Here is a 47,717-nt window from a genome sequence, read left to right as displayed (position 1 = left end):
AATTTGCGGTTCTGTACGGAGATCGGTTCATCAGGCCGACCTGGTGAAAATCAGGGCCTGCCTAACGGCAGGCCGTTACCGGCCCGCACACAAAAAATCTGACAGTCCCCATACCGCGCAAGCACATAACATGATCTCGCCGCAGACACATGCTCAAAGCGCAATTCAGGTTTATGATGGCCCTCGGCCGACCCAAACCTCACACGGAGTGCGCAATGCAGACCCTGTACCCGCAGATCAAACCCTACGCCCGGCATGATCTGGCCGTGGAAGCGCCGCATGTGTTGTATGTCGATGAAAGCGGCTCGCCGGAAGGTCTGCCTGTGGTATTCATCCACGGCGGCCCTGGCGCAGGCTGTGATGCCCAGAGCCGTTGCTACTTCGACCCCAACCTGTACCGCATCATCACCTTCGACCAGCGCGGTTGTGGGCGCTCCACGCCGCACGCGAGCCTGGAGAACAACACCACCTGGCACCTGGTCGAGGACCTGGAGCGCATCCGCCAGCATCTGGGGATCGACAAATGGGTGCTGTTCGGCGGCTCCTGGGGCTCGACCCTGGCCCTGGCCTACGCCCAGACCCACCCCGAGCGCGTGCACGGCCTGATCCTGCGCGGCATCTTCCTGTGCCGACCACAGGAAATCGAGTGGTTCTACCAGGCAGGTGCCAGCCGCATGTTTCCGGACTACTGGCAGGACTACATCGCGCCGATCCCAGCGGAAGAGCGCGGTGACCTGGTCAAGGCCTTCCACAAGCGCCTGACCGGCAACGACCAGATCGCCCAGATGCATGCGGCCAAGGCCTGGTCCACCTGGGAAGGCCGCACCGCCACGCTGCGCCCGAACCCGCTGGTGGTCGACCGCTTCTCCGAGCCCCAGCGCGCGCTGTCGATCGCCCGCATCGAATGCCACTACTTCATGAACAATGCGTTCCTGGAGCCAGACCAGCTGATTCGCGACATGCCGAAGATCGCCCACCTGCCGGCGGTGATCGTGCATGGCCGCTACGACGTGATCTGCCCGCTGGACAACGCCTGGGCGCTGCACCAGGCCTGGCCGAACAGCGAGCTGAAGGTGATCCGCGACGCCGGGCATGCCGCCTCCGAGCCAGGTATCACCGATGCCCTGGTGCGCGCGGCCGACCAGATGGCGCGCCGGCTGCTCGACTTGCCGCTGGAAGAAGCATGAGGGGCTTGCTGCAGCGTGTGCGTGGCGCACGCGTGGAGGTCGGCGGGGAGATTGTCGGTGCCATTGACCAGGGATTGCTGGTGTTGGTGGCTGTCGAGCCTGAAGATACGCGTGAACATGCCGACAAGCTGTTGCACAAGCTGCTGAACTACCGGGTGTTCAGCGACGATCAGGGCAAGATGAACCTGTCGCTCAAGGATGTCGGTGGCGGCTTGCTGCTGGTCTCCCAGTTCACCCTGGCGGCTGATACCCGCAACGGCATGCGCCCGAGCTTCTCGACCGCCGCGCCACCGGCACTCGGGGCCGAATTGTTCGACTATCTTTTGAGCAAGGCGCGCGGCCAGCATGCCGATGTGGCGAGCGGGCGCTTCGGCGCAGACATGCAGGTGCACCTCGTCAATGATGGCCCAGTGACATTCTTGTTACAAATATGAAGTCGAAAAACCCTTTGTTTATAGGAAAACAAGGGGTTTTGTACGATAAATAGTTAGTCCACACTGATGCGTTGTGACGCATCCTGCTGGATAATCGCGCGCTGCGTGAGCCTGCGTTCGCAGGTTCGTTTCACTCTGACTCGAGCATTGTCTGGACCCGTTTGGGGAATCATTAGGCCCTTATGGGGTCCGAACAGTGCTCGCCAACCCGGCATTTGTCGCTGGCCGTTGGTTTCATGATCTGTTTTCGGCGAGGGTTGCTCGTGATTGTTAGTCCCCAAAAAGCATCAAGAATCCCCGGCACCGGGCTGCGCAAGGCCCTGATGGCCAGTGTGGCACTGGTCGGCCTGATGAGCGCGGGCCAGCTGTGGGCATTCAATCTTGACGATGTTGCAGCCAAGGCAAAGGATCTGGCCGGCCAGAAATACGAAGCACCGAAGAGCAATCTGCCGGCTGCGTTCCGCGACATGAAGTTCGCGGACTACCAGAAGATCCACTTCCTGCAGGAAAAGGCCGAGTGGGCCAAGGACAAGACCCCGTTCAAGCTGTCCTTCTACCACCAGGGCATGCACTTCGACACCCCGGTGAAGATCAACGAGATCACCGCCACCAATGTCGAGGAAATCAAGTACGACCCGAGCCGCTTCGAGTTCGGTGACGTGCCGCACGACCCGGAAACCGTCAAGAACCTCGGTTACGCCGGTTTCCGTGTGCTCTACCCGATCAACAAGGCCGACAAGCAGGACGAGATCATGACCCTGCTGGGGGCCAGCTACTTCCGCGTGGTCGGCAAGGGCCATGTATACGGCCTGTCGGCCCGTGGCCTGGCCATCGACACCGCGCTGCCATCGGGCGAAGAATTCCCGCGCTTCACCGAGTTCTGGGTCGAGAAGCCCAAGCCGGCCGACAAGCACCTGGTGATCTACGCCCTGCTGGATTCGCCACGCTCCACGGGTGCCTACAAGCTGATCCTGCGTCCGGGCACCGACACCGTGGTCGACGTGCAGTCGCGCGTGTTCCTGCGTGACCAGGTCAGCCGCCTGGGTATCGCCCCGCTGACCAGCATGTTCCTGTTCGGCCCCAACCAGCCGTCCAAGGTGCTGAACTATCGCCCGGCCCTGCATGACTCCGAAGGCCTGTCGATCCATGCCGGTAACGGCGAGTGGCTGTGGCGCCCGCTGAACAACCCGAAACACCTGGCCGTGAGCAACTTCAGCGTCGAGAACCCGCGTGGTTTCGGCCTGATGCAGCGTCAGCGCGCCTTCAGCGACTTCGAAGACCTCGACGACAACTACCAGAAGCGCCCAAGTGCCTGGATCGAGCCGAAAGGTGACTGGGGCAAGGGTACCGTCGACCTGGTCGAGATCCCGACTGCCGACGAAACCAACGACAACATCGTTGCCTTCTGGAGCCCGGAGAAGCTGCCTGAGCCAGGCAAGCCGTTCGAATACGCCTACCGTCTGCACTGGACCATCGACGAGCAGCAGTTCCAGGCCCCTGACCTGGGCTCGGTCAAGCAGACCCTGCGCTCCACCGGTGACGTCAAACAGTCCAACCTGATCCGCCAGCCAGACGGCAGTGTCGCCTTCCTGGTCGACTTCGCCGGCCCGGCCCTGGCCGCTTTGCCGGAAGACACCCCGGTGCGCAGCCAGATCAGCGTTGGCGACAATGCCGAGGTGGTCGAGAACAATCTGCGCTATAACCCGGAGACCAAGGGCTGGCGCCTGACCCTGCGGCTGAAGGTCAAGGAAGCCAACAAGTCCACCGAAATGCGCGCTGCGCTGGTGCGTGACGTACCGGTCGAGCCGGCCAAGCCTGCTGCTGAAACCAAGCAGGATAAGGCCGCGGCCAAGCACGCCAAACATGAGAAGACCGCCAAGGCGGAACCAGCCAAGGCCGAACAACCTGCCGCCGATGCGGCGCCCACCAACGGGACCCCGGCCACCACTGAAAAAGTGCTGACCGAGACCTGGAGCTATCAGTTGCCTGCCGATGAGTAACTCAAGCGCAAGGCCGGAATCGCTTGGCGAATACCTGGCCCACCTCCCACTGAGCGATGAGCAGCGCGCGGAACTCGCCAGCTGCACTTCGTTCAGTGAGCTGCACCAACGTTTGGCGGCCAACCCGGCCGCCAACACCACCGAGGCCGTTCAGGCCTCGGTCGGCCCGCGCCTGACCGTGGGCAGCGCCGCCGAGCTGGAAGACGCCGAGATGCTCGGTGTCGACGGCAGCGGCCGCCTGTGCCTGAAGATTGCACCGCCGATCAAGCGCACCAAGGTCGTGCCCGAGCCATGGCGCACCAACGTACTGATCCGCCTGTGGCGGCGCATGACCGGCCGCCCCAACGCCCCGCAGCCGCCCAAGCGCGAGCTGCCGCCAGCGCGTTGGCGCACGGTTGGCTCGATCCGCCGCTACATCCTGCTCGCCCTCATGATTGGCCAGACCATCGTCGCCGGCTGGTACATGAAGGGCATCCTGCCGTACCAGGGCTGGTCGTTCGTCGACCTCAACGAAATCGTCAACCAGCCGCTGTGGGACACCGTGGTGCAGGTCTGGCCGTATGCCTTGCAGACGTCCATCCTGGTGCTGTTCGGTATCCTTTTCTGCTGGGTATCGGCAGGTTTCTGGACCGCGCTGATGGGCTTCCTTGAGCTGCTCACCGGGCGTGACAAGTACAAGATTTCGGGTAGCAGTGCCGGCAACGAGCCGATTGCCCCCGAGGCGCGTACCGCGCTGGTGATGCCGATCTGCAACGAAGACGTGCCGCGCGTGTTCGCAGGCCTGCGGGCGACCTTCGAGTCGGTGGCGGCCAGCGGCAACCTCGACCGTTTCGACTTCTTCGTGCTCAGCGACACCAACGACACCGACATCGCCGTGGCCGAGCAACAGGCCTGGCTGGACGTGTGCCGCGAGACCAAGGGCTTCGGCCGTATCTTCTACCGCCGCCGCCGTCGCCGTGTGAAGCGCAAGAGCGGCAACCTCGACGACTTCTGCCGTCGCTGGGGTGGCGAGTACAAGTACATGGTCGTGCTCGACGCCGACAGCGTCATGAGTGGCGAGTGCCTGAGCAGCCTGGTACGCCTGATGGAGGCCAACCCGGACGCCGGCATCATCCAGACCGGGCCAAAAGCCTCGGGCATGGACACCCTGTATGCGCGCATGCAGCAGTTTGCCACCCGCGTGTACGGCCCGTTGTTCACCGCCGGCCTGCACTTCTGGCAGCTGGGCGAGTCGCACTACTGGGGCCATAACGCGATCATCCGCATGAAGCCGTTCATCGAGCACTGCGCCCTGGCGCCGTTGCCGGGCAAGGGCGCGTTCGCCGGGGCCATTCTCTCCCACGACTTCGTCGAAGCCGCGCTGATGCGCCGCGCCGGCTGGGGCGTGTGGATTGCCTATGACCTGCCGGGCAGCTACGAAGAGTTGCCGCCGAACCTGCTCGACGAGCTCAAGCGCGACCGCCGTTGGTGCCACGGCAACCTGATGAACTTCCGCCTGTTCCTGGTCAAGGGCATGCACCCGGTGCACCGTGCGGTGTTCCTCACCGGCGTGATGTCTTACCTGTCGGCGCCGTTGTGGTTCCTGTTCCTGGTGCTGTCGACGGCATTGCTGGCGACCAACACGTTGATGGAGCCGCAGTACTTCATCGAGCCGTACCAGCTCTATCCGCTGTGGCCGCAGTGGCACCCGGAGAAGGCCGTGGCGCTGTTCTCCACTACCATCGTGCTGCTGTTCCTGCCCAAGTTGCTCAGCGTCATCCTGATCTGGGCCAAGGGCGCCGTCGAGTTCGGCGGGCGCATCAAGGTCACCCTGTCGATGCTGATGGAGATGCTGTTCTCCATGCTGCTGGCGCCGGTGCGGATGATCTTCCACACCCGCTTCGTGCTGGCTGCGTTCCTCGGCTGGGCAGCGACCTGGAACTCGCCGCAGCGTGACGACGACTCCACCCCCTGGAGCGAAGCGCTGCGCCGTCACGGTCCGCAGACCCTGCTGGGCTTCGCCTGGGCCGGGCTGGTGGCCTGGCTGAACCCGAGCTTCCTGTGGTGGCTGGCGCCGATCGTCGGCTCGCTGGTGCTGTCGATCCCGGTCTCGGTCATCTCCAGTCGCACGCGCCTGGGCCTGGCGGCCAAGGACGAGAAGCTGTTCCTCATTCCCGAGGAGTACGCGACGCCGCAGGAGCTGCTGGCCACCGACCAATACACCCACGAGAACCGCTGGCATGCCCTGCATGACGGTTTCGTGCGTGCGGTGGTCGACCCACGGCAGAATGCCCTGGCCTGCGCTATGGCCACTGCCCGTCACGGTCAGGCCGCGCCGATCGAGGCAATGCGTGCCGAGCGCGTGGCCAAGGCGCTCGAGGTCGGGCCGAAAGGGCTGGACCTCAATACCCGCCTGGCCTTGCTCAGCGACCCGGTCGCCTTGAGCCGCCTGCACGAAAAGGTCTGGGCAGAGCACAATGCGGCGTGGATCGATGTGTGGCGTGCCTCGATCAACAACGACCCGCATTCGCCGTTGCTGCCGCTGCATCCGGAGAATGAAGGCCAGCCGGCACTCGTCGGCGCCTGATCGATCGCAATCGCGGGGAAATCCGCTCCGGCCAGGAGCGGATTTACCCGCGATTTTTTTTTTGGCCAACAAAGTCCCCCCCGGCTCTAGGTCCGAGCGCCGCCATGCGTTAGCATCCCTCTCCGATAATCCGCATCGGCCGGTACGGCCGTGCCAAGACAATAAGATTCGCTTCTTTACTTGCTAGGGGACTTGGTGATGATCAAGAAATACCTGTCGCGACTGCTGGTCGGTGTTACCGCCCTGGTCGCCGTAACTGCGGCCCAGGCCGGCGCCATCGATGACGCGGTCAAGCGCGGCACCCTGCGGGTGGGCATGGACCCAACCTACATGCCGTTCCAGATGACCAACAAGCGCGGCGAGATCATCGGCTTCGAAGTCGATATCCTCAAAGCCATGGCCAAATCCATGGGTGTGAAGTTCGAGGCTGTTTCCACTGCTTATGACGGCATCATCCCGGCCCTGCTGACCGACAAGTTCGACATGATCGGCAGCGGCATGACCCTGACCCAGGAACGCAACCTGCGCCTGAACTTCAGCGAACCCTTCATCGTGGTTGGCCAGACCCTGCTGATCCGCAAGGAGCTGGCGGGCGAGATCAAGTCGTACAAGGACCTTAACAACGAGAAGTACCGCCTGACCTCCAAGCTCGGTACCACCGGCGAGATGGTTTCCAAGAAGCTGATCGGCAAAGCCAAGTACCACGGCTACGACAACGAGCAGGAAGCGGTGATGGACGTGGTCAACGGCAAGGCTGACGCCTTCGTCTACGACGCGCCGTACAACGTGGTGGCGGTGGAGAAGGCCGGTGCCGGCAAATTGCTGTTCCTCGAAGAGCCCTTCACCTACGAGCCGCTGGCCTTCGGCCTGAAGAAAGGCGACTACGACAGCATCAACTTCATCAACAACTTCCTGCACCAGATCAAGCATGACGGGACCTACGATCGTATTCACGACAAGTGGTTCAAGAACAAGGATTGGCTGAAGGAAATGGAATAAGGCCCAGGCCACAAGCCCGGCTTTATGACCCCGACGCGCAGGCAAACCCTGCGCGTTCGCATTTACGGAAGTACCCCACGTGATCAAACACAAGAAAGCCCAGTGGCCCTGGCATGGCTTGACCGCCCTGGTCCTGGTGGGCCTGGCGTTCAGCCTGTACATGGCCACCTCGATGATTTCCTACGAGTGGCGCTGGAACCGCGTACCGCAGTATTTCGCCTACAAGGCCGAGGAAATCCAGCGCGCAGCCAGTAACGGTACCGTGCAGGAAATCGTCATCTCCGGCGATAACGCCCGCGTCACGCTCAAGGACGAGAGCGGCGCCGAGCAAGTGCTCGACGTGGCCAAGGACAGCCTGCAACTGAGCCGTGGCGACGATGTCGCCGAAGGCGACCCGATTGGCGTAACCCGGCACTGGGCAGCCGGCCCGCTGGCCTGGGGCTTGTGGACCACCTTGTGGATCTCGGTGGTGTCCGGTGCGCTGGGCCTGGTGATCGGCCTGTTCGCCGGCCTGTGCCGGTTGTCGAACAACCCGACCCTGCGCGACCTGTCGACCGTTTACGTCGAATTGGTGCGCGGCACACCGCTGCTGGTGCAGATCTTCATCTTCTACTTCTTCATCGGCACCGTGCTCAACCTGTCCCGCGAGTTCGCCGGGGTGGCCGCGCTCGCGCTGTTCACCGGCGCCTATGTCGCGGAAATCGTCCGTGCCGGCGTGCAGTCCATTGCCAAGGGCCAGAACGAGGCGGCTCGCTCGCTGGGCCTGAACGCGGGCCAGTCGATGCGCCACGTGATCCTGCCGCAGGCGTTCAAGCGCGTGCTGCCACCGCTGGCCGGGCAGTTCATCAGCCTGGTCAAGGACACCTCGCTGGTGTCGGTGATCGCCATCACCGAGCTGACCAAGAGCGGCCGCGAGGCCATTACCACGTCGTTCTCGACCTTCGAGATCTGGTTCTGCGTGGCAGGCCTGTACCTGCTGATCAACCTGCCGCTGTCGCACATCGCCAGCCGGCTCGAGCGGAGGCTTGCGCAAAGTGATTGAAGTCCGTGACCTGCTGAAAGTCTTCGATACCCGTGGCCATGTGGTGCGGGCTGTGGATAACGTCACCACCCAGGTCGCCAAGGGCGAAGTGGTGGTGGTGCTCGGCCCGTCGGGTTCGGGCAAGTCGACCTTCCTGCGCTGCCTCAATGGCCTGGAGCATTTCGACCAGGGCCATGTGGCCATCGATGGCCTGCAACTGGCTGATCCGAAGACCGACATCAACGCTTACCGCCGCGAAGTCGGCATGGTGTTCCAGCACTTCAACCTGTTCCCGCACATGACCGTGCTGGAAAACCTGTGCCTGGCGCAGAAGGTGGTGCGCAAGCGCAACAAGGCCGAGCGTGAGGCCAAGGCGCGGGCGTTGCTGGAGAAGGTCGGCATTGCGCAGAAGGCCAACGAGTACCCGTCGCGCCTTTCCGGTGGCCAGCAGCAGCGGGTGGCGATTGCCCGTGCGCTGGCGATGGACCCGAAGGTGATGCTGTTCGACGAGCCTACCTCGGCGCTCGACCCGGAAATGGTCGGCGAGGTGCTGGACGTGATGAAGACCCTGGCCCAGGAAGGCATGACCATGGTCTGCGTTACCCACGAAATGGGCTTTGCCCGCGAAGTGGCCGACCGGGTGCTGTTCTTCGATCACGGCAAGCTGCTGGAAGATTCGGCGCCGGCTGAGTTCTTTGCCTCGCCTAAGGACCCGCGCGCTCAGGCCTTCCTGCGCCAGGTGCTGTAGCCGCGGTGGATTCATCGCGGATGAATCCGCTCCTACAGGGATCTGCACTGCCGCAAGGGCAGCACAGTACCTGTGGGAGCGGGTTCACCTGCGAAGCAAGCGACCCGGTATCAAAGGTTGAACCGCCCCACCATCCCGCGCAATTTCCGTCCTAATTGCTCCAGCTCCCCACTCGAAGCCGCCGTCTGTTCACTGGCCGTGCTGGTCTGGTCCGACACATCCCTCACACTGATCACGCTGCGGTTGATCTGCTCGGCCACCACGCTCTGTTCCTCGCTGGCCGTGGCGATCTGCTGATTCATCCCCTGGATGCTCGACACCGTGTCGGTGATCTGCCCCAAGGCCTGCCCGGCCCTGCGGCTCAGCTCAACGCTCTGCTCGGTCAGGCGCTTGCTGTCGTCGAGCAGGCTGGTGACCTCGTCAGTACCGCTGTGCAGGCTGTCGATCAGCTGCTCGATTTCCTCGGTGGATTGCTGGGTGCGCTGCGCCAGCCCGCGTACCTCATCGGCAACCACGGCAAAACCACGGCCCGCTTCACCCGCCCGGGCGGCTTCGATCGCCGCGTTCAGCGCCAGCAGGTTGGTCTGCTCCGACACCGACTTGATCACATCGAGAATGCTGCCGATACGCTGGCTCTCGCCGGCCAGGTGCTGCATGGCGGCCAGGCAATGGTCCATCTGCCCCGCCAGCTGTTCGATACGGCCAATGGCTTCGCCTACCACCTGGTCACCCAGTTGCGCCTGCTGGTCGGCATTGGTGGCCGCCAGTGACGCTTGCTCGGCGTTTTGCGCCACCTCCTGCACCGTGGCGCTCATCTGGTTCATGGCAGTGGCGACCTGGTCGGTTTCCTCGCGCTGCTGGTTGATGCGCAGTTTGGTGTCCTCACTGCTGGCTGCCAGCTGCGACGCAGCCTGGGACAGCTGGCCGACGCCCTGGTCGATACCGCCGATCAGATCGCGCAGGCTGGCGGTCATTTCACTCATGCGGGTCTGCAGCTGCCCCATTTCGTCGCGGCGTTGCACCGGCTCGAGCTGGCTAAGGTCGCCTTTGGCAATACTCGCGGCCAAGGCCAGCGTCTGGCGCAGCGGTTGGGTGATCTGCAGGGTTATCAACCAGCCGGCAAGGATGCCCACAATCAGGGCCAGCAGCGCCACGCTGGTGAGCAAGGAGCGGGCCGCCACGGCTTCGCTGTCGCGTTGCTCGACCTTCCGTTGGCTCAGCTCCAGGCTGACGGCCCTGAGCTCGGTGCCCATCTGTTCCATTTCGTTCTGCAACTGCTCGACCCGCAGCGCCGTTTGGCGGTACTGCTCCAGGCTGCTGCGGTACTTGCCCAGTTCGATGCCAGGCTGTTCCGTCAGCGTACGTGGCAGGCCCAGTGGCGCAAGGCCCTTGAGCAGCTGGCCGAGGCTGGTATCGGCGGCATTCAGTGCGACATCGCCAACCTTGGCGAAGTCCTCAAGGGGCGAGAAGGTGTATGCCGGCACCAGGCTTTGCTGATTGGCGGTGTCGACCTGGCGGCTAAGGTTATCCATCAGGCCAAGCACGCCGCCCTGGCTGTCGGCGGGCATCTTCAGCAGGGCCTGGGTCTGCAGGTCGTCGATGACGTCGTTGAGCTTCTGCTCTTGGGCCTGCATCGCCGCGCGTACTGCGCGGCGCTCGTCGACGCTGCGTTGCAGGGTGGTGAAGGTATCGCGCAGGCGCTGCAGCATTTGCAGTTTCTGGGTCAGCATCTGGCGTGACTCATCGACGTTGCTGCGCTGCTGAAGCGTGGTCAGCATGGCATCGAGCTGCTGCAGGATGCCGGCGATCTGCGCCTTGCTGGCGTCGTCCGCCAGCACTCGGTAGGTGATGCGCTCGGCGCGCAGGTCCTTGACCAGATCATTGATCCGGCCGATCTCACTGAGTTGTTCCGAGCGGGTAATGGCGCCGTCCAGGGCGCGCCAGCCGCTGACCGTGGTGGCCAGGGTAAGCGCGAGGACCACGGCGAAGCCCAGGGCGAGCTTGGCGCCGACGCTGATATTGCCGAGCCTGTGATTGAGGTAGCCGAACATGGCAAGTCTCCGTCCAGTTGGTGGGGATGGGATGCTGGCGTAGTGCCGGCATCCCATCCCTGCCAATCGGCAGAGAGCTTGTAGGACTTGACCTGAAAGTTATGTAGGAAAATTCAGCACGAGTAATGGGGCATCAGAGCCTGAATCGCCCGACCAACCCTTGCAGGTGGGTGCCCAGGCGCGCCAGCTCGACGCTGGAACTGGCCGTTTCCTCGCTCGCCGCCGAGGTCTGGTCGGAGATGTCGCGCACATTCATCACGCTACGGTTGATCTCTTCGGCGGTGGCACTCTGCTGTTCGGCGGCGGTGGCGATCTGCTGGTTCATGGCCTGGATCGACGACACCGTGTGGGTGATGGTTTCCAGCGAGCTGCCGGCGCGGCGGGTCAGTTCGACGCTGCTGTCGGTCAGTTGGCGACTGGCATCCATCACGCTGGCCACGCGCTGAGTGCCGCTTTGCAGGCCGGCGATCAGCTCTTCGATTTCCTCGGTGGATTGCTGGGTGCGCTGGGCCAGGCTGCGCACCTCGTCAGCGACCACCGCAAAGCCACGCCCGGCCTCTCCCGCACGTGCTGCTTCGATGGCGGCGTTGAGCGCCAGCAGGTTGGTCTGTTGGGCCACCGACTTGATCACGTCGAGTACGCTGCCGATCTTGTCGCTTTCGGCCTTGAGCTGGTTCATCGCTTCGCTGGAGTTGACCACTTCGCTGGCCAGGCGCTCGATCTGCGCGACGGCCTCGCCGACCACGCGATCGCCCTCGCGCGCCTGCTGGTCGGCCATTGCTGCGGCTTCAGAAGCCTGCTCGGCATTGCGGGCAACCTCATGCACGGTGGCAGCCATTTCATTCATGGCGGTCGCTACCTGATCGGTCTCGACTTTCTGATTGTTGACCCCGCTGCTGGTCTGCTCGGTGACCGCCGACAGCTCCTCGGCGGCGCTGGCAATCTGCGTGACGCCATCGCCGATGCCGCCGATAAGCTCGCGCAGGCCCTGGGTCATGCGTTGCATGCTGGCTTGCAGCTGGCCGAGTTCGTCGCGGCGGGTCGAAAGCAGGTCCTGGCGCAGGTCGCCGTTGGCCACGCGCTCGGCGGCAGCCAGGGTCTGGCGCAGGGGGATGATGATCTGCCGGGTAATGGCCCAGGCCGCGAGCAGGCCCAGTACCAGGGCCAGGGCCGTGGCGCCGCCGAGCATGACTTTGGCCTGAGCAGTGCCCGCGTCGCGCACTGCGGTCTGCGAAACGGTCATTGCCTCACTGGTCTGCAACAGCAGCGTGCCTTGGTCTGCCATGTGCTGTAGCGCCTGCTCGCTGGCGTTTTGGGCATTGCCGAACTGGGTTACCGCATCGCGGTAAGCGGCCAGCGCGGTGGCTGAGTCGTCGAGGCTGGCGGCATATTCCGCTGGCAGCTTGGCTGGCAGTGCCTTGAGCTCGGCCAGCGCCTCGTCGATGGCCTTCAGCGCCGTCTGCTGGTAGTCAGCGTTACCGCTGTAGGTGTAGCCACGCACCTGGAAGCGCGCCTGCTGCACCAGCGCGCTGACTTCCACGGCAGGTTGGTATTGGCTGATGTCACCGCTCTGCAGCAGGCGCTGCTGCACCCGCTTGATCAGCTCGACGGCCTTGTCGGCGCTGTCACCCAGCACACCGCGAGCAGCCTCGCGGCGCTGGCCGGCCTGCTTGAGGTCATTGAAGGCCTGCTGGTACTGGCTGACGGCGGCCTGTTGCTGTTGCAGGCGCTGGCGGTCAGTGGGCTGCTCGATCTGCCCGAGCATGAAGCTGATCTGGCGTTCGAGATTGCCCAGGGCCTTTTCCAGCTCGCCGATGGCCGCATCGTTGCGGTCGCGCTGGTAGTGCTGGCGGGCGATGCGCAGCTCCTGGGTGTACTGGTGGATCACCGAAATGTTGCCCAGCTTGTCACCGCGCTCGGTCACGCTGTTCAAGCCCTGCCATCCGGTAAAAGTGATGGCCAGAGTCAGCAACAGCACCAGGCCGAAGCCCAGCCCCAACTTGCGATTGACGCTTACATTCCCCAGCGATTGGGAAAACCATTGGTACATGTTCGACTCCCCGGCAACGTGGCAGCACTGATTATTGTAGTGTTGCCAACACCATCGGCTTGCGCCGGGGAAACTTGATAGGAGAAAGCTGACCCGTTCGTCAGAAAATCCTTGAGAGCAGGGCAGTGACGGCGGTTTCCACACGCAGAATGCGATCACCCAGCTGCACGGGGGCCAGGCCAGCCTTGCCCAACAGGTCGACTTCGTAAGGGATCCAGCCGCCTTCGGGGCCGATGGCCAGGGTTACGGGGCCTTCAACCGCACGTGGGCAGGCCGGGTAGGGGCCGGGGTGGCCGACCAGGCCGAGGGTGCCGTCGGCGATGGCAGGCAGGCGGTCTTCGACGAACGGTTTGAAGCGCTTCTCGATGATGACCTCGGGCAGCACCGTGTCACGGGCCTGCTCCAGGCCGAGAATCAGGTTCTCGCGGATGGTCTCAGGGTTGAGGAAGGGCGTTTGCCAGAAGCTTTTCTCAACCTTGTAGCTGTTGACCAGGATCAGCCGCGGTACACCCAGCGTGGCCACGGTCTGGAACAGCCGGCGCAGCATCTTCGGGCGTGGCACGGCCAGCACCAGGGTCAGCGGCAGCTTGGCCGGTGGCTGCTGGTCGAAGGCGACCTGCAGCTCGGCTTCATGCGTGTCCAGGCGCAGTACCGTGGCCTTGCCCATCAGGCCGTTGATACGGCCCACGCGCAGCGTGTCGCCCACCGCGACACGGTGAATTTCCTGCATGTGGGTGAAGCGCCGATCAGCGAGAACGACACGGTCGGCCGAGACGAAGTCGGCCTCTTCAAGGAGTAACAGGTTCACGGCTGGGTCGCTGGCGGCTGGTCGTTATGGTCGTTGGTGGCTTCGTCGTCGGCATGGCTGCGCTTACGGATCAGGCTGCCACACAGCACGCCGATCTCGAACAGCAGCCACATCGGCACCGCGAGCAGTGTTTGCGAGAAAATGTCCGGCGGGGTGAGGATCATGCCGACCACGAAGCAGCCGATGATCACGTACGGGCGGACCTTCTTCAGGTACTTCACGTCGACTACCCCGATCCATACCAGCAGCACCACGGCCACCGGGATCTCGAAGGCAACACCGAAGGCGAAGAACAGCGTCATGACGAAGTCGAGATAGGCGGCGATGTCGGTCATCATCGCCACGCCTTCCGGAGTGGCTTTGGCGAAGAAGCTGAACATCAGTGGGAACACCAGGAAATAGGCGAAAGCCATGCCGGCGTAGAACAGCAGGATGCTCGACACCAGCAGCGGAATGGCGATGCGCTTTTCATGGCGGTACAGGCCTGGCGCGATGAAGCCCCAGATCTGCTGGAGGATGAACGGGATCGCCAGGAACAGCGAGACGATCATGGTCAGCTTGAACGGCGTCAGGAACGGCGAGGCAACGTCGGTGGCGATCATCGTCGCATTGGCCGGCAAGTGTTCGCGCAGCGGCGCCGAGACCAGGGTGTAGATCTGCTGGGCGAAGGAGAACAGCCCGGCAAAGATCAGGAAAATGACCGCCACGCAGCGCAGCAGGCGGGTGCGTAGTTCGGTCAGGTGCGAAACCAGCGGCATTGGCTGGTCATGTTCCGGGTTCTCGCTCATGGGGCTCGCGGCGGTTGAGGCGGTTCAGGAGGTGTGACCGGGGCGGCAGATGGCTCGACCGGCCTGGCTTCGAGCCCGGCAGGTGGCTGCACGCTGGCCGTGGTGACCGGCGGCTGCGCGGGTGGCGTCAGCGGGTTGAGGATGCGCTTGGCTTGCTCTTCCATCTGCAGGATGTGCTCGTTATGCAGTTGGCGGCGGATGTCGTCGGCGCCGATTTCGCGCTCGACCTCCATCTTGATCGCATTGAAGCTGCGTTTCAGCCGCCCGATCCACAGCCCCGCGGTACGCGCGGCGCCAGGCAGGCGCTCGGGGCCGAGCACCAGCAGGGCGACCAGGCCGACGAGCAGCAGCTCGCTGAAGCTGATGCCGAACATGGGTCAGTCTTTCCGCTGCGGCTCTTGGACCGGCTGGGCCTGGCCCTCGATGGTGTGGCCTTGCTGCGGCTGGGCAGTGTTCTGCACTGGCGGCACAGGCTGGGCGGGCGGCGGGGTCTGCTCGGCCGGCTTGTTCTCTTCTTCGCTCATGGCCTTGCGGAAGCCCTTGATCGACTCGCCCAGGTCGCTGCCGAAGTTCTTCAGCTTCTTGGTGCCGAAGACCAGGACCACGACGACCAGCAGGACGATCCAGTGTTTCCAGTCAAAAATACCCATGGTGCTCTCCTAGAATACGGTTTGCTCAGGCCGAAGGCTGACGCGAGGCTTTTTCATCATGCCCGGAAAGCCCGAAGCGGCGCTCCAGTTCATCAAGCACGGCTTGCGGATGCTGGCCCAGCGCGCTGAGCATCACCAGGCTATGGAACCACAAATCTGCGGTTTCATAGATGACATCACTGTAATCCTTGCTCACGGCGGCGTCTTTGGCCGCGATGATGGTCTCGACGGACTCTTCGCCGAGTTTTTCGAGGATCTTGTTCAGGCCCTTGTGGTACAGGCTGGCCACGTAGGAGCTGTCGGGAGCCGCTTGTTTGCGCTCTTCGAGCACTTCGGCCAGGCGGTTGAGGGTGTCGCTCATGTCAGTGTCCTGCGCTGTAGATGGCATCCGGGTCTTTCAGAACCGGGTCGACGGTTTTCCACTGGCCGTCTTCGAAGACGCGGTAGAAGCAGCTTTCGCGGCCGGTATGGCAGGCGATATGGCCCAGTTGCTCGACCATCAGGATGATCACGTCGGCATCGCAGTCCAGGCGCATTTCATGCAGCTTCTGTACATGGCCGGACTCTTCGCCCTTGCGCCACAGCTTGCCACGGGAACGCGACCAGTAGATGGCGCGTTGCTCGGCGGCAGTCAGCGCCAGCGATTCGCGGTTCATCCAGGCCATCATCAGCACGCGTCCGGTCTTGTGGTCCTGGGCGATCGCCGGTACCAGGCCATCGCTGTTCCACTTGATCTCGTCCAGCCAGTCTTTCATCGTCGACTCCAAAGCGGGCCCGCTCCTGTGCCGGGCCCTTTGCGCTAGTGTGCCAGCCAGCAGCGCGGCTGGCTATTGGCGCACGATCAGGTAAAGCCCGGCAGCCAGCATCAGCCATGCCGGCCAAGCGCCAGGCGCGGCCAGGCTGGCGGCCTCGGCGGCGCCGGTGGCCAGTACCGCTCCGCCGCCCAGCAGGCCGGCACCGAGCAGGCGCAGTGCCCAGCGGTCGCCCTGGCGGCGGCGCTCCGGCAGTTGCGGGTCTTCCAGATGCGGCTGTGACAGGCGTTCGAGCAGGTCGCGGGCCATACCGGCCAGGTGCGGTAGCTGCTCGACCTGGCCATGAATGTTGCCGAACACCGCCTTGGGGCTCATGCGGTCGCGCATCCAGCGTTCCAGGAACGGCTTGGCAGTGCTCCACAAGTCCAGGTCGGGGTACAGCTGGCGGCCCAGGCCTTCGATGTTGAGCAGGGTCTTTTGCAGCAGCACCAGTTGCGGCTGGACTTCCATGTTGAAGCGCCGGGCGGTCTGGAACAGGCGCATCAGCACTTGGCCGAAGGAAATATCCTTTAACGGTTTTTCGAAGATCGGCTCGCACACGGTGCGGATCGCCGCTTCGAATTCATTGACCTTGGTGTGCGCCGGCACCCAGCCCGAGTCGATGTGCAGTTCGGCAACGCGGCGGTAGTCGCGCTTGAAGAAGGCGATCAGGTTACGTGCCAGGTAATCCTGGTCCTCGGCGGTGAGGCTGCCGACGATGCCGCAGTCGATGGCGATGTACTGAGGGCTCCACGGCTTGACCGTGCTGACGAAGATGTTGCCCGGGTGCATGTCGGCGTGGAAGAAGCTGTCGCGGAACACCTGGGTGAAGAACACCTCGACGCCACGTTCGGCCAGCATCTTCATGTCGGTGCGCTGGTCGGCCAGGGTGGCCATGTCGGTGACCGGCACGCCGTAGATACGCTCCATCACCAGCACTTTGGGGCGGCACAGGTCCCAGTACACCTGGGGCACGTACATCAGCTCGGAACCTTCGAAGTTGCGCCGCAGCTGGCTGGCGTTGGCCGCCTCGCGCAGCAGGTCGAGCTCGTCGTAGATGGTCTTTTCGTAGTCACCGACGATTTCCACCGGGTGCAGACGGCGGGCGTCGGCCGAGGCGCGCTCGGCGGCCTTGGCTATCAGGAACAGCCACGCCAGGTCCTGGGCGATGACCGGCTTCAGGCCTGGGCGGACCACCTTGACCACCACTTCTTCGCCACTCTTGAGGCGGGCAGCATGCACCTGGGCGACCGAGGCCGAGGCCAGCGGCTCGACGTCGAAGCGGCTGAACACTTCGCCGACCTTGGCGCCGAGCTGATCTTCGATCATCGCCACGGCTTTTTGCGGGTCGAACGGCGGCACGCGGTCCTGCAGCAGCATCAGCTCGTCGGCGATGTCGGTGGGCAGCAGGTCGCGGCGGGTGGACAGCAACTGGCCGAACTTGATGAAGATCGGCCCCAGGTCCTGCAGCGCCAGGCGCAGGCGCGCACCGCGGTTGAGCTCGGAGGGCTTGCGCGGCAGCCAGCGCCATGGCATCAGCAGGCGCAGGCTGGCCAGCCACCAGGGCAGCAGGGGTTGTTCGAACAACAGGTCATCGAGACGGTAGCGGATCACCACACGCTGGATGCGAAAAAGACGGCGGACGGCGAGCAGCTTCATGCGTTATCGCTGGTATCAAGGGATCGGGAGAGGCGCTTGAGGCGGGCCTCGAGGCGTTCTGTGTCGAGCTTCAGGGTATCGAGTTCGCTGAAGGCAGCTTCAGCTTCGCGCTTGCCGACCAGGGTACGGGACTCTTCGGCCAGGTACTCGGAAAGGTTCTGGCTGAAGCGTGCCAGGCCCTGGCGGGTCCAGCGTGCGCGCAGGCGGATGTGCCCGGCCAGCATGGCCGTGGCAACCGGGCCGAGCCAGCGCTGCAGCTCGTGTTCCCAGTCCAGGTCCAGGTCCTGCAGCACGCCGAACAGGTCGAGCAGCACGGCACTGTCGCCATGCAGTTCGACCTGCGGGCTGTGCAGCACGGCAGTCTTGTCCCTGGCCAGGGCCAGTTGCACCAGGCTGCCAGCCGGGGCGCGCAGGCTGCAGTCGACCTCGCCTTCCCAGTGGGCGGCGAGCATCAGGCCTTCTTCATCGGGCAGGATGAACACCTGCAGGGCCGGTTGGCGGCAGTCGATCTCGATGACCTTGCCTTCCAGCGCGGCCAGCCGCGGCAAAGCCGTGCTGTCCATGCGCAGGACGCGGTTCAGGCCATGTTCGACACTGGCGAGCAGCCCGGCCAGCAGCATCAGGGCTTGATTCCCCGGTGCACGGCAACGATGCCGCTGGTCATGTTGTGGTAGGTGACGCGGTCGAAACCGGCCTCGACCATCATGCTCTTGAGGGTTTCCTGGTCGGGGTGCATGCGGATCGACTCAGCGAGGTAGCGGTAGCTCTCGGAGTCATTGGTGATCAGCTTGCCGGCCAGCGGCATGAAGGCGAACGAATAGGCGTCGTAGGCCTTGGACATCAGTTTGTTGGTCGGCTTGGAGAACTCCAGGATCAACAGGCGCCCGCCTGGCTTGAGCACACGCAGCATCGAGCGGATGGCTTGGTCCTTGTGGGTGACGTTGCGCAGGCCGAAGGCGATGGTCACGCAGTCGAAGTGGTTGTCCGGGAACGGCAGCTTTTCGGCGTCGGCCTGGACGAACTCGATGTTGCCGGCCACGCCACGGTCGAGCAGGCGGTCACGGCCGACCTTGAGCATCGAATCGTTGATGTCGGCCAGTACCACCTGGCCGGTCGGCCCTACAAGACGCGAGAACTTGGCGGCCAAGTCGCCGGTACCGCCAGCGATGTCCAGCACGCGGCTGCCGGCGCGCACGCCCGACAGTTCGATGGTGAACCGCTTCCACAGGCGGTGCATGCCGCCGGAGAGCACGTCGTTCATCAAGTCGTACTTGGCGGCCACCGAGTGGAACACTTCGGCGACTTTCTTCGCCTTCTGGCTTTCAGGGACGTCCTGGTAGCCGAAATGGGTGGTGGGTTCGGCGTGGTCGCCTTTGCGCTGGTCGTTCATATCGCTTCACCGAAAAAAATTACCGCCCATTCTAGGGCGAACGGGCGGATTTGTCTTGGCGGGGTGTGCCGGGTGGCAGGGGCGGGCATAATGCAGATTATGTCTACAAACCCAGGAACACCCGCATGACCCAGATCAGCGTCGAACGCAAACACTCCCTCGGCCGCGATGCCGCCCGCGCCAAGGCCGAAGCGCTGGTCGACAAGCTCAGCCGTGAATACGACCTCAAGGCCACCTGGAACGGTGACCGGGTCGACGTGGCGCGCAGCGGCGCCAATGGCAGCGTGCACATCGGTGAGGACAGCATCCGCGTAGAGCTCAAGCTCGGCATGATGCTGTCGATGATGAGCGGCACCATCAAGGGCGAGATCGAGCGAGCGCTGGACAAGGCCCTGGCCTGACGGGCATCAGGCGCTGGGGAACGGAATCAGGTCCTTGACCTGCTCGTAAGTCAGGTCGCCGCGGTAGACCTTCAGACGCTCATGCGGGCTGAGAGCATCCTCCAGCTGGGCGTCGCGCACCTTGGCCGTGGCGAACTTCAGATGCCCCTTGGCGAAGTCCCTGGGCGCAGCGTCCTGGCGCGTGTAGTGGAAGTGAGCCTCCCAGAGGATGGCGTTGCTGTTCGATTCCGCCCGGTACAGGGTATAGACGTCGAGGAAGTCCCGTTGGCCCAGGGGGCGGCGGGTGACGGTGGGCCTGATCTCGACCAGATTGTGCTGCAGCAGAAAGCGCAGCGCCTTGCTGTCGGGGTGGCGAGTGGCCAGGTAGATGGCCTTCAGCCGATTGTGCTTTTCCTTCTGCACGCGCTCGATGGCGGCGTTCAGGTTGTCGAGCAACGTCGGGCTGGATTGACGTTCGAGCTGGCTGGTCAAGGCCGTCAGCCTTTCGATGTGATGGTCGAGCACATCCGTCAGGCTGTTCGGTTCGTCGTCGAACAGCCTGGCTCGGGCAATTTCGTCATCCGTTTCGGCCACCAGGCGGGTGCCCAGGCTGCGCAACGCCTTCTGACTGGCACGTGGCTGCGGCTGCAGCTCGACCCAGGTGCTGCCTTGTGCTTCATATTCGGCCACCGGCTGCATGGCGACGGGGTCGTACTGTACGGCTTTGCCGTCGCGCAGCGTCTCATCCACCAGCAGGGTCTTGTGGCGGGCCGTGCGGATCACCCGCAGCCGTGCGTGGCGCGTGTTCTGTGGCCTGGCCGGGGGCGCTGGCCTGGCCACAGGCCAGTCGGGATGTTGCTCGGCATCCAGGCGGGCGTTGGCGTGGTCCAATGCACGCTCGGCCATGTGCCTGAGCGTCGTCATCTCCCTGATGTAGGCCTGCAGGTGTTGCGTGTTCCAGGCCGGGTCCTCCAGCGTCAGCAGGTATTTCGCCGTGCCCAGTCCTGTTTCGTACTGTTGCAGGCTGCTCTCCAGGATGGCGATCTGGTCTTGCACAGAAGGGTCGGCACGCAACAGGCCATCATGGCTGAGCATAGCCTGATGCATGTCCTTGTTCCGCAGGTTCAGCTGTTCCTGATACATCCTGTCGACGTTCTCGGCATTCAGTTGCATGCGATCCAGGGCCAGCGCCTGCAGGTCGGAGATGATCTGGGCATGCACGACCAGCGTGGAGTAAGGGCGCGTATCGATTACCTCCTTGAGGTGAGTGTGTTTTTGTGGATAGACGATCCGAGGGTCATCCAGGACTTCGGTGATCACCTCGTCCAGCCGTTGGCTGACGGTAAGCAGGCGTTTATGAACGCCCAAGGCATTCTCACGGGTCTGGCGATAAACGCCATAGGCTTGGCGCTGGGGGGACGTGGTTGGTAAACGCGCAATCGCCATGGCCTGCAGGTCGATGCCGTCGTAACTGACTTGCGACAGCAGGCGGGTGTACAACTGGGTATCGTTCCGGATCAGTGTTTCGTACCAGAGCCCGACCTCGGCCTGGTAGTCGACACCGGCAAAACGCCGCATGGCCGGCGTGTTCAGGAAGTTGAGCAGATCGATGTTGGACTGCAGCAGGGCGGCCCGTTGTTCGTAGAGTTTGCTGACGGTCCGTACCGTACCGGCATGAGCTGCCCTGAGGCTGACGCGCTCGGCGCGCATGTCAGCCATGCGTGGCGTTTCGACGGTTGCTTCCCGGCTGTGCTGGCTGCCAAGTTCCATGAGCACTTGCGAGTAGGCCTTTTCATGCTCGTCCAGCGGGGCCAAGCTTGCCAGGTTGCTGTTGATCATCGCATCGCATTCCTGGAGCGGCGCTTGATTTTCCAGCAGGGCATTGAGCAGCCTGCGGTATTCGATCTTGTCGGGAGTCGTTACCGGCGCGCCTCCGGCCAGGTTGAAGCTGATCGACCATTCACCGTTCCAGCGGCTTACCCAGTGGCTCATGACACGCTCGCGACCGACAATGTGGTAACCGTCGTCTGTACCGCCTTGGGCGACCCACTCGCCTTTGCTCAGGTCAGGGCCGATGATGCGCATGCCGTTCCAGCTTTCCTGGACTTCAAAGGCGGCATCGGCGAGCTTCACATAGAGCCGCCCGTCAACCCGGTACAGGCCGCGCAGGCGTCCTTTTTCCAGCGGCACCTGCCCCTGCAGCGACTGCCTGGCCTGGAGCCTGACCAGTGCCTGGCGCTGCTCGGCGGACAACTTGTCCAGGCGCTGGACATCGCCATAGCGACTGCCCCTGAGCAGGACCGACTGTCGTTCAATCATAGCCTCTTGCCAGCTCCGTTCTTGCACGGGGTTCGCTACTTCCACCAGGTTCACGCCGCGTTCGGCCGGTTCGGCGAAGTGCAGTTGTGGAGCGCGCTCAGGCTGGGGCACGGTTTCGGCGCTACGCTGCGCGACCAGCATCGCGAGGTTGGTCAGCAGGTCGGTGGCGGCCATGATCCGCGCATCGTCGCTGCCTTCGGCGAGGGTGTGCAGGTCGTCCGCAGAGGCCGAGAGTGCCACGATCAGCCAGGTGATACCGGCCAGGGGGCCGCGCCACAGGAGTGTGGCGCCATTGAAGATGGCCCAGGCCACCTGCTTGACCAGCTCGCCCTTGATCTGGGCATTGGATGCGCTCCTGCGGGCGGCGAAATGCAGCATGGCATCCACCCTGGCGTCCAGCAGGTGGCCATCCAGGCCGCTGGACCAGGGCGCGAACGCCACTTCGACCGGGTGCCTGGTCTTTTCCAGTGCCAACTCGGTCACCACCGAGCCGAAATTCAGCGTGGCCGCCAGTTCATCCAGGCCGACATGCAAGTGGGGTATGCGCAAGCCACCCTTTTCGTAGATCGGCCGGGCGTTGTCGTCCAGTGCATCGAGGACGCTCTTCTGCACCTCGGCGTTGCCGCGTACATGCTCCAGCATTCGCTCAAGGCTGGTGAACGCCAGCAGAGGGTCACCGTCGTGGAGGGGGCGGTAAAGCACCCAGCTCTCAGGCAACTGGATCAGGAACATGCCGTGCACTCGGTCGCTGCTTGTCGCGCCGGGCTCCCGACGCAGGGCCAACGGGGCAATGGCTGGCAGTTCATCACCAGCGTCATTGCAAAAGCCCAGTAGCGCCGTGCTCTGGGCTTCGCTCAACTGTTGGTCGAGACGCGCCTTGAGTGTGTCGAAGCGCAAGCGCTGGCGCCATTCCCTGGCGAACTGGACGATACGCTCGTGCTTTCGCGGCTGGGCAGCGACCAGGCTGCGCAGGTAGGTGGGATAGTTGCCGCCAATGTCGATCGCACGGATCAGGGCCTCGACATGGCGGACCGTCAACCAGCCCGTGTGGGTCTGGCCTTGGCGTTCGCTGATGCGGGTCATCACCTCGCCGGGCCCAAGGCGGGAAATGGCCAGCGTGGTGAGGCTTTCGGTACGCAGGTATTGGGCTTGCGGCTGCGCGGGCAAGGAGCTGGCAAGCACCTGGTCGATGCTGATGAAGACCTCGTCAGGGTCACAGGGTGTTTCACGCGGATGGTCAAGCCGCATCTGGTCGCGCAAGCGGCGACGGGCGTAGCGCTGTATGTCGTCGATATCACCGAGCGAAGTACTGCCACGGGATTGCCCCTGGCTGGCGGCCAGGTCGAGCAGGGCGCCCTGGTAGGCGAAGCGCTGCTGGGCATCGGCATTCGCCAGCCAGCCTGGCAGCGCGATGGCGGGCAGGCCCGCTACCTGCAAGGGTTGGTCGAGAAAATTACCGGAAGGGTCGCAGGCCGCGGCGAACGCCATTTCCAGTGCATCGATGGAGGCCACGCCGGTCACCCGCAAGCGCCTGAGATCGTCCAGCATGCCATTGAGCAGTTGCAGGACCTGAAACTGCACGCTGCTCCCGCTTAGCGGTCGCTGCGCCCAGGACAGGCTGTCGAAGCGGTAGCGATCCGCCAGTTCGTCCTGCAGGGCGGCTGCGAAGCCTGCCCGATCGACGTAGCGGCGAATCACCCCGGAGGGTTTGCACCAGAGCACCCGTTGGTCCGAGCCCTTGCCCGGGCTCAGCAGCAGATCTGGCAACAAGCGCGACCAACCTTTGCCGTCGACACTCAAGGTAACCTGGACGACGTTCACGGCCACGTTCTGGCCAGGCCCTTCGAGCATGGCGTAAAGCAAAGCCTGGTCATCGGCATCCAGCCCCTGGCGCGGGATATTGTTCAGCTGGGCAGCCTTGATGAGGTTGCCCAGCCACTGCATGCGCGGGGTATCGGAAAGTTCGTCGACACCGTTCCAGAAGCTGATCTGCGCTTGCGCAAAGGCCTCTGGCAGCTGCACCAGCACATGCTCAAGGTCCGCCTCCAGTTTCGCCATGTCCAGGTCGATACGCGGTTGTCGGCTGCTGTCGCTGCCCTGCGGCTGTGGATGGAAGATGGCGGGCGGGGCGAGTGACAGCGCATCGCTCGCCGTCAGCTGCAGGGGCGTGCCGTTCAGGTAGTGCTGCAGCAGTTCATCCAGCAGCGCGCCTGGGCGGACATCGCCGGCTGCGGATGACGCGCGCACCAGTGCGAATCCGTCGAGCGAAGACAGCTGTGGATAATTGCCGGGGATCATCGGATAACGGTCGATCAAGGCCTTGAAAGCTTCGTCTGCCAGGACTGCGCGCAGGCCCGGGCGCTGGCGGAAGCAGGCCGCAACCGCCTGCTTGAAGGTGGTTGTCGATGATGTGCTGGATGCGTGCATGGGCGGGGCTCCGGTGGAATGAAGCCCAAGACCCTAGCGGGTTGCCCCCACCCGGATGGGGTACATGAATGCAGCGCCTCTACCTTAGGGTGATGTTTCTAATTTTCTTCCCTACCTTGTGCACAAGCCCAACCTCCATGGGCGGTTTTTCCTCCACTCATGAGCATGAGGTACACAGCATGGCCAAAGTGATTGTGAAGAAAAAAGACGAAGCCCTGGGCACGTTGGGTGAAGTACGGGGTTACGCACGCAAGATCTGGCTGGCCGGCATTGGCGCCTACGCCCGCGTCGGCCAGGAAGGCTCCGACTACTTCAAGGAGCTGGTCAAGGCCGGTGAAGGCCTCGAGAAGCGTGGCAAGAAGCGCATCGACAAAGAGCTCGATGCTGCCAACCACCAGCTCGACGAAGCCGGTGAAGAAGTCAGCCGCGTACGCGGCAAGGTCGAAATCCAACTCGACAAGATTGAAAAAGCTTTCGACGCACGGGTAGGTCGCGCCTTGAATCGCCTTGGCATTCCGTCTAAACATGACGTTGAGGCGTTGTCCATCAAGCTTGAACAGCTGCATGAGCTGCTCGAGCGCGTCGCGCACAAACCATAAGGAGAGCAGGATGGCTGGCAAGAAGAATTCCGACAAAGAAGGCAGCTCCTGGATCGGCGGGATCGAGAAATACTCCCGCAAGATCTGGCTGGCAGGGCTGGGTATCTATTCGAAAGTCGACCAGGACGGCCCGAAGCTGTTCGACTCGCTGGTGAAAGATGGCGAGAAGGCCGAGAAGCAAGCGAAGAAGACCGCTGAAGACGTTGCTGAAACGGCCAAGTCCTCGACCACTTCGCGCGTGTCTGGCGTGAAGGATCGTGCACTGGGCAAGTGGAGCGAACTGGAAGAGGCCTTCGACAAGCGCCTGAACAGCGCCATTTCGCGTCTGGGCGTACCGAGCCGCAACGAGATCAAGGCCCTGCACCAGCAGGTCGACAGCCTGACCAAGCAGATCGAGAAACTGACCGGTGCTTCGGTTACCCCGGTCTCCTCGCGCTCTGCAGCTGCCAAGCCGGCAGCGAGCAAGGCAGCGGCCAAACCACTGGCCAAGCCGGCGGCAAAAACCGCAGCAGCCAAACCTGCAGCGGCTAAACCCGCTGCCAAGACGGCAGCGGCCAAGCCCGCGGCAAAGCCGGCTGCCAAGCCTGTTGCAGCCAAGCCTGCCGCAGCGAAGAAACCGGCGGTGAAGAAGGCCCCGGCCAAACCGGCAGCCGCCAAACCGGCAGCGCCCGCGGCCAGCGCCGCGCCGGCCGCTACCGCAGCGCCGGCACCTGCTGCGGCCCCGGCCAGCAACCCGCCTTCGGCTCCGGCCAGCACCGGCTCTCTGCTCTGATAGCGGTGTAGCAGCCTTCGCGGGCTTGCCCGCGAAGGCGTCGGCTGCAGCAATGCATCTCCTACCGGCTTACCCCTCGAGATACCTCACCGCCAATTCCTCTGCAGCCGCCCGCGCCTGCACCTCCAGGTGTGGCGCCACCAGCATCATCACCTGGTACACCACAATCCCCACATCCCCTTCGCGCCCCAGCACCCGCTGGTAATCCAACGAGAACATCAGGGTCAGGGTGATCTGCTCCACCAGTTGCCCCAGCGCCTGGGTCTCGCTCAGCACCAACCCCTGTCTCTTGAGGCTGGCCAGCAAGGCCGCCAGCGTACGCTTGAGCGCATTGATCAGGCTGCGCATGCCCCGCGCCAGCTTTGGCAGGCGCCCGGTCAGGTTGGACAGGTCCTGGAACAGAAACCGGTACTGGGCCATGCGCTCGACAATCAGGTGCAGGAACAGCCAGTAGTCCTCGGCCTCCAGGCGCACCTCCAGCGGTGGGTCGAGTAACGGTATCAGCGCTTCCTCGAAGCGGTCGAACAACCCGTGAATCAGAGGCTCCTTGCCGTGGAAGTGGTAATACAGGTTGCCTGGGCTGATGCCCAGTTCGTTGGCGATCTCCAGGGTCGAGACATTGGGTTCGCCCTGCGAGTTGAACAGCTGCAGGGCGCATTCGAGGATACGGTCGCGGGTCTTCATCCAGTCGTGGTGCTCATCGGGTCAGGACATAGGTGCCTGGCGCAGGGCCCAGCGGTGGATAGGTGGCGTTACCCAGCTCCGTGCGTGGCGCCTTGAGCGGGCCGGAGCGCGGCGTGATCCACTCCAGCCACAATGGCCACCAGCTGCCATCGCGGCGCTGCGCGTCATGGAACCAGGCGCGCGGGTCGCTCGATAGCTTGGGGTTTTCCAGGTAGTACGCCTTGGGGTTGCCGGGCGGGTTGATGATGCTCTGGATGTGCCCGCTGTTGGCCAGCACGAACTGCCGGTCGCCACCGAGCAGCAAGGCCGAGCGGTATACCGCGTCCCACGGGGTGATGTGGTCGTTGCTGCCCGCCACGGTGAAGCTGTCGAGGTCGACCTGCTTGAGATCGATCGGTGTGCCGCACACTTCCAGGCCTGCGGCGCGGGTCAACGGGTTGACCTTGAAGAAATCCAGCAGGTCGCCATGCAGGGCTGCCGGCAGGCGTGTGCTGTCGGCGTTCCAGTAAAGAATGTCGAAGGCCGGCGGTGTCTTGCCGAGCAGGTAGTTGTTGACCCAGTAGTTCCAGATCAGGTCGTTGGGCCGCATCCAGGCGAAGATCCGCGCCACCTCGCCACCGTCCAGCACGCCGCGCTGGTACGAGCGCCGCTTGGCCGCCTCGATGGTCTGTTCGTCGGCGAACAGGCTGGCGGGGCTGTCGAACTTGCTGTCGAGCAGGCTGACCAGGTAGGTAGCGCTGCGGACCCGGCGCAGCTGGTGCTTGGCCTGCAGGTGGCCCTGCAGCGCGGCCATGGTCAGGCCCCCGGCGCAGGCGCCCATCAGGTTCGGGTCACGGTTGCCGCTGATGCTGCGGCAGGCGTTGAGCGCTTCTTCCAGCGCTTGTACATAGCTCGACAGGCCCCACTCACGGTGGCGTGGGTCAGGGTTGCGCCAGCTGACCATGAACACCTGCAAGCCGTTCTTCAGCATGTACTGGACGAAGCTGTTGGTCGGTTGCATGTCGAAGATGTAGAACTTGTTGATCTGTGGCGGCACCACCAGCACGGGCCGGGCATGCTGTTTTTCACTCATCGGCTTGTACTGGATGAGCTCCAGCTGCTCGTTGCGCAGCACCACGGCGCCGGGGGTGGCGGCCAGATTGCCGCCGACTTCGAAGGCGCGCTCATCCACCTGGCGCGGCAGGCCGTCGTTGTGGCGTAAATCATCGAGCAGGTGGGCGACACCGCGCACCAGGCTCTGCCCACCGGTGTTGAACAGTTCCTTGACCGCCAATGGGTTGAGCAGCGAGTTGCTCGGTGCCAGGGCATCGTTGATCAGGTTGAACAGAAAATGCGCACGGGCCCGGTCATCGTCATCCAGGTGGCTTTCCTCGATCCACAGGCGGGTCTGTTTCTGCCAGGCCAGGTAGGCCTGCAGGCCACGCCGGTAGAACGGGTTCTGGCTCCACGTCGGATCGCTGAAACGTGCATCACGCGCGCTCGGCTGGTAAGGCGTGTCGCCGAGCATCACCCGGCCCAGCTGGCCGCTCAAGGCCAGCAGGTGGCGAGCGGTGTGCAACGGGTTGCGCAGGCCGTGGCGGCCAACGCTGCGCAAGGTGGAAATCAGGTCGCGACCGCGCACGCCGAGGATGGCGTTCTGCACGTTCATGCTGGTGGCGGGGAGCGTTGACGTTCCTTTGGCCGGTTTTTCTTTCATGGCAACAACTCCCTTGTCAGGCCACGGTCATACTCATCAGTCGTGCTCGTGCAACAGCAAGCAACAATTCAGCCACCAGAGGCCGGACTGGGGTGCATGACCGCGCGCTGACGTTCTTGCTGGAGAAACTTCATGATGATGGGGGCGACGGCCTCGGCCCGGGTGATCAGGAACAGATGACCGTCGTCGATAATGTGTAGCTGGGCATTGGGAATTCGCCAGGCCAGCAGGCGCATGTTGATCAGCGGGATCAGCGGGTCGTCGTCGCCGGCCAGCACCAGGGTCGGCTGCTGGATCTTGTGCAGCCAGTGAATGCTGGTCCAGCCAAGGCCGGCGAACAGTTGCCAGTAGTAGCCCAGCTTGCCACCGGAACGCACCTTGGCCGCGTGGTGCATGGCCAGGTCCGGGTCGCGGCGAAAACCGCCGCCATAGATCAGCGGTGCGATGCGGATGACGTGCGATGGCTGCACGTAGCGCCTGGGGCTTGCCATCATCCACAGCACCTTGGGCTTGCCCGGGACCATCACCGCGCCCGCAGCGGTGGCTGCCAGCACCAGCTTCTTGCAGCGCTCGGGGTAGTCGTGGGCGAACTGCTGGGCCAGGGCGCCACCCCAGGACACGCCGATGACATTGACCTGGCCGTAGTCCAGGTAGTCGAGCATGCGCGCGGTCAGCTTGGCCAGGCCAGGGAAGCGGTACGGGTGGCGCGGAGTGGACGAGCCGCCCACGCCGGGTACGTCGAAGGCGATGACTTCCAGGTCCGGGTCCAGTGCCTCGATGAACGGGAACACCAGCTCCAGGTTGGCGCCTATGCCGTTGAAGATCAGCAGCGGCGTCAGGTGCGGCTTGCCCGGGCGCACCGCGGTACGGATGGATTGGTCGTCCAGCTCGACGGTGCGGAATATGTAGGGTAGCGGCATGCACGTGGCTCTGTGGCTTGAAAATGTACCGTGGCACGCTCCAAGCGGCCACGGCATTGCGACTCAACGCTCGTGGACGTAGGTCCCCGGTGCAGCCTCGCCGGCGGCATAGGCACGGTTGCCCAGGCGCGTCGGTGCCTTCTTCAGGTCGCCAGCGCGCTCGCCCAGCCAGGTCTGCCAGTGCAGCCACCAGGAGTCGGCATGCTTTTCGGCGTTATCCTGCCAGGCCACCGGGTCGCCCGGGCGGTCGGCGCCGGTCATGAAGCGGGCCTTGGGGTTGCCTGGCGGGTTGAGGATGCTCTGGATGTGGCCGCTGTTGGACAGCACGAACTCGATCTTGCCGCCGAACAGGTGCGCCGAGCGATAGCACGATTGCCACGGGGTGATGTGGTCGGAGGTACCAGCGACGCTGAAGATGTCGCACTGGACGTTCTTCAGGTTGATGGGCGTGCCGCACACTTCCAGGGCGTCCGGGCGGGTCAGCGGGTTGTTCTTGAACATCTCGATCAGGTCGCCATGGAAAGCGGCCGGCAGGCGCGTGGTGTCGTTGTTCCAGAACAGGATGTCGAATACCGGTGGCTCATTACCGAGCAGGTAGTTGTTGACCCAGTAGTTCCAGATCAGGTCGTTGGGGCGCATCCAGGCGAACACCTTGGCCATGTCGCTGCCTTCGAGCACCCCGGACTGGTAGGAGTGGCGCTTGGCCGCTTCGAGCGTCTGCTCGTCGACGAACAGCGCGACCTGGGTGTCCATGGTGGTGTCCAGCACACTGACCAGCAGGGTCAGGGCATTGACCTTCTGCTCACCCAGCGCGGCGTAGTGGCCGACCAGGGCGGTGCAGGTGATGCCGCCGGAGCAGGCGCCGAGCATGTTCAGGTCTTTGCTGCCGGTGATTGCCAGCACCGCGTCGACCGCTTCCTTCAAGGCATCGATGTAGGTCGACAGGCCCCACTCGCGCTGGGTCTTGGTCGGGTTGCGCCAGCTGATGATGAAGGTCTGCTGCTGCGAGCGCAGGCAGAAGCGCGCCAGGCTCTTTTCCGGGCTCAGGTCGAAGACGTAGAACTTGTTGATCTGCGGGGGGACAACCAGCAGCGGGCGGGCATGCACCTGCTCGGTGATGGGGCTGTACTGGATCAGCTCCAGCACATCGTTGCGGTAGACCACGGCGCCTTCGCTGGTGCCGAGGTTCTTGCCGACCTCGAACGCGTCCATGTTCACCTGGCTGGGCATGCCACCGTTGTTGACCACATCCTTGGCCAGGTTGGACAGACCGTCCAGCAGGCTCTTGCCGCCGGTTTCAAAGAAGCGCTTGACCGCCGCCGGGTTGGACAGGGTGTTGGTCGGTGCCATGGCTTCGGTCATCAGGTTGATGACGAACTGGCCGCGGGCGATGTCCTGGGGCGACAGGTCACTGTTGCCGATCCACTCCTGCAGCTCCTTGCGCCAGGCCAGGTAGGTTTGCAGGTAGCGGCGGTAAAGCGGGTTCTTGCTCCAGGCCGGGTCCTGGAAGCGACGGTCGTCACCTTCCGGGGCGAGGCTGGACTTGCCCAGCAGCACGTTCTTCAGCTCCAGGCCGAAGTGCGCCACATGCTTGGCACTGTGCAGCGGCTGGCGCACGGCCTGACGCAGCACGGTACGCGCAGAGCTCAGCAGGTCCTTGCGGCGGATGCCGATGACCGGGTTCAGCCCCAGGGTGTTTTCCGAGGCTTGCCGCTGCAACTCATCGTTGTTCTTGTTACTCATCTACGACGCTCCGTTGTCCTGAGACGAGTACCGGATTGCTGTGGCGCAATGCACAGCGGACAGCCCGGTACTGCTACTCGGGTGACCAGTGATAAGGAACAGCGGTGCTGCGGGCCGGATGCATTCGGCGATGAGCTGCGGGGGATTCTGCGTGTGAAGACAGCCTGCTTTCGCTCGCGACCTCTACATACCGACCAGTGCCTGATTGCCTTCAAGGCGATGCAGGGAACTTGCCAGCTCCATTGGTTACCCGACTTTCATGTAATGCGCAAGACAGCCCGTTTAAGAGTTGTCTGTAAGGCATTCAAACAGATGAGATTAGAAAATGCGCTCTAAAGCCTGGAAGGCTTGCGCTAGAGCATTAGTTTGACCACTGATTCGGCCGGGTCGCGGGACTTGCCGGCCTTGTGCAGTTCATCGAGGTACTCGGCCCACAACTGCTCCTGGCGCAGGCACAGTTGTTCGAGGTACTCCCAGGTGAACAGGCCGCTGTCATGGCCGTCGTCGAAGGTCAGTTTCAGTGCATATTGGCCGGCAGGCTCCAGGCCGATGAGGCCGACGTTGATCTTGCCGAATTGCAGGATGGGGTTGCCGTGGCCTTGAACCTCGGCGGAGGGGGAGTGCACCCGCAGGAATTCGGCGGGCAGCTGGTAGACCTCGCCGGGGGCGTAGGTGAGGCTGAGGGTCTTGGAGGCTTTGTGCAGGTTGATGGCGGTGGGCAGGCGGGCCATGGTCTGAATCTCTCGGGAGCTGATGGTGCAAGCTTCGAGTGATTCAGGCCATTGTGCAAGGGGCCGCGAAGCGGCCCCGTGCGGTGTTACAGGATGTAGCGCGACAGGTCTTCGTTCTGCGCCAGCTCACCCAGGTGGCCGTTCACATACGCGGCATCGATTTGGATCGGTGCTTCGTCGTGGGTGCTGGCCAGGTCACCGGCACTGAACGATACCTCTTCGAGCAGGCGCTCAAGCAGGGTGTGCAGGCGGCGGGCACCGATGTTCTCGGTCTTCTCGTTCACCTGATAGGCAATTTCGGCCAGGCGTTTGATACCGTCGGCGGCGAACTCGATGTTCAGGCCTTCGGTCTTGAGCAGCGCACTGTATTGCTCGGTCAGCGACGCGTGCGGCTCCTTCAGGATGCGCTCGAAATCTTCCGGGGTCAGCGCCTTGAGCTCGACACGGATCGGCAGGCGACCTTGCAGCTCTGGCACCAGGTCGCTCGGCTTGCTCAGGTGGAACGCACCGGAGGCGATGAACAGGATGTGGTCGGTCTTGACCATGCCCAGCTTGGTGTTGACGGTGCAGCCTTCGATCAGCGGCAGCAGGTCGCGCTGCACACCTTCACGGGATACATCGGCGCCGCCGACGTTGCCGCGCTTGGCCACCTTGTCGATCTCGTCGATGAACACGATGCCGTGCTGCTCGACCGCTTCCAGGGCCTTGCCCTTGAGCTCTTCCTCGTTGACCAGGCGGCTGGCTTCTTCGTCGCGCACCATCTTCAGTGCTTCCTTGACCTTCAGCTTGCGGGTCTTGCGCTTGCCCTTGCCCATGTTGGCGAACAGGCTCTGCAGCTGGTTGGTCATCTCTTCCATGCCGGGTGGCGCGGCAATTTCGACGCCCATGTTCTCGGCCACTTCGATCTCGATTTCCTTGTCGTCCAGCTGGCCTTCGCGCAGGCGCTTGCGGAACAGCTGACGGGTGTTGGAATCGGTGCTGGTCTGCGCGGCTTCTTCGCTGAAGCTGCTGACCCGCGCCTGCGGTAGCAGGGCGTCGAGGATGCGGTCTTCGGCGGCGTCTTCGGCGCGGTGGCGCACGCGAACGATCTCTTGCTCACGCAGCATTTTCAGCGCGGCATCGGCCAGGTCACGGATGATCGACTCGACATCGCGGCCGACATAGCCCACTTCGGTGAACTTGGTGGCTTCGACCTTGAGGAACGGTGCGTTGGCCAGCTTGGCCAGGCGGCGGGCGATCTCGGTCTTGCCGACGCCGGTAGGGCCGATCATCAGGATGTTCTTCGGCGTCACCTCGGCACGCAGCTCGGCAGGGAGCTGCATCCGCCGCCAGCGGTTGCGCAGGGCGATGGCGACGGCGCGCTTGGCGTCGTCCTGGCCGATGATGTGACGGTTGAGTTCGTGGACGATCTCGCGGGGGGTCATGGACATGATGAAAATGGTCCTCGAGCGGAGTAGGTCAGCGTGGAAAAGTCCCGCTACGAGCGGGACGCCAGAACAGCTGATTACTCGGCCAGGTCCTGCTCCTCGATGGTCAGGTTGTGGTTGGTGAACACGCAGATGTCACCGGCGATGTTCAGGGCAGCCTCGGTGATTTCCCGGGCCGACAGGTCGGTCTTGTTCAGCAGGGCGCGGGCTGCGGCCTGGGCATAGCCACCACCGGAACCCATGGCGATCAGGCCGTCTTCCGGCTCGACCACGTCACCGTTGCCGGTGATGATCAGCGATGCGTCCTTGTTGGCCACCGCCAGCATGGCTTCCAGGCGGCTCAGGGAGCGGTCGGTACGCCATTCCTTGGCCAACTCGACGGCGGCACGCACCAGGTGGCCAGAGTGTTTCTGCAGCTGGGCTTCGAAGCGTTCGAACAGGGTGAAGGCGTCGGCGGTGGCACCGGCGAAACCGGCGATCACTTCACCGTTGTACAGGCGACGGACTTTCTTGGCGTTGCCTTTCATCACGGTGTTGCCGAGGGATACCTGGCCGTCGCCGCCCATGACGACTTTGCCGTTACGGCGGACAGAAACGATGGTGGTCAAGGGGAGAGTCTCCACGCAGCGGGGCAAAATTGCCTGATGCAGACTCATATGGGGGGAGGGGGAAAGAGTTTCAAGCTTCAAGCCACAAGCGACAAGAAAAAGCCGATCGGTGGATGACCGGCCGGCTTCTTCTTGAGGCTTGCAGCTTGTAGCTTGCAGCTAGCCGTCAGGCCTCGTGGCAGACATGCCCATCGACCAAGGTATAACGCACGGCAGCCGGCAGGCAGTGGCCGATGAACGGGCAATTGTCGCCGCGCGACAGCCATTGTTCACCGGCAATCGTCGAGGCCTTGGCGTCGAACAGCACCAGGTCGGCGGCGCCGCCGACCTTCAGCTCACCGGCCGGCAGGCGCATGGCCTTGGCCGGGCCGCTGCTCAGGCGGGCGAGCAGGGTCGGCAGGTCGAGCAGGCCGTCCTCGACCAGGGTCATGGCCAGCGGCAGCAGCAGTTCGACGCTGCTGATACCCGGCTCGGTGGCGCCGAACGGGGCCAGCTTGGCATCACGCTCGTGGGGCTGGTGGTGGCTGGAGATCGCCTGGATCACTCCCGATTTCACCGCCGCGCGCAGGCCGTCGCGGTCGGCGGCGGTGCGCAGTGGCGGCTGCACGTGGTACAGGCTGGAGAACTCACGCAGCGACTGGTCGGTGAGGATCAGCTGATACAGCGCCACGTCGGCCGTGACTGGCAGGCCCAGCTGCTGGGCCTGCTCGATCAGCCGTGCGCCACGGGCGCTGGTGATCTGGGTGAAGTGCGCACGCACGCCGGTCTGTTCCACCAGCAGCAGGTTGCGCGCCAGGGCCACGGTCTCGGCGGTCTCGGGGATGCCGGGCAGGCCAAGGAAGCTGGCCATGGCGCCTTCGTGGGCCAGACCGCCCTGGGCCAGGTCGCGGTCCTGGGAGTGGAACACCACGGTCAGGTCGAAGGTGGCGGCGTACTCCAGGGCACGGGCCAGGGTACGGTTGTTGGGAATTTCCTTCAGGCCGTTGCCGAAGGCCACGCAACCGGTGTCGCGCAGGGCAACCAGTTCGGCCAGTTGCTCGCCCTCCAGGCCCTTGGTCAGGGCGCCGATCGGGTAGACCTTGCTGTTGGCCGCTTCGCGGGCACGGTCGAGGATCAGTTCGGCCACTGCCGAGGTGTCCAGCACCGGCTTGGTCTGCGGTGGGCAGCACAGGCTGGTGACACCACCGGCCACGGCGGCGCGGGTTTCACTGGCGATGGAGCCCTTGCGGCTATAGCCCGGCTCGCGCAGCGAGACGCCGAGGTCGACCAGGCCGGGCGCGGCGATCAGGCCGTCAGCTGCGATCGTGCGGCTGGCGCTGAAGCCGGCCGGGGCGGCGCCGATGGCAGCGATGCGGCCGCCGTCCAGGTGCAGGTCGCTGACCTGGTCCAGGCCGCTGACAGGGTCGATGACCCGGGCGCCAAGAATGCTGAGGGTCACTGGGCGTTCTCCTGGTCGAATTGACGTTGCGCGTTCTGCCCGCTCATGGCCATGGACAGCACGGCCATGCGCACGGCGATGCCGTAGGTGACCTGGTTGAGAATCACCGAGTGTTTGCCGTCGGCTACTGCTGATTCGATCTCCACACCGCGGTTGATCGGGCCTGGGTGCATGACGATGGCGTCGGGCTTGGCGCCGGCCAGGCGTGCGGTGGTCAGGCCGAACAGGCGGTAGAACTCGCCTTCGCTGGGCAACAGGCCACCGGCCATGCGCTCGCGCTGCAAGCGCAGCATGATCACCACGTCGACGTCCTTGAGGCCTTCGGCGAGGTCGGTGTAGACCTTCACGCCGTACTGCTCGATACCGATCGGGATCAGGGTTTTCGGGCCGATCACCCGGATGTCCGGGCAGCCCAGCGCTTTCAGCGCGAGCATGTCGGAGCGGGCCACGCGCGAGTGCAGGATGTCGCCGACGATCGCCACCGAGAGGTTCTCGAAGTTGCCCTTGTGGCGGCGGATGGTCAGCATGTCGAGCATGCCCTGGGTCGGGTGCGCATGGCGGCCGTCACCGCCGTTGATCACGGCGACGTCCGGGCACACGTGCTCGGCGATGAAGTGCGCAGCGCCCGAGTCGGAGTGGCGCACGACGAACATGTCGGCAGCCATGGCTTCGAGGTTGCGCAGGGTGTCGAACAGGGTCTCGCCCTTGCTGGTCGAGGAGGTTGACACGTTCAGGCTGATCACATCGGCCGACAGGCGCTGGGCGGCCAGCTCGAAGGTGGTGCGGGTGCGGGTCGAGTTCTCGAAGAACACGTTGCACACGGTCTTGCCGCGCAGCAACGGGACTTTCTTCACGGCCCGGGCGCCGACTTCGAGGAACGAGTCGGCGGTGTCGAGGATCTCGGTGAGCAGTTCGCGGGGCAAACCGTCGAGCGAGAGGAAGTGGCGCAGCTGGCCCTGATCATTGAGCTGCAGCGGGCGCTTGGCGTCGATTGGCGTCATCGCGAGGGGACTCTTAAAGGGCGGAAGCGGTGGCGAGGTCCTGGCGCTCGAGGGCGAGCGGTGCGGGTCCGGTCAATTTTACCCGTTCATGGGCAGCCAGCGACAGGGTGGCGCCGAGCACATTGGGGCGGATTGGCAGTTCGCCGGCATCCAGGTCGAGCAGACAGACCAGGGTGACACTGGCCGGGCGGCCGTAATCGAACAGTTCATTGAGTGCCGCGCGAATGGTACGACCGCTCATCAGCACGTCGTCGATCAGCACCAGGTGCTGGCCCTCGACCTCGAATGGCAGCTCTGACGGGCGCACCTGCGGGTGCAGGCCGTTCTGGCTGAAGTCATCGCGATAGAACGACACGTCCAGGGTGCCGAGCGGGCTCTGGTCGGCCATTGCTTCCTGCAGGGCCTGGGCTACCCAGACGCCGCCGGTGCGGATGCCGATGAAGCGCGGCTCGGTGATGTTGCGGCGGGCCAGATGGGCGCCAAGGTCGACAGCCATCTGCCGGATCAGCTCGGCGGGATTGGGTAGGCTCATTGCGTATCTCCTGGGGGGCGCCGGGGGCGTTGTGATTGCCCCGACGCAAACGCGGAAAGATCAGGTATTGGCCTCCAGCCACCCTTGCAGCAGCAGGGCGGCGGCGATGGCGTCGACCGGGTTGTCACGGTAGCTGCCGCGCTGGCCGCCACGGGCCAGGCGCTCGCCTTTGGCCTCGAAGGTGGTCAGGCGTTCGTCGTGGGTGTGCACCGGCAAGTTGAAGCGGCCATTGAGGCGGCGGGCGAACTTTTCCGCGCGCTCGCTCATGTCGCTCGGCGTGCCGTCCATGTTCAGCGGCAGGCCGACGACGATGGCATCGGGCTTCCACTCGCTGATGAGCTTTTCCACCTGGGCCCAGTCCGGCACGCCGTTCTGCGCCTTCAGGGTGCACAGCTCGCGGGCCTGGCCGGTCACCACCTGGCCGACGGCGACGCCGATCTGTTTGGTGCCGTAGTCGAAGCCCAGCAGTAAACGCAGTTCGCTCATCAGGCGTGCCCCGCCTGGCTGGTCAGCAGGCTGAGGTTGATCCCCAGGCTGGCGGCGGCGGCGTCCAGGCGCAGGTCACTGGCCAGGCCGAAGATGATCTCTGGGTCGAATGGGCAGTTGAGCCAGGCGTTGTCGGCCAGTTCGGCTTCCAGTTGGCCTGCTTCCCAGCCGGCATAGCCGAGCGTGATGAGGCTTTGTTTTGGCCCTACCCCGGCGGCGATGGCCAGCAGCACGTCCTGCGAGGTGGTCAGTGACAGCCCTTCCAGGGCCACGGTGGCCTGGAAGCTGCATTCGCTGCTGTGCAGCACGAAACCACGGTCGGTCTGCACCGGGCCACCCTGGTAGATCGGCACCTGCAAGGTGCTGGCCGGCGGCAGTTCGTCTGGCCGCAACTGCTCGAGAATGTCGGCCAGGTTCAGCTCCTGCGGTCGGTTGACCACCAGGCCCATGGCGCCATTGGCGTTGTGCTCGACGATGTACGTGAGGGTCTGGGCGAAGTTCGGATCGGCCATGTGCGGCATGGCGATCAGGAACTGATGCTTGAGGTAGCTCGGGGTGAGGGTTTTCATGGGGGATAGTGTGGCGCCAGGTGGCGAGGCTGACAAGGTCCTGAAGCGGGGGCGGCTGCACAGCCCGGAAGTGGAGCCGATCCGCTTCCGGGCTGCGTCAGGGGGGCTGAATGGCACTTGTCCAGGCAGGCGGCTTGTCTAACGAGGCCCACTGATATTCGGGTCGGATGCAACCAGTTTGGTCACGTCAATTTTAAAGGTTATGCCCGCGCGATCTGTGAATTCGAACTTCGCTGTTGCATCGAGCGTGGTGATACCTGCGTGGGTCGAGGTCACGCGCTTGATGTCCATCGTTCCGCTGCCCCAGCTGTCTGCGCCGATTATCGCTTGGCCGCCGACGATCTTCCCCCGGCCGAAAAGGGCTGAATAGCTGCCGCTGGCGAAGGTATCGGTAATAGCGAACTTACCCGTATTAGGCGCTTGATCATGAATGAAGACGATGGCCTCCACTTCTTCTCCGGGTTTGAATACATCGCCTGGATAGAAAAAGAACGCGAGATAGGTTTTGCCATCGAGGTGGCATTGGCCAACAGAGCTACGGCGAACTGCGTCATCGATAGTCAGCTCGATGGTAATGTCGATGGGAATTTCAAGTACTGGCGCGGTTGACGTCACTTGCCAGTTACCTTGCTCTTCTCGCGTGACCTGCCAAGTTGCGTCGTTGCTTTTCGGGTGTTTCATGGCGCTCTTCCAAATCAGGAATGGAAGCGCAATTAGAGGGCGTTCGCGACGTGGGCGAAACTGGCAGAAATAACAGGTCGATGTCCACCGACTCAGTTACTGGACAAGCGGTCACCACGGGCAAACCGCCAGGTGCGGATGATCTCCAGCCGGTCGAACTCGGCCAGGTCGCCGGTAAACGGCGCAAAGGGTGCCGCCAGGCGCACGATGCGCTGGGCCGCCTGGTCCAGCACCGGCTGCCCGGACGACTCCAGCACCAGCACCTCGTACAGCGAGCCATCGCGGTTGATCGACACCATCATCCGCAAGTTGCCATAGATTTGCTGTCGACGTGCCTCGTCGGGGTAGTTGAGGTTACCCACCCGCTCGACTTTCTTGCGCCACTCTTCCTTGTACCAGGCGCCCTTGTCGCGCATGGTCGACGCCGCATTGAGGCGGTGAATCTTCGGGCGCTTGGCGTACATCTGCTGTTCGTTGGACAGTTCCGCTTCAAGGCTGGCGATCTGGCTCGACAATTGCGAACTGTCGAAGTCCGGGGTGGCTGCTGCCGGCTTGGGCTGCGGCTTGCTTTCCTTGGGCTTGGGCTCGACCTTCTGCACGTTCGTCGCCTTGGTCGCCACCGCGGATTTCTCCGGCACGGGCGGTGGTGTTACCTCCGGCTTGGCCGCAGGCGGCGGGGTGACTTTGTTGATCTTGCTGTCCTGGAACGGTGCCACCTCGGTGGTGGTCGGCACGGCCTTCTTCTCCAGGGTGCCGCTGCCCTGCTGATTGGCCTGGGCCTGGTAATCAGCCTTCTTCGGTGCCTTTTCGCTCTTGAAGGTGGCCAGGGTGATGTCCATGGTCTGGCGGATCTCGGCCGGTTTGACCACGGTAAAGCCCACTCCAAGGATCAGCGCCAGGTGCACCAGGGCAGCCAGGAACAGGGTAAAGCCAAGCCGGTCCACCGGGCGAACGCGCGGTGGCAGCAGGTCGGCAGGGATATCGGCAGGCAGCGTCATCAGGTATCCAGCAACCGCAGGGCGGGGCAGCAGCTCAGTCGAAAAGGACCGGCATCATACCCCACTCTGCGCATTTGCTCTGCGTCGGCGGTCAGCGCGCCTTGAGCTGGCGATCAATGGCATCCATCAGCTGGCCACCGATATCGGTGTTGTAGGCAGCGTCGATCTCGCGGATGCAGGTGGGGCTGGTGACGTTGATTTCGGTGAGGGAGTCGCCGATCACGTCCAGGCCAACGAACAGCAGGCCCTTTTCACGCAGGGTCGGGCCGACCTGGGCAGCGATCCAGCGGTCGCGCTCGGTCAGCGGGCGGGCTTCACCACGGCCACCGGCGGCCAGGTTGCCACGGGTTTCGCCACTGGCAGGAATACGGGCCAGGCAGTAGTCGACCGGCTCGCCGTCGATCATCAGGATGCGCTTGTCGCCGTCCACGATCTGCGGCAGGTATTCCTGGGCCATGATCTGCTGGTTACCGTGCTGGGTCAGGGTTTCGAGGATGACCGACAGGTTGGGGTCGTCCTTGCGGTGGCGGAATACCGACGCACCGCCCATGCCGTCCAGCGGCTTGAGGATCACATCGCCACGGCTCTCGGCGAACTCGCGCAGGATGTCGACGCGGCGGCTGACCAGGGTCGGCGCCATGCACTGCGGGAACTGGGTGGCGAACAGTTTTTCGTTGCAGTCGCGCAGGCTCTGCGGGCGGTTGACCACCAGCACACCTTCGCGCTCGGCCTGCTCCAGCAAGTAGGTGCTGTAGACGAATTCCATGTCGAAGGGGGGATCCTTGCGCATCAGGATCACGTCCAGCTCGGCCAGGGCACTGTCCTGCTCCTCACCCAGCTCGAACCAGTGCGCGGGGTCGGCGAAAACCTTCAGCGGGCGCATTTGCGCGCGGGCCTGGCCGGCACCCAGATAAAGGTCACGCTGCTCCATGTAGAACAGCTCCCAGCCGCGGGCCTGGGCGGCCAGCAGCATGGCCAGCGAGCTGTCCTTCTTGTAGGAGATGGACGCGATCGGGTCCATGACAATGCCGAGGCGAACGCTCATGGGGTGGTTCCTCTTGGCGGCCGGTGGCCGCGGTAAATCGAACGAAAAGTGGCTCAGGGTGGCGCTGTGAGCGCCGCGGGTCAAGGGGGCGGCAGATGGAACGGGCACCCGGAGTGTGCTAAAAATGCCCTCAGCTTCAAGCTGCAAGCCATCAGTGGCTTGCCGCCCACACAGTGCAGCGATGGTAGCGCAACTTATGGAACAGCCCCTGAAGGTGATGGTGATCGACGATTCCCGCACGATCCGCCGCACCGCGCAGATGTTGCTCGGCGAAGCGGGCTGCGAGGTGATCACCGCCAGTGACGGCTTCGATGCCCTGGCCAAGATCATCGACCACCAGCCACAGATCATCTTCGTCGACGTGCTGATGCCTCGTCTGGACGGTTATCAGACGTGTGCGGTGATCAAGCACAACAGTGCCTTCAAGGACATCCCGGTGATTCTCCTGTCGTCGCGCGATGGCCTGTTCGACAAGGCCCGCGGCCGGGTGGTCGGTTCCGACCAGTTCCTGACCAAACCATTCAGCAAGGAAGAACTGCTCGACGCAATCAGGGCCCATGTGCCCGGTTTCGCCGTGCCCGAACAACCCGCACCCTGACCGCGCCGCGCTGGCGCGGCCTTCAAACTCCTGATGGGGAAACAGCATGGCCCGAGTTCTGATTGTCGACGACTCGCCGACAGAGATGTACAGATTGACCGAATGGCTGGAAAAGCACGGTCACCAGGTGCTCAAGGCCAGCAACGGTGCCGACGGCGTGGCCCTGGCCCGCCAGGAAAAGCCCGATGCAGTGCTGATGGACATCGTCATGCCCGGCATGAACGGCTTCCAGGCAACCCGCCAGCTGAGCAAGGACCCGGAAACCAGCGCCATTCCCGTGGTGGTGGTGACCACCAAGGACCAGGAAACCGACCGTATCTGGGCCACGCGCCAGGGTGCCCGCGACTTCCTGACCAAGCCGGTGGATGAGGACGCGCTGATCGCCAAGCTCAAAGAAGTATTGGGCGCTTGACCACCCGCCCGCAGGGCGCGTCGCTGACCGCCTTCGAGCTGTTGCTGGACATCGACCGGCGCTGCCGCCTGCTGGTGGCCGACCAGCCGCCGCAGGACACGCGCCTGCAGCAATGGAGCGGCATCGGTTTTCGCATCGCCGGGCAGTGGTTCGTCGCCCCCATGGGCGAAGTCGCCGAGGTACTGCGCGAACCGCGCAGCAGCCGTGTGCCTGGCGTGCAGCCGTGGGTATGTGGGGTGGCCAACCTGCGCGGCCGCTTGTTGCCGGTGATGGACCTGAGCAGTTTCTTCGGCCTTGGCCCCGCTGCGCCAGGCAAGCAGCGGCGGGTGCTGGTGCTGGACCACGATGACCTGTTCGTCGGCCTGCTGGTCGACGAGGTGCTGGGCCTGCAGCATTTCGCCCTGAGCAGCCTGGAGCTGTCGCCGCCGCAACCGCTGTTGCGGGCTGCTGCGCGCTTCGTGCAGGGGCACTTCCCGCGGGAACGCAACTGGGCGATCTTCAGCCCCTTCGCCCTGGCCCAGGCGCCGGGCTTTCTTGACGTGGCGCTATAGGACTTTTGAACGTGAACAAGCCGGCCACACCCGTCGCCCCCGCCAGCATGACCCCACGCACGCGCAGCATCGTGCAGATCACCGTGCTGTTCGTGATCCTGATCCTGTCGATCATCCTGTTGTTCGCCAACTTCGCCTACCTCAACACCCAGGCCAATCACGACAAGCAGTACATCGGCCACGCCGGCGAGCTGCGGGTGTTGTCCCAGCGCATCGCCAAGAACGCCACCGAGGCTGCGGCGGGCAAGGCCCTGGCATTCAAACTGCTGTCGGATGCGCGCAACGATTTCGAGCGACGCTGGGGCTACCTGCGCGAGGGCGACAAGTCCACTGGCCTGCCAGCGGCACCGGCTGCGGTGCGCGATGAAATGGAAGCGGTGCGCCAGGATTGGGAAAACCTGCGCAAGAACACCGACACCATCCTGGCCAGTGAGCAGACTGTGCTGTCATTGCATCAGGTGGCGGCGACCCTTGCCGAAACCGTGCCGCAACTGCAGGTCGAGTACGAGAAAGTGGTCGAGATCCTGCTGCAGAGCGGTGCCCCGGCCAACCAGGTGGTGGTAGCCCAGCGCCAGCTGCTGCTGGCCGAGCGCATTCTCGGTTCGGTCAACACCGTGTTGGCCGGCGACGACGCGGCGGCGCAGGCCGCCGATGCCTTCGGCCGCGATGCCAGCCGCTTCGGCCAGGTGCTCGAGGGCATGCTGGGTGGCAACCCGGCGATCCAGGTGACCCGCGTCGAGGACGCTGACGCCCGCGCGCGCCTGGCGGAAATCGCCGAGCTGTTCCAGTTCGTGGCAGGTTCGGTCGATGAAATCCTCGAAACCTCGCCCGAGCTGTACCGCGTGCGCGAAGCGGCCGGCAACATTTTCAGCCTGTCGCAGACGCTGCTCGATGAAGCCTCGCACCTGGCCAACGGTTTCGAGAACCTGGCCAGCGGCCGCACCCTGGATACCGTCGGGGGTTATGCGCTGGGCCTGCTGGCGCTGGCTTCGATCATCCTGATCGGCCTGGTGATGGTCCGCACAACCCACCGCCAATTGCACGAAACCGCCGAAAAGAACGAACGCAACCAGCAGGCAATCATGCGCCTGCTTGATGAAATCGAAGAACTGGCCGACGGCGACCTGACCGTCACCGTGTCGGTGACCGAAGACTTCACCGGCGCCATCGCCGACTCGATCAACTACTCGGTCGACCAGCTGCGCGACCTGGTGGCCACCATCAACCACAGTGCCGAGCAGGTCGCCGCTGCCGTGCAGGACACGCAGAACACCGCGCGCCAGCTGGCCAAGGCCTCGGAGCACCAGGCCGCGCAGATCAGCGAGGCGTCCGAGGCGGTCGGCGACATGGTCGAGTCGATCGACCGGGTTTCTGCCCATGCCTATGAGTCGGCCAAGGTCGCCGAGCGCTCGGTGGCGATCGCCAACAAGGGCAACGAGGTGGTACACAACACCATCAACGGCATGGACAACATCCGCGAGCAGATCCAGGACACCGCCAAGCGGATCAAGCGCCTGGGCGAGTCTTCCCAGGAAATCGGCGACATCGTCAGCCTGATCGACGACATTGCCGACCAGACCAATATCCTCGCTCTCAATGCGGCGATTCAGGCCTCGCTGGCGGGTGAGGCCGGCCGCGGCTTTGCCGTGGTCGCTGATGAGGTGCAGCGCCTGGCCGAGCGCTCGTCCTCGGCGACCCGGCAGATCGAAGCGCTGGTGCGGACCATCCAGGCCGACACCAACGAGGCGGTGATCTCCATGGAGCAGACCACCGCCGAAGTGGTGCGCGGTGCGCGCCTGGCCCAGGATGCCGGGGTGGCGCTGGCCGAGATCGAAGGCGTATCGCAGAACCTCGCCGAACTTATCCACAGCATCTCTGATGCAGCCCAGTTGCAGACCTCTTCGGCGGGGCAGATTTCCCACACCATGGCGGTGATCCAGCAGATCACCGCGCAAACCTCCGCCGGCTCCAGCGCCACCGCCGACAGCATCCGCCACCTGGCGCGCATGGCCAGCGAGATGCGCCGCTCGGTTTCCGGTTTCACCCTGCCGGCGCCCGCCGAGCGAAGCTGAGGAAAACCCATGGCTTCTGCCGTCGTAAGCCCCGAGCGCCACGATACCGTGGCCCTGGCCTGGACCCGGGCCGCCATCCTCGATTGCCTGAGCCAGGCCCGGCAGGCCCTGGAACGCTTTGCCGGCGAGACCGACGACTTGTCGATGCTGGCCTTCGTGGTGGATAACCTGCATCAGGTGCACGGCTGCCTGCGCATGCTCGAGCTGCGCGGCGCCACCCGCCTGGCCGAAGAGCTGGAGCTGCTGGCCAAGGCCTTGGCCGAGGGCCAGGTGAGCCCCCGCGGTGACTGCCTGGGGCCGCTGTTCCGTGGCCTGGAGCAACTGCCGTCCTACCTGGAGCGGTTGCGCGGTGCGCGCCATGACCTGCCGCTGGTGATGCTGCCGCTGCTCAACCAGCTGCGTGCCTGCCGTGGCGTCGAGCCCCTGGCCCAGGCCAGCCTGATCAGCGGCGCCACACAGCGCTTTGCCGGCTCTGATGACCTGGCCAACCTCGACTTGTCGTTGGGCAACTGGCGGGAGCAGATGCAGGCCGGGCCGGGGCGTGATGCCCTGCGCTCGGTGATCAGCGCCCTGTGCGACGACCTGATGCGGATCAAGGAACGCCTGGACCAGTTCGTGCGCGGTGACCGCCAGCACAGCGAGGAGCTGGACACACTGCTGGCACCGTTGCGCCATGTCGCCGACACCCTGGCAGTGCTGGGCTTCCAGCAACCGCGCCGGGTGATCATCGACCAGGTGCTGGCGCTGCAGGCCTTGGCCCTGGGTGAGCGCGCGGTGGACGACGCGGTCTTGATGGATGTGGCCGGTGCCCTGTTGTACGTGGAGGCCACGCTCAACGGCATGGTCCTGCCGCTGGAGGAAGGCGGGCAGGGCGGCCTGCCCGGTTCCGACCTGGCCGAGATTCGCCAGCTGGTGTTGAACGAGTCGCTATCGGTGTTGCAGCAAGCCAAGGACCTGATTGGCGATTGCCTGGAGTCTGGCTGGCCGCGCCAGCGTCTGCAGCCACTGCCAGGGCTGTTGCAGCAAGTGCGCGGCGCGTTGGCGATGCTGATGCTGCCGGCCGCCGCCGAGGTGTTTGCCGGCTGCGCGGGTTATGTGCAGGGCTGGCTGCAGCACCTGGAGGTGGAACCGCCGGCGGATGAGCTGAACCATCTGGCCGAGGCCCTCAGCGCCGCCGAGTGCTACCTGCAATGGCGGGTCGCCGACCCGTTGGCCGACGCTCAACCGTTTCTTGACATGGCCCGGGCCAGCCTGACGGCGCTGGGCGTGCAGTGCAGCCATGCGGGCACGACCGAGGCGCAGGATGGCAGCGATGGCATCGATGATGAATTGCGTGAGGTGTTCCTCGAAGAAGCTGGCGAGTTGCTGCCGGAGATCGAGCGGCACTGGCTGCGCTGGCGCGCCGACAACAGCCTGCGCGATGCGCTGATCGAGGTGCGGCGTGACCTGCATACGCTCAAAGGAAGCGGGCGCATGGTGCATGCCGAGGCGGTGGCCGAGTTGGCCTGGGGCGCTGAACACCTGCTCAACCGGGTGCTGGAAGGGCGTATCGCCCTGACTCCGGAAGGCGCGGTGGCGCTGCAGCAGGTGTTCGTCCATCTGCCGGACCTGCTGGCCGACTTTGCTGCTGGCCAGTTGCCGCAGTTGAGCGAAATCGAACAACTGGCGAGCCACCTGCATGCCCTGGCCGAGAACGACACCCCGGTCAGCGCCGACATCGACGGCCTCGACCCGCAGCTGCTGGATATCTTCCGCAACGAGGCGCAGGGCCACCTGGCCAGCCTGGAGGGCTTTCTGCAGGGTGCCGACAGCCAGGGCAGCGAAGTCAGCGACAGCCTGCAGAGCGCCTTGCACACCCTCAAGGGCAGCGCTGCCATGGCCGGGGTCATGTCGATCGCCGAGCTGGCCACCGCTTTCGACCGCCTGGTGCGCGAGTACCGGGGGCACCAGCTGCCGTTGCAGGCGGCGGAGATGCACTGGTTGCACACAGCCCATGGTCTGTTCCTGCAGGGCCTGGCGCAGTTGGGCAGTGCGCCGTTGGCAGTCATCCCGGGGGCGGCCCAGCTGATCGAGCAGGTCGGCGAAGCGGTGGACCTGCGCCTGGCCAGCCTGCATGCCGAGCCCCAGCACACCCGCCACGGCAAGCGCGACCCACAGCTGATCGCCAGTTTCCTCGCCCAGGCCATGGACATCCTGCTGGATGCCGAGTCGCTGCTGTCGCGCTGGCAGCAGCAGCCCGGGCAGCGCGAACCGCTGGAGACCTTGCTCGATGAGCTGACCAGCCTTGGCCACGCTGCGCACCTGGCCGACCTGTGGCAGATGGATGCCGTCTGTGAGGCGCTGCTCGACCTCTACGGCGCGGTGGAAGAGGGCAGCCTGGGCGCCAGCCCGCGCTTCTTCGCCGTTGCCCAGCAGGCCCATGAAGCCCTGCTGGACATGCTCGACGAAGTGGCGGCCGGGCAGGAGCTCAGCCCGCGGCCCGACTGCGTCGACGCCCTGCGCGAACTGTTGGACGGTGCACTGGCGCCGGATGCCACCGGCTTGGTAAGCCCTGATGCGGTTACGCCGCTGGCTGGCTCGCTGGAGCAGGATGATGAGCCCGACAGCCCAGGCGACAAGGAGCTGCTGGAAGTCTTCCTCGAAGAAAGCTCGGACATCGTCGAAAGCGCCGCCGCCGCCTTGGCGCGCTGGCAGGCCGACCCGCGCAACAGTGTCGAGGTGGAGAACCTGCTGCGAGACCTGCATACCCTCAAGGGCGGTGCGCGCATGGTCGAGATCAGCGCCATCGGCGACCTGGCCCATGAACTGGAATTCCTTTACGAGCTGCTTGCCGCCGGGCGCCTGCCGCCGAGCGCGCCGCTGTTCGCGCTGCTGCAGAACTGCCATGACCGCCTGGCGCACATGCTCGACGCCGTGCGCCTGGGCCAGCCGCTGCACACCGCTACCGCTCTGATCGACTACATCCGCAACTTCAGCAGTGCCGCGCTGACCGACAGCGCAGCCGGCCAGGCCCCAGCCGACACCGCACCTGCGGAAGCACCGGCCGCGGCACCGGAGCGGGCGCCGGGCGACATGGTCAAGGTCGACGCTGAGCTGCTCGACGACCTGGGCAACCTGGCCGGCGAGCATTCGGTCATCCGTGGCCGTATCGAGCAGCAAGTCAATGACGCCCAGTTCGCCCTCAACGAGATGGAAACCACCCTGGAGCGCATGCGCGACCAGTTGCTGCGCCTGGACATCGAGACCCAGGGGCGGATCAGCAGCCGGCAGGCGTTCGAGGGCGATGCCTACGAAGATTTCGACCCGCTGGAAATGGACCGCCATTCGCAGTTGCAGCAGCTGTCGCGGGCACTGTTCGAGTCGGCCTCTGACCTGCTCGACCTCAAGGAAACCCTTACCCAGCGCGCCCAGGAGGCCTACAGCCTGCTGCAGCAACAGGCGCGGGTGAACAGCCAGTTGCAGGAAGGCCTGACCGCGACCCTGATGGTGCCGTTCGAGCGCCTGGTGCCGCGTTTGCAGCGGGTGGTGCGCCAGGTGGCCAGCGAGCTGGGCAAGCAGGTCGAGCTGGTGGTCGGCAATGCCGAGGGTGAACTGGACCGCAGTGTGCTGGAACGTATGGTCGCACCGCTGGAGCACATGCTGCGCAATGCTGTCGACCACGGCCTTGAGTCGCGCGAGGCGCGCCTGGCAGCGGGCAAGCCGGAGCAGGGCACCATTCACCTGAACTTGCTGCATGAGGGCGCCGACATCGTCATCGAGATGACCGACGACGGCGCTGGTGTGCCACTGGAGGCGGTCCGGCGCAAGGCAATCAAGCGCGGCCTGCTGGACCCGCAGGCGCAGCTGAGCGATCACGAGATCCTGCAATTCATCCTGCGCCCGGGCT

General features: G+C 64.2%; 42 protein-coding genes (1 of these 42 running past the window's edge). 15 read left to right on the top strand and 27 right to left on the bottom strand.

What is annotated here, in order from left to right; translation table 11 throughout:
• Positions 1 to 215: 215 nt before the first annotated feature.
• From pip to ABE528_RS18885, 7 genes are all read left to right on the top strand, one after another.
• Positions 216 to 1,187 (top strand): prolyl aminopeptidase, encoded by a 972-nt coding sequence (gene pip / locus ABE528_RS18915; RefSeq protein ID WP_152955606.1) that lies wholly within the window; start codon positions 216 to 218, stop codon positions 1,185 to 1,187.
• Positions 1,184 to 1,621, top strand: coding sequence for a D-aminoacyl-tRNA deacylase (gene dtd / locus ABE528_RS18910; protein WP_152955607.1), 438 nt, complete (start codon positions 1,184 to 1,186; stop codon positions 1,619 to 1,621). The genes pip and dtd overlap by 4 nt, the downstream gene beginning before the upstream one ends.
• 263 nt (positions 1,622 to 1,884) lie before the next feature.
• On the top strand, positions 1,885 to 3,621 hold the full coding sequence (locus ABE528_RS18905) for a glucan biosynthesis protein (protein ID WP_346653764.1): 1,737 nt from the start codon (positions 1,885 to 1,887) through the stop codon (positions 3,619 to 3,621).
• Positions 3,614 to 6,187, top strand: coding sequence for a glucans biosynthesis glucosyltransferase MdoH (gene mdoH / locus ABE528_RS18900; protein ID WP_152955608.1), 2,574 nt, complete (start codon positions 3,614 to 3,616; stop codon positions 6,185 to 6,187). Before ABE528_RS18905 ends, mdoH begins: the two co-directional genes overlap by 8 nt.
• 201 nt (positions 6,188 to 6,388) lie before the next feature.
• On the top strand, positions 6,389 to 7,186 hold the full coding sequence (locus ABE528_RS18895) for a transporter substrate-binding domain-containing protein (protein ID WP_025752328.1): 798 nt from the start codon (positions 6,389 to 6,391) through the stop codon (positions 7,184 to 7,186).
• Positions 7,187 to 7,265: 79 nt separating this feature from the next.
• Positions 7,266 to 8,228: an amino acid ABC transporter permease gene (locus ABE528_RS18890; protein WP_346653763.1), complete on the top strand. Its 963-nt coding sequence runs from the start codon at positions 7,266 to 7,268 to the stop codon at positions 8,226 to 8,228.
• On the top strand, positions 8,221 to 8,955 hold the full coding sequence (locus tag ABE528_RS18885; RefSeq protein ID WP_346653765.1) for an amino acid ABC transporter ATP-binding protein: 735 nt from the start codon (positions 8,221 to 8,223) through the stop codon (positions 8,953 to 8,955). Before ABE528_RS18890 ends, ABE528_RS18885 begins: the two co-directional genes overlap by 8 nt.
• A gap of 110 nt (positions 8,956 to 9,065) precedes the next feature.
• Here ABE528_RS18885 and ABE528_RS18880 read toward each other — a convergent pair whose 3' ends face one another.
• From ABE528_RS18880 to ubiE, 11 genes are all read right to left on the bottom strand, one after another.
• Positions 9,066 to 11,006, bottom strand: coding sequence for a methyl-accepting chemotaxis protein (locus ABE528_RS18880; RefSeq protein ID WP_346653762.1), 1,941 nt, complete (start codon positions 11,004 to 11,006; stop codon positions 9,066 to 9,068).
• A gap of 133 nt (positions 11,007 to 11,139) precedes the next feature.
• Positions 11,140 to 13,056, bottom strand: a complete 1,917-nt coding sequence (locus ABE528_RS18875) for a methyl-accepting chemotaxis protein (RefSeq protein ID WP_346653761.1) — start codon at positions 13,054 to 13,056, stop codon at positions 11,140 to 11,142.
• Between the two features lie 100 nt (positions 13,057 to 13,156).
• Complete coding sequence (locus ABE528_RS18870) at positions 13,157 to 13,864, bottom strand: 16S rRNA (uracil(1498)-N(3))-methyltransferase (protein WP_346653760.1); 708 nt, start codon at positions 13,862 to 13,864, stop codon at positions 13,157 to 13,159.
• Positions 13,861 to 14,652: a twin-arginine translocase subunit TatC gene (tatC, locus tag ABE528_RS18865; protein WP_152955612.1), complete on the bottom strand. Its 792-nt coding sequence runs from the start codon at positions 14,650 to 14,652 to the stop codon at positions 13,861 to 13,863. Before tatC ends, ABE528_RS18870 begins: the two co-directional genes overlap by 4 nt.
• Positions 14,649 to 15,026, bottom strand: coding sequence for a Sec-independent protein translocase protein TatB (gene tatB / locus ABE528_RS18860; protein ID WP_346653759.1), 378 nt, complete (start codon positions 15,024 to 15,026; stop codon positions 14,649 to 14,651). Before tatB ends, tatC begins: the two co-directional genes overlap by 4 nt.
• 3 nt (positions 15,027 to 15,029) lie before the next feature.
• Positions 15,030 to 15,302, bottom strand: coding sequence for a twin-arginine translocase TatA/TatE family subunit (locus tag ABE528_RS18855; RefSeq protein WP_103446005.1), 273 nt, complete (start codon positions 15,300 to 15,302; stop codon positions 15,030 to 15,032).
• A 25-nt stretch (positions 15,303 to 15,327) separates the two neighbouring features.
• Positions 15,328 to 15,663, bottom strand: a complete 336-nt coding sequence (locus ABE528_RS18850; protein WP_152955614.1) for a phosphoribosyl-ATP diphosphatase — start codon at positions 15,661 to 15,663, stop codon at positions 15,328 to 15,330.
• 1 nt (position 15,664) lies between these two features.
• Complete coding sequence (gene hisI, locus ABE528_RS18845) at positions 15,665 to 16,057, bottom strand: phosphoribosyl-AMP cyclohydrolase (protein WP_027592414.1); 393 nt, start codon at positions 16,055 to 16,057, stop codon at positions 15,665 to 15,667.
• A gap of 72 nt (positions 16,058 to 16,129) precedes the next feature.
• The gene (gene ubiB, locus ABE528_RS18840; protein WP_346653758.1) at positions 16,130 to 17,752 is read right to left on the bottom strand and encodes a ubiquinone biosynthesis regulatory protein kinase UbiB; all 1,623 of its coding nucleotides are present in this window, start codon (positions 17,750 to 17,752) and stop codon (positions 16,130 to 16,132) included.
• Positions 17,749 to 18,372: an SCP2 sterol-binding domain-containing protein gene (locus ABE528_RS18835; RefSeq protein ID WP_346653757.1), complete on the bottom strand. Its 624-nt coding sequence runs from the start codon at positions 18,370 to 18,372 to the stop codon at positions 17,749 to 17,751. The genes ubiB and ABE528_RS18835 overlap by 4 nt, the downstream gene beginning before the upstream one ends.
• Positions 18,372 to 19,142: a bifunctional demethylmenaquinone methyltransferase/2-methoxy-6-polyprenyl-1,4-benzoquinol methylase UbiE gene (gene ubiE, locus ABE528_RS18830; protein ID WP_346653756.1), complete on the bottom strand. Its 771-nt coding sequence runs from the start codon at positions 19,140 to 19,142 to the stop codon at positions 18,372 to 18,374. The genes ABE528_RS18835 and ubiE overlap by 1 nt, the downstream gene beginning before the upstream one ends.
• 125 nt (positions 19,143 to 19,267) lie before the next feature.
• Here ubiE and ABE528_RS18825 point away from each other — a divergent pair, with 125 nt between their 5' ends.
• Positions 19,268 to 19,543 (top strand): polyhydroxyalkanoic acid system family protein, encoded by a 276-nt coding sequence (locus ABE528_RS18825; protein ID WP_016712430.1) that lies wholly within the window; start codon positions 19,268 to 19,270, stop codon positions 19,541 to 19,543.
• A 6-nt stretch (positions 19,544 to 19,549) separates the two neighbouring features.
• On the opposite strand, the gene ABE528_RS18820 is transcribed toward ABE528_RS18825, so the two are convergent.
• A complete protein-coding gene (locus ABE528_RS18820; protein ID WP_346653755.1) occupies positions 19,550 to 24,268 on the bottom strand; it encodes a hypothetical protein in 4,719 nt (1,572 codons plus the stop codon).
• Between the two features lie 179 nt (positions 24,269 to 24,447).
• Here ABE528_RS18820 and ABE528_RS18815 point away from each other — a divergent pair, with 179 nt between their 5' ends.
• A complete protein-coding gene (locus ABE528_RS18815; protein ID WP_152955619.1) occupies positions 24,448 to 24,867 on the top strand; it encodes a phasin family protein in 420 nt (139 codons plus the stop codon).
• Between the two features lie 10 nt (positions 24,868 to 24,877).
• The gene (locus ABE528_RS18810; protein ID WP_152955620.1) at positions 24,878 to 25,639 is read left to right on the top strand and encodes a phasin family protein; all 762 of its coding nucleotides are present in this window, start codon (positions 24,878 to 24,880) and stop codon (positions 25,637 to 25,639) included.
• A gap of 69 nt (positions 25,640 to 25,708) precedes the next feature.
• Here the strand turns inward: ABE528_RS18810 and ABE528_RS18805 are convergent, their stop codons facing one another.
• The 15 genes from ABE528_RS18805 to gshB all read right to left on the bottom strand — a co-directional run bounded on the left by ABE528_RS18805 (position 25,709) and on the right by gshB (position 40,198).
• Complete coding sequence (locus ABE528_RS18805) at positions 25,709 to 26,323, bottom strand: TetR/AcrR family transcriptional regulator (RefSeq protein ID WP_152955621.1); 615 nt, start codon at positions 26,321 to 26,323, stop codon at positions 25,709 to 25,711.
• 13 nt (positions 26,324 to 26,336) lie between these two features.
• Positions 26,337 to 28,019, bottom strand: coding sequence for a class II poly(R)-hydroxyalkanoic acid synthase (gene phaC, locus ABE528_RS18800; protein WP_152955622.1), 1,683 nt, complete (start codon positions 28,017 to 28,019; stop codon positions 26,337 to 26,339).
• Positions 28,020 to 28,087: 68 nt separating this feature from the next.
• Positions 28,088 to 28,939 (bottom strand): poly(3-hydroxyalkanoate) depolymerase, encoded by an 852-nt coding sequence (gene phaZ / locus ABE528_RS18795; RefSeq protein ID WP_060509739.1) that lies wholly within the window; start codon positions 28,937 to 28,939, stop codon positions 28,088 to 28,090.
• Between the two features lie 63 nt (positions 28,940 to 29,002).
• On the bottom strand, positions 29,003 to 30,682 hold the full coding sequence (phaC, locus tag ABE528_RS18790) for a class II poly(R)-hydroxyalkanoic acid synthase (RefSeq protein WP_346653754.1): 1,680 nt from the start codon (positions 30,680 to 30,682) through the stop codon (positions 29,003 to 29,005).
• Between the two features lie 353 nt (positions 30,683 to 31,035).
• Positions 31,036 to 31,413, bottom strand: a complete 378-nt coding sequence (locus ABE528_RS18785) for a DUF971 domain-containing protein (protein WP_103445993.1) — start codon at positions 31,411 to 31,413, stop codon at positions 31,036 to 31,038.
• Between the two features lie 86 nt (positions 31,414 to 31,499).
• Positions 31,500 to 32,843, bottom strand: a complete 1,344-nt coding sequence (gene hslU / locus ABE528_RS18780; RefSeq protein WP_346653753.1) for an ATP-dependent protease ATPase subunit HslU — start codon at positions 32,841 to 32,843, stop codon at positions 31,500 to 31,502.
• Between the two features lie 74 nt (positions 32,844 to 32,917).
• Positions 32,918 to 33,448: an ATP-dependent protease subunit HslV gene (gene hslV / locus ABE528_RS18775; RefSeq protein WP_027920652.1), complete on the bottom strand. Its 531-nt coding sequence runs from the start codon at positions 33,446 to 33,448 to the stop codon at positions 32,918 to 32,920.
• A gap of 166 nt (positions 33,449 to 33,614) precedes the next feature.
• Positions 33,615 to 34,886 (bottom strand): dihydroorotase, encoded by a 1,272-nt coding sequence (locus ABE528_RS18770; RefSeq protein ID WP_346653752.1) that lies wholly within the window; start codon positions 34,884 to 34,886, stop codon positions 33,615 to 33,617.
• Positions 34,883 to 35,887 carry an aspartate carbamoyltransferase catalytic subunit gene (locus tag ABE528_RS18765; protein ID WP_152955624.1) on the bottom strand — a complete coding sequence of 335 codons (1,005 nt, stop codon included), beginning with the start codon at positions 35,885 to 35,887 and terminating at the stop codon, positions 34,883 to 34,885. The genes ABE528_RS18770 and ABE528_RS18765 overlap by 4 nt, the downstream gene beginning before the upstream one ends.
• A gap of 13 nt (positions 35,888 to 35,900) precedes the next feature.
• Positions 35,901 to 36,419, bottom strand: a complete 519-nt coding sequence (pyrR, locus tag ABE528_RS18760) for a bifunctional pyr operon transcriptional regulator/uracil phosphoribosyltransferase PyrR (RefSeq protein WP_152955625.1) — start codon at positions 36,417 to 36,419, stop codon at positions 35,901 to 35,903.
• A gap of 60 nt (positions 36,420 to 36,479) precedes the next feature.
• Entirely contained in the window at positions 36,480 to 36,905 is a 426-nt protein-coding gene (gene ruvX / locus ABE528_RS18755) for a Holliday junction resolvase RuvX (RefSeq protein WP_346653751.1), read from the bottom strand.
• A complete protein-coding gene (locus ABE528_RS18750; protein WP_152955627.1) occupies positions 36,905 to 37,474 on the bottom strand; it encodes a YqgE/AlgH family protein in 570 nt (189 codons plus the stop codon). The genes ruvX and ABE528_RS18750 overlap by 1 nt, the downstream gene beginning before the upstream one ends.
• Before the next feature lie 138 nt (positions 37,475 to 37,612).
• Positions 37,613 to 38,155: a hypothetical protein gene (locus ABE528_RS18745; protein ID WP_346653750.1), complete on the bottom strand. Its 543-nt coding sequence runs from the start codon at positions 38,153 to 38,155 to the stop codon at positions 37,613 to 37,615.
• 92 nt (positions 38,156 to 38,247) lie between these two features.
• The gene (locus tag ABE528_RS18740; protein ID WP_346653749.1) at positions 38,248 to 39,153 is read right to left on the bottom strand and encodes an energy transducer TonB; all 906 of its coding nucleotides are present in this window, start codon (positions 39,151 to 39,153) and stop codon (positions 38,248 to 38,250) included.
• A gap of 91 nt (positions 39,154 to 39,244) precedes the next feature.
• Positions 39,245 to 40,198 carry a glutathione synthase gene (gshB, locus tag ABE528_RS18735; protein ID WP_346653748.1) on the bottom strand — a complete coding sequence of 318 codons (954 nt, stop codon included), beginning with the start codon at positions 40,196 to 40,198 and terminating at the stop codon, positions 39,245 to 39,247.
• Between the two features lie 196 nt (positions 40,199 to 40,394).
• Between gshB and ABE528_RS18730 the strand changes: the two genes are divergently transcribed.
• The 5 genes in view from ABE528_RS18730 to ABE528_RS18710 are tightly spaced (at most 47 nt apart) and all read left to right on the top strand, a layout consistent with a single transcriptional unit that may run on beyond the window.
• On the top strand, positions 40,395 to 40,796 hold the full coding sequence (locus ABE528_RS18730) for a response regulator (protein ID WP_027920659.1): 402 nt from the start codon (positions 40,395 to 40,397) through the stop codon (positions 40,794 to 40,796).
• Between the two features lie 46 nt (positions 40,797 to 40,842).
• On the top strand, positions 40,843 to 41,208 hold the full coding sequence (gene pilH, locus ABE528_RS18725; protein ID WP_152955631.1) for a twitching motility response regulator PilH: 366 nt from the start codon (positions 40,843 to 40,845) through the stop codon (positions 41,206 to 41,208).
• A complete protein-coding gene (locus ABE528_RS18720) occupies positions 41,205 to 41,759 on the top strand; it encodes a chemotaxis protein CheW (protein WP_152955632.1) in 555 nt (184 codons plus the stop codon). Before pilH ends, ABE528_RS18720 begins: the two co-directional genes overlap by 4 nt.
• Before the next feature lie 47 nt (positions 41,760 to 41,806).
• The gene (locus ABE528_RS18715; RefSeq protein ID WP_152955687.1) at positions 41,807 to 43,831 is read left to right on the top strand and encodes a methyl-accepting chemotaxis protein; all 2,025 of its coding nucleotides are present in this window, start codon (positions 41,807 to 41,809) and stop codon (positions 43,829 to 43,831) included.
• Positions 43,832 to 43,840: 9 nt separating this feature from the next.
• On the top strand, positions 43,841 to 47,717 hold the 5' portion of the coding sequence (locus ABE528_RS18710) for an Hpt domain-containing protein (RefSeq protein WP_346653747.1). The gene runs 1,013 nt beyond the window's last position; the window shows 3,877 of its 4,890 coding nt (coding positions 1–3,877); it begins with the start codon at positions 43,841 to 43,843; its stop codon lies off the right edge, out of view.

The sequence above is a fragment of the Pseudomonas sp. TWI628 genome (genome assembly GCF_039673865.1).
Classification (GTDB): domain Bacteria; phylum Pseudomonadota; class Gammaproteobacteria; order Pseudomonadales; family Pseudomonadaceae; genus Aquipseudomonas.
This window is presented reverse-complemented; position numbering and strand designations above follow the sequence as displayed.

Excerpts from the sequence above, each read along its gene's own strand:
- pip (WP_152955606.1), top strand. The coding sequence starts at position 216 with ATGCAGACCCTGTACCCGCAGATCAAACCCTACGCCCGGCATGATCTG.
- dtd (WP_152955607.1), top strand. The coding sequence starts at position 1,184 with ATGAGGGGCTTGCTGCAGCGTGTGCGTGGCGCACGCGTGGAGGTCGGC.
- mdoH (WP_152955608.1), top strand. The coding sequence starts at position 3,614 with ATGAGTAACTCAAGCGCAAGGCCGGAATCGCTTGGCGAATACCTGGCC.
- ABE528_RS18880 (WP_346653762.1), bottom strand. The coding sequence starts at position 11,006 with ATGTTCGGCTACCTCAATCACAGGCTCGGCAATATCAGCGTCGGCGCC.
- ABE528_RS18875 (WP_346653761.1), bottom strand. The coding sequence starts at position 13,056 with ATGTACCAATGGTTTTCCCAATCGCTGGGGAATGTAAGCGTCAATCGC.
- tatC (WP_152955612.1), bottom strand. The coding sequence starts at position 14,652 with ATGAGCGAGAACCCGGAACATGACCAGCCAATGCCGCTGGTTTCGCAC.
- tatB (WP_346653759.1), bottom strand. The coding sequence starts at position 15,026 with ATGTTCGGCATCAGCTTCAGCGAGCTGCTGCTCGTCGGCCTGGTCGCC.
- ABE528_RS18855 (WP_103446005.1), bottom strand. The coding sequence starts at position 15,302 with ATGGGTATTTTTGACTGGAAACACTGGATCGTCCTGCTGGTCGTCGTG.
- ABE528_RS18850 (WP_152955614.1), bottom strand. The coding sequence starts at position 15,663 with ATGAGCGACACCCTCAACCGCCTGGCCGAAGTGCTCGAAGAGCGCAAA.
- hisI (WP_027592414.1), bottom strand. The coding sequence starts at position 16,057 with ATGAAAGACTGGCTGGACGAGATCAAGTGGAACAGCGATGGCCTGGTA.
- ubiB (WP_346653758.1), bottom strand. The coding sequence starts at position 17,752 with ATGAAGCTGCTCGCCGTCCGCCGTCTTTTTCGCATCCAGCGTGTGGTG.
- ABE528_RS18835 (WP_346653757.1), bottom strand. The coding sequence starts at position 18,372 with ATGCTGCTGGCCGGGCTGCTCGCCAGTGTCGAACATGGCCTGAACCGC.
- ubiE (WP_346653756.1), bottom strand. The coding sequence starts at position 19,142 with ATGAACGACCAGCGCAAAGGCGACCACGCCGAACCCACCACCCATTTC.
- ABE528_RS18825 (WP_016712430.1), top strand. The coding sequence starts at position 19,268 with ATGACCCAGATCAGCGTCGAACGCAAACACTCCCTCGGCCGCGATGCC.
- ABE528_RS18820 (WP_346653755.1), bottom strand. The coding sequence starts at position 24,268 with ATGCACGCATCCAGCACATCATCGACAACCACCTTCAAGCAGGCGGTT.
- ABE528_RS18815 (WP_152955619.1), top strand. The coding sequence starts at position 24,448 with ATGGCCAAAGTGATTGTGAAGAAAAAAGACGAAGCCCTGGGCACGTTG.
- ABE528_RS18810 (WP_152955620.1), top strand. The coding sequence starts at position 24,878 with ATGGCTGGCAAGAAGAATTCCGACAAAGAAGGCAGCTCCTGGATCGGC.
- ABE528_RS18805 (WP_152955621.1), bottom strand. The coding sequence starts at position 26,323 with ATGAAGACCCGCGACCGTATCCTCGAATGCGCCCTGCAGCTGTTCAAC.
- phaC (WP_152955622.1), bottom strand. The coding sequence starts at position 28,019 with ATGAAAGAAAAACCGGCCAAAGGAACGTCAACGCTCCCCGCCACCAGC.
- phaZ (WP_060509739.1), bottom strand. The coding sequence starts at position 28,939 with ATGCCGCTACCCTACATATTCCGCACCGTCGAGCTGGACGACCAATCC.
- phaC (WP_346653754.1), bottom strand. The coding sequence starts at position 30,682 with ATGAGTAACAAGAACAACGATGAGTTGCAGCGGCAAGCCTCGGAAAAC.
- ABE528_RS18785 (WP_103445993.1), bottom strand. The coding sequence starts at position 31,413 with ATGGCCCGCCTGCCCACCGCCATCAACCTGCACAAAGCCTCCAAGACC.
- hslU (WP_346653753.1), bottom strand. The coding sequence starts at position 32,843 with ATGTCCATGACCCCCCGCGAGATCGTCCACGAACTCAACCGTCACATC.
- ABE528_RS18765 (WP_152955624.1), bottom strand. The coding sequence starts at position 35,887 with ATGACGCCAATCGACGCCAAGCGCCCGCTGCAGCTCAATGATCAGGGC.
- pyrR (WP_152955625.1), bottom strand. The coding sequence starts at position 36,419 with ATGAGCCTACCCAATCCCGCCGAGCTGATCCGGCAGATGGCTGTCGAC.
- ruvX (WP_346653751.1), bottom strand. The coding sequence starts at position 36,905 with ATGAGCGAACTGCGTTTACTGCTGGGCTTCGACTACGGCACCAAACAG.
- ABE528_RS18750 (WP_152955627.1), bottom strand. The coding sequence starts at position 37,474 with ATGAAAACCCTCACCCCGAGCTACCTCAAGCATCAGTTCCTGATCGCC.
- ABE528_RS18745 (WP_346653750.1), bottom strand. The coding sequence starts at position 38,155 with ATGAAACACCCGAAAAGCAACGACGCAACTTGGCAGGTCACGCGAGAA.
- ABE528_RS18740 (WP_346653749.1), bottom strand. The coding sequence starts at position 39,153 with ATGACGCTGCCTGCCGATATCCCTGCCGACCTGCTGCCACCGCGCGTT.
- gshB (WP_346653748.1), bottom strand. The coding sequence starts at position 40,198 with ATGAGCGTTCGCCTCGGCATTGTCATGGACCCGATCGCGTCCATCTCC.
- ABE528_RS18730 (WP_027920659.1), top strand. The coding sequence starts at position 40,395 with ATGGAACAGCCCCTGAAGGTGATGGTGATCGACGATTCCCGCACGATC.
- pilH (WP_152955631.1), top strand. The coding sequence starts at position 40,843 with ATGGCCCGAGTTCTGATTGTCGACGACTCGCCGACAGAGATGTACAGA.
- ABE528_RS18715 (WP_152955687.1), top strand. The coding sequence starts at position 41,807 with ATGACCCCACGCACGCGCAGCATCGTGCAGATCACCGTGCTGTTCGTG.